The sequence below is a fragment of the Flavobacterium gyeonganense genome, from assembly GCF_029625295.1.
GTDB classification, from domain to species: Bacteria; Bacteroidota; Bacteroidia; order Flavobacteriales; family Flavobacteriaceae; genus Flavobacterium; species Flavobacterium gyeonganense.
The window spans coordinates 3517955-3575625 of sequence record NZ_CP121112.1 but is presented as its reverse complement, the minus strand read 5'-3'; the positions used below and the strand labels follow the sequence as shown (position 1 = coordinate 3575625).

At 33.2% G+C, this 57671-nt stretch carries 46 protein-coding genes and 1 pseudogene (2 of these 47 running past the window's edge); 18 read left to right on the top strand and 29 right to left on the bottom strand.

The annotated features are described in order from the left end of the window. The 6 genes from P5P89_RS15415 to P5P89_RS15390 all read right to left on the bottom strand — a co-directional run. On the bottom strand, positions 1-2246 hold the 5' portion of the coding sequence (locus P5P89_RS15415) for an efflux RND transporter permease subunit (RefSeq protein ID WP_278009138.1). Its footprint begins 853 nt before the window's first position; 2246 of the gene's 3099 nt are visible here — the first part of the coding sequence; its start codon is at positions 2244-2246; its stop codon lies off the left edge, out of view. A 3-nt stretch (positions 2247-2249) separates the two neighbouring features. Next, on the bottom strand, positions 2250-3335 hold the full coding sequence (locus P5P89_RS15410) for an efflux RND transporter periplasmic adaptor subunit (RefSeq protein ID WP_278009137.1): 1086 nt from the start codon (positions 3333-3335) through the stop codon (positions 2250-2252). An 11-nt stretch (positions 3336-3346) separates the two neighbouring features. Continuing rightward, complete coding sequence (locus P5P89_RS15405; protein WP_278009136.1) at positions 3347-4594, bottom strand: TolC family protein; 1248 nt, start codon at positions 4592-4594, stop codon at positions 3347-3349. A gap of 97 nt (positions 4595-4691) precedes the next feature. Beyond that, positions 4692-6050, bottom strand: coding sequence for a sensor histidine kinase (locus P5P89_RS15400; protein WP_278009135.1), 1359 nt, complete (start codon positions 6048-6050; stop codon positions 4692-4694). A gap of 43 nt (positions 6051-6093) precedes the next feature. Beyond that, entirely contained in the window at positions 6094-6726 is a 633-nt protein-coding gene (locus tag P5P89_RS15395) for a response regulator transcription factor (protein WP_278009134.1), read from the bottom strand. Positions 6727-6785: 59 nt separating this feature from the next. Then, entirely contained in the window at positions 6786-7874 is a 1089-nt protein-coding gene (locus P5P89_RS15390) for a M42 family metallopeptidase (RefSeq protein ID WP_278009133.1), read from the bottom strand. A gap of 82 nt (positions 7875-7956) precedes the next feature. On the opposite strand from P5P89_RS15390, the gene P5P89_RS15385 reads away from it, so the two are divergent. Continuing rightward, complete coding sequence (locus P5P89_RS15385; protein WP_278009132.1) at positions 7957-8643, top strand: DUF4294 domain-containing protein; 687 nt, start codon at positions 7957-7959, stop codon at positions 8641-8643. Positions 8644-8692: 49 nt separating this feature from the next. Here P5P89_RS15385 and P5P89_RS15380 read toward each other — a convergent pair whose 3' ends face one another. From P5P89_RS15380 to P5P89_RS15370, 3 genes are all read right to left on the bottom strand, one after another. Then, positions 8693-11044 carry a hypothetical protein gene (locus P5P89_RS15380; protein ID WP_278009131.1) on the bottom strand — a complete coding sequence of 784 codons (2352 nt, stop codon included), beginning with the start codon at positions 11042-11044 and terminating at the stop codon, positions 8693-8695. Beyond that, positions 11004-12029 (bottom strand): hypothetical protein, encoded by a 1026-nt coding sequence (locus P5P89_RS15375; RefSeq protein WP_278009130.1) that lies wholly within the window; start codon positions 12027-12029, stop codon positions 11004-11006. Before P5P89_RS15375 ends, P5P89_RS15380 begins: the two co-directional genes overlap by 41 nt. A gap of 179 nt (positions 12030-12208) precedes the next feature. After that, positions 12209-14842, bottom strand: coding sequence for a valine--tRNA ligase (locus P5P89_RS15370; RefSeq protein WP_278009129.1), 2634 nt, complete (start codon positions 14840-14842; stop codon positions 12209-12211). 241 nt (positions 14843-15083) lie between these two features. On the opposite strand from P5P89_RS15370, the gene P5P89_RS15365 reads away from it, so the two are divergent. Then, on the top strand, positions 15084-15464 hold the full coding sequence (locus P5P89_RS15365) for a DUF1573 domain-containing protein (protein ID WP_278009128.1): 381 nt from the start codon (positions 15084-15086) through the stop codon (positions 15462-15464). A 103-nt stretch (positions 15465-15567) separates the two neighbouring features. Here P5P89_RS15365 and P5P89_RS15360 read toward each other — a convergent pair whose 3' ends face one another. From P5P89_RS15360 to P5P89_RS15335, 6 genes are all read right to left on the bottom strand, one after another. Next, positions 15568-16047: a hypothetical protein gene (locus P5P89_RS15360; RefSeq protein ID WP_278009127.1), complete on the bottom strand. Its 480-nt coding sequence runs from the start codon at positions 16045-16047 to the stop codon at positions 15568-15570. A 92-nt stretch (positions 16048-16139) separates the two neighbouring features. Then, positions 16140-16847 (bottom strand): OmpA family protein, encoded by a 708-nt coding sequence (locus P5P89_RS15355; RefSeq protein WP_278009126.1) that lies wholly within the window; start codon positions 16845-16847, stop codon positions 16140-16142. Between the two features lie 41 nt (positions 16848-16888). Then, on the bottom strand, positions 16889-18268 hold the full coding sequence (locus P5P89_RS15350; RefSeq protein ID WP_278009125.1) for a hypothetical protein: 1380 nt from the start codon (positions 18266-18268) through the stop codon (positions 16889-16891). A gap of 54 nt (positions 18269-18322) precedes the next feature. Further along, positions 18323-19207: a PorP/SprF family type IX secretion system membrane protein gene (locus P5P89_RS15345; protein WP_278009124.1), complete on the bottom strand. Its 885-nt coding sequence runs from the start codon at positions 19205-19207 to the stop codon at positions 18323-18325. Positions 19208-19235: 28 nt separating this feature from the next. Next, on the bottom strand, positions 19236-21881 hold the full coding sequence (locus P5P89_RS15340; protein WP_278009123.1) for a gliding motility-associated C-terminal domain-containing protein: 2646 nt from the start codon (positions 21879-21881) through the stop codon (positions 19236-19238). 109 nt (positions 21882-21990) lie between these two features. Further along, on the bottom strand, positions 21991-23313 hold the full coding sequence (locus P5P89_RS15335; RefSeq protein ID WP_278009122.1) for a PDZ domain-containing protein: 1323 nt from the start codon (positions 23311-23313) through the stop codon (positions 21991-21993). Positions 23314-23435: 122 nt separating this feature from the next. On the opposite strand from P5P89_RS15335, the gene P5P89_RS15330 reads away from it, so the two are divergent. From P5P89_RS15330 to lgt, 5 genes and pseudogenes are all read left to right on the top strand, one after another. Continuing rightward, complete coding sequence (locus P5P89_RS15330) at positions 23436-24632, top strand: pyridoxal phosphate-dependent aminotransferase (protein ID WP_278009121.1); 1197 nt, start codon at positions 23436-23438, stop codon at positions 24630-24632. 201 nt (positions 24633-24833) lie between these two features. Further along, a complete protein-coding gene (gene folE, locus P5P89_RS15325; RefSeq protein WP_278009120.1) occupies positions 24834-25505 on the top strand; it encodes a GTP cyclohydrolase I FolE in 672 nt (223 codons plus the stop codon). A gap of 124 nt (positions 25506-25629) precedes the next feature. Further along, a pseudogene (gene cysS / locus P5P89_RS15320) lies at positions 25630-27107 on the top strand (cysteine--tRNA ligase). Between the two features lie 21 nt (positions 27108-27128). Next, positions 27129-27368, top strand: a complete 240-nt coding sequence (yidD, locus tag P5P89_RS15315; RefSeq protein WP_278009119.1) for a membrane protein insertion efficiency factor YidD — start codon at positions 27129-27131, stop codon at positions 27366-27368. A gap of 68 nt (positions 27369-27436) precedes the next feature. Further along, a complete protein-coding gene (gene lgt, locus P5P89_RS15310) occupies positions 27437-28369 on the top strand; it encodes a prolipoprotein diacylglyceryl transferase (RefSeq protein ID WP_278009118.1) in 933 nt (310 codons plus the stop codon). Between the two features lie 444 nt (positions 28370-28813). Here lgt and secDF read toward each other — a convergent pair whose 3' ends face one another. The 6 genes from secDF to P5P89_RS15280 form a co-directional block, all read right to left on the bottom strand. Beyond that, entirely contained in the window at positions 28814-31786 is a 2973-nt protein-coding gene (gene secDF / locus P5P89_RS15305; RefSeq protein ID WP_278009117.1) for a protein translocase subunit SecDF, read from the bottom strand. 227 nt (positions 31787-32013) lie between these two features. Next, a complete protein-coding gene (gene mdh / locus P5P89_RS15300; protein ID WP_223681048.1) occupies positions 32014-32949 on the bottom strand; it encodes a malate dehydrogenase in 936 nt (311 codons plus the stop codon). 143 nt (positions 32950-33092) lie between these two features. Then, positions 33093-35033 (bottom strand): DNA topoisomerase (ATP-hydrolyzing) subunit B, encoded by a 1941-nt coding sequence (gene gyrB / locus P5P89_RS15295; RefSeq protein WP_278009116.1) that lies wholly within the window; start codon positions 35031-35033, stop codon positions 33093-33095. A gap of 279 nt (positions 35034-35312) precedes the next feature. Beyond that, positions 35313-36932 carry an asparagine synthase B gene (gene asnB, locus P5P89_RS15290; RefSeq protein ID WP_278009115.1) on the bottom strand — a complete coding sequence of 540 codons (1620 nt, stop codon included), beginning with the start codon at positions 36930-36932 and terminating at the stop codon, positions 35313-35315. A gap of 211 nt (positions 36933-37143) precedes the next feature. Beyond that, complete coding sequence (gene asnB, locus P5P89_RS15285; RefSeq protein WP_269235158.1) at positions 37144-38820, bottom strand: asparagine synthase B; 1677 nt, start codon at positions 38818-38820, stop codon at positions 37144-37146. 330 nt (positions 38821-39150) lie between these two features. After that, on the bottom strand, positions 39151-39600 hold the full coding sequence (locus P5P89_RS15280; RefSeq protein ID WP_278009114.1) for a hypothetical protein: 450 nt from the start codon (positions 39598-39600) through the stop codon (positions 39151-39153). Positions 39601-39790: 190 nt separating this feature from the next. On the opposite strand from P5P89_RS15280, the gene P5P89_RS15275 reads away from it, so the two are divergent. Beyond that, positions 39791-40336, top strand: a complete 546-nt coding sequence (locus P5P89_RS15275) for a DUF2911 domain-containing protein (protein WP_278009113.1) — start codon at positions 39791-39793, stop codon at positions 40334-40336. A 62-nt stretch (positions 40337-40398) separates the two neighbouring features. On the opposite strand, the gene P5P89_RS15270 is transcribed toward P5P89_RS15275, so the two are convergent. The 3 genes from P5P89_RS15270 to P5P89_RS15260 form a co-directional block, all read right to left on the bottom strand. Further along, positions 40399-42162 (bottom strand): TonB-dependent receptor, encoded by a 1764-nt coding sequence (locus P5P89_RS15270; protein WP_278009112.1) that lies wholly within the window; start codon positions 42160-42162, stop codon positions 40399-40401. A gap of 123 nt (positions 42163-42285) precedes the next feature. Continuing rightward, positions 42286-43149 (bottom strand): PhzF family phenazine biosynthesis protein, encoded by an 864-nt coding sequence (locus P5P89_RS15265; RefSeq protein WP_278009111.1) that lies wholly within the window; start codon positions 43147-43149, stop codon positions 42286-42288. A gap of 72 nt (positions 43150-43221) precedes the next feature. Then, positions 43222-46236, bottom strand: coding sequence for a tetratricopeptide repeat protein (locus P5P89_RS15260; RefSeq protein ID WP_278009110.1), 3015 nt, complete (start codon positions 46234-46236; stop codon positions 43222-43224). Between the two features lie 287 nt (positions 46237-46523). On the opposite strand from P5P89_RS15260, the gene P5P89_RS15255 reads away from it, so the two are divergent. After that, positions 46524-47207, top strand: a complete 684-nt coding sequence (locus P5P89_RS15255) for a cell division ATP-binding protein FtsE (RefSeq protein WP_223681068.1) — start codon at positions 46524-46526, stop codon at positions 47205-47207. A gap of 6 nt (positions 47208-47213) precedes the next feature. Here the strand turns inward: P5P89_RS15255 and P5P89_RS15250 are convergent, their stop codons facing one another. Next, positions 47214-48035, bottom strand: a complete 822-nt coding sequence (locus P5P89_RS15250; protein WP_278009109.1) for a 2OG-Fe(II) oxygenase — start codon at positions 48033-48035, stop codon at positions 47214-47216. Positions 48036-48088: 53 nt separating this feature from the next. Between P5P89_RS15250 and P5P89_RS15245 the strand changes: the two genes are divergently transcribed. Together P5P89_RS15245 and P5P89_RS15240 are read left to right on the top strand one after the other, a co-directional pair. Then, complete coding sequence (locus P5P89_RS15245; protein WP_278009108.1) at positions 48089-48973, top strand: glycosyltransferase family 2 protein; 885 nt, start codon at positions 48089-48091, stop codon at positions 48971-48973. Next, positions 48955-49911, top strand: coding sequence for a glycosyltransferase family 2 protein (locus P5P89_RS15240; protein WP_278009107.1), 957 nt, complete (start codon positions 48955-48957; stop codon positions 49909-49911). Before P5P89_RS15245 ends, P5P89_RS15240 begins: the two co-directional genes overlap by 19 nt. On the opposite strand, the gene P5P89_RS15235 is transcribed toward P5P89_RS15240, so the two are convergent. After that, positions 49898-50296 carry a sugar 3,4-ketoisomerase gene (locus P5P89_RS15235; RefSeq protein WP_278009106.1) on the bottom strand — a complete coding sequence of 133 codons (399 nt, stop codon included), beginning with the start codon at positions 50294-50296 and terminating at the stop codon, positions 49898-49900. The genes P5P89_RS15240 and P5P89_RS15235 overlap by 14 nt on opposite strands. A gap of 1 nt (position 50297) precedes the next feature. Next, positions 50298-51410, bottom strand: coding sequence for a glycosyltransferase (locus P5P89_RS15230; protein ID WP_278009105.1), 1113 nt, complete (start codon positions 51408-51410; stop codon positions 50298-50300). A 47-nt stretch (positions 51411-51457) separates the two neighbouring features. On the opposite strand from P5P89_RS15230, the gene P5P89_RS15225 reads away from it, so the two are divergent. The 6 genes from P5P89_RS15225 (at position 51458) to P5P89_RS15200 (ending at position 56052) form a co-directional block, all read left to right on the top strand. Next, on the top strand, positions 51458-51832 hold the full coding sequence (locus tag P5P89_RS15225; RefSeq protein ID WP_278009104.1) for a glycosyltransferase family 2 protein: 375 nt from the start codon (positions 51458-51460) through the stop codon (positions 51830-51832). Next, positions 51816-52343, top strand: a complete 528-nt coding sequence (locus tag P5P89_RS15220; protein ID WP_278009103.1) for a glycosyltransferase family protein — start codon at positions 51816-51818, stop codon at positions 52341-52343. The genes P5P89_RS15225 and P5P89_RS15220 overlap by 17 nt, the downstream gene beginning before the upstream one ends. A 15-nt stretch (positions 52344-52358) precedes the next feature. Next, positions 52359-53003, top strand: a complete 645-nt coding sequence (locus P5P89_RS15215; RefSeq protein WP_278009102.1) for a class I SAM-dependent methyltransferase — start codon at positions 52359-52361, stop codon at positions 53001-53003. Positions 53004-53074: 71 nt separating this feature from the next. Next, on the top strand, positions 53075-54631 hold the full coding sequence (locus P5P89_RS15210) for a hypothetical protein (RefSeq protein ID WP_278009101.1): 1557 nt from the start codon (positions 53075-53077) through the stop codon (positions 54629-54631). Continuing rightward, entirely contained in the window at positions 54612-55484 is an 873-nt protein-coding gene (locus P5P89_RS15205; protein WP_278009100.1) for a decaprenyl-phosphate phosphoribosyltransferase, read from the top strand. Before P5P89_RS15210 ends, P5P89_RS15205 begins: the two co-directional genes overlap by 20 nt. A gap of 1 nt (position 55485) precedes the next feature. Then, positions 55486-56052, top strand: coding sequence for an HAD-IB family hydrolase (locus tag P5P89_RS15200; RefSeq protein ID WP_278009099.1), 567 nt, complete (start codon positions 55486-55488; stop codon positions 56050-56052). Here P5P89_RS15200 and P5P89_RS15195 read toward each other — a convergent pair. Beyond that, the gene (locus P5P89_RS15195) at positions 56041-56451 is read right to left on the bottom strand and encodes a hypothetical protein (protein ID WP_278009098.1); all 411 of its coding nucleotides are present in this window, start codon (positions 56449-56451) and stop codon (positions 56041-56043) included. The two genes, P5P89_RS15200 and P5P89_RS15195, sit on opposite strands and share 12 nt — an antisense overlap. A gap of 175 nt (positions 56452-56626) precedes the next feature. On the opposite strand from P5P89_RS15195, the gene P5P89_RS15190 reads away from it, so the two are divergent. After that, positions 56627-57031: an XRE family transcriptional regulator gene (locus P5P89_RS15190; protein ID WP_278009097.1), complete on the top strand. Its 405-nt coding sequence runs from the start codon at positions 56627-56629 to the stop codon at positions 57029-57031. Positions 57032-57379: 348 nt separating this feature from the next. Here P5P89_RS15190 and P5P89_RS15185 read toward each other — a convergent pair whose 3' ends face one another. Next, a protein-coding gene (locus P5P89_RS15185; RefSeq protein ID WP_278009096.1) for a hypothetical protein crosses the window boundary here: on the bottom strand, positions 57380-57671 show its 3' portion. Its footprint extends 65 nt past the window's final position; 292 of the gene's 357 nt are visible here — the last part of the coding sequence; its start codon lies beyond the right edge, outside the window; its stop codon occupies positions 57380-57382.

Genomic DNA, 57671 nt, shown 5'->3' with positions numbered 1-57671 from the left:
CCAAATGCCAGTTCTAATACAGCCTGCGCATCACTCAAAGTAACACCGTAAGCGGCCATTTTTTCTCTGTCCAAAATCACACTGATTTCTGGCTGGCCAACATTTCTCAGAATTCCGACGTCTTTTATACCGGGAATATTTTTGATTTTCGCTAAAACCTCATTTGATAATTCGTCGAGTTTATCGAGATCATCTCCATAAATTTTCACAGCATTTGAAGCTTTGAAACCCGCTACAGATTCGGCTACGTTGTCGATAACCGGTTGTGAATAATTATAGGTAATTCCCTGATGTACTTTTAGCTTTTGATCCATTTCGTTAATCAGCTCATCCATATTGATTTTGCGTGTCCATTCTGATTTAGGTTTTAAATCTACCTGAAGCTGAATAAACCCGAACCCGTTCGGGTCAGTCCCGTCATTGCTTCTTCCGGTTTGCGAAAGCACTTTTTTGACTTCCGGAAAAGTTTCCAGATCTTTTCTGATCATTGCCGCCGTCTGCACACTCTCCGGAAGCGACGTACTCATTGGCAATTCTGCTGTTACCCACAAGGCCCCTTCGTTTAACTGAGGTAAAAATTCGGTACCCAAAAATGAAGCTGAAAAGAAAGTTACCGCAATAATAGAAATTGAAATAACTAATGATTTCACTTTATGTTTAAAGGTCCAGGCAAAACCTTTCCCTACAATGCGGTCCCAAAAATTAACGAACGGGTTGTTCTTTTCTTTTACATTTTTATTTAAAAGAATGTGTGACAAAACCGGTACCAGTGTCAAAGTAAAAAGCAAAGCTCCCATTAAGGCAAAACCTAACGTAAAAGCCAAAGGCGAGAACATTTTTCCTTCTACTTTCTGAAAAGAAAATATCGGCAGTAGTGCAGTAATGATAATTAACTTAGAAAAGAATATGGCTTTACCCATTTCAGTTCCTGTTTTTTTGATCAGACTACCTTTTGCAATTTTGTTGTAAGCCGTCATTCCTAATTGATGCGCGCGGTGATCCAAAACCACAAACAATCCTTCGACCATCACCACCGCTCCATCAATTATAATCCCGAAATCGACAGCACCCAGACTCAGCAAATTGGCACTCATCCCCATCATTTTCAGACATAAAAATGCGAACAATAACGAAAGTGGAATCACAATAGAAACCGTAAAAGTAGTCCTCCAGTCGGCCATAAAAAGAAATACCACGCAGGTAACCAGAATAATTCCTTCGAATAAATTGTGCATTACCGTTTCTGTCGTGAAATTCATCAGATTATCACGATCGTAAAAAGTTTCTATTTTAATGTCTTTCGGAAGTACATTTTCATTTAAATCTTTGATTTTATCTTTGATTAAAGCCAAAGTTTCCTGTGCATTTTCGCCTTTACGCATCACGACAATTCCTTCAACGGCATCATCATTCTTGCCAATACCCGTTTGCCCCACTCTTGGCATTGAACTTTCGTAAACAGAAGCTACGTTTTTAACCAAAATCGGATTTCCTCCTGCCTGATCAACAATAATGTTTTCAATGTCTTTTCGGGATTTTAAAAGACCAACCCCACGAACTACAAATGCCTGTCCGTTTTTTTCGATGATATCACCGCCAACATTTAAATTGCCTGCATCAACAGCATTGTAAACCTGAAGCGGTGTAATATTGTACTTTGCTAATTTAACGGGATCAACACCAACTTCGTATGTTTTAGTCTGACCTCCAAAAACATTCAAATCGGCCACACCAGGAACAGAACGAAGCTGTTTGTCGATCACCCAGTTTTGATACGTTAATAATTCACGGCTATCCCTGCTGTCGCTTTTTACAATATACCGGAATATTTCTCCTGTTGGACCATAAGGGGGCTGAACATCCGGTTCTACATCATCCGGCAGTGTCACATTTTTCAGCAAATTATTCACCTGAAAACGCGCAAATGTATCATCTACCCCATCATCAAAAATGATTTTAATAACCGATAATCCAAACATGGTAATACTTCGCACACTCGTTTTTTTCTGAACCGAGTTCATGGAAATTTCGATAGGAGAAGTCACAAAACGTTCTACTTCTTCTGCACTTTTTCCGTTCCATTGTGTAATGATGATAATCTGAGTATTTGTTACATCCGGAAAAGCGTCAATGGGCATATTTTTGAAGGAAATAAATCCTGCAACCGCCAGTAATCCCACCCAAAAAAAGGTGAATGCTTTGTTCTTGAGCGAAAAAGCAATAATATTTCGTATGAATTTGTTCATGTCTTATTCGTTTAAAGCACGGTAAATAAATAACTGATTGTTGGTAATGACTTTTTCATTTTCTTTTAAACCGCTTGAGATATAGGCGATTTTTCCAACCACTCTGTAAACCTCAACTTGTCTCGTTTCGATATTGTGACGGTCTTTAAAAATCATGACGAAATTTTTACTTTTATCGAAAACAATAGCATCACTCGGAATTGCAATCATCGATTTATCTTCTTTAAAAGACAGTTTGATGTTGGCATTCATATCCGGTTTCAGCAAAAATCCAGGGTTTTGCAGTTTAACCCTTGCCTGCATTGCTTTTGTTTCCGGATCAATTACGTTGAAAATTTTATCTACTTTTCCTTTAAAAACTTTATCCGGATAACTCAAGGTCGTAACATCTGCATCGATTCCTAATTTTACTTTATTGATGTCCGTCTCGTTAATGTTTGCCATTGCCCATACTTCGCTTATTTCGGCAATGTCAAAAATATTTTCTGAGCGGTCGCTTCGCAAGAGCATGTCCTGATTGATGCTTTTTTGAATGACAAAACCGCTGATTGGTGCTGTTACTTCGTAAATAGAGCCTGCTTTGATATTGTAGATTTTATAAGTCTCCTGAACTTTGCTTAACTGTGACTGCGCTTTATTTACTTCCGATTTTGCCTGAAGCACATCGCTTTCAGAGTTTAATTTTCCGTCAAATAATTCCTGGGCAACTTTGAGGTTGTTTTTGGCTACAAGCAAATCACTTTTAGCATCAAGGGATTGTTTTTCGAAATCAGCAATATCGGTACTTTTTATGGTTGCCAAAACCTGACCTTTTTTTACATAATCTCCAAGTTCAACATTTACCTTCATTACGTTTCCGCCTACAAGTGGGTAAACATCAATCATTTTATTGTTGTCGGCAGTGATTTTTCCGTAAAAACTCAATTCGTTTGTTACAGGCTGTGTCTGTGCAACTGCAGTTGTTGTCGTTTTCAGCATGTTATCGCTCAAAGCAAAAGAGGTATTGATCTGCGGATTTTCTACTTCTTTTTTACAGCCTGCGATGGATAAACTCACAATTGCAATTCCGATGATTAGTTTATGTTTCATTTTATTTAGTTTTAAAATAAGTCTTTGTTGATTGTACTGTTTAATTCTTCTGCAGACAGCGCCAGTTTTTTCTTTAACTCGTTTACCTGAATATTAGCCTGATTGTAGCTTTCCATAAAATCCGTAAATTCTAATAAGCTGATATTTCGTTTCTGGAAATTGGTTAAGATTCCGTTATAAACGGCTTCAAAATCCGAGTTTACTGTTGGTTTTATCAAAACATAATTTTTACGGGATTCGTCCCATTTATTCCAGGCGGATGTGATTTCAGTCTGAAGCTGCAGTTCAAAATTTTGTTTTTCAATTTTTGACTGTTCCAGAATGGTTTTTGCGTACTTGATATTTCCTTTATTTTGATTCCAAAGCGGCAATGGAATTCCAACAGTCAAATTCGCTTCATTGTTAAAAGCACCGCTTCGCTGGTCGTATTTGGCACCCAAAGTAATATCAGGAACCGAAAGTGATTTTTGCCATTTTACATTTAGTTCGTTGGCATCTATTTCTTTTTGTTTTGCCAGATAATCAGGTCTGTTTGCAATAGCTTCATTTTCAAAAGATTTTAAGTCGAAATCAATCGTTTTTAAATATTTACTGAATTCGTCTTTTGAAACATTCGGAACAACTTCATCAGTAGAATTTAAAAGCAATTTCAGATTCGCCTGTTCTTCGATGTTGTTATTTACTACTTCCATACGCTCATTTTTAAAATTCAGATAAAGCGACTGCAGACGCACAACATCCCTTAAAGGAATATTTCCTTTTTGCGCCTGAACTGAGTACGAATTGATTAAATCTTCAATATGAGCTAATTGTTTGTCTGTGGTTTCCAGACTTTTTGAATTGTAATAAACCGTATAAAAGCTTTTACGCAATTGCAGTTTGAGCGTTCTGAGCAAATCATTGAATTGCAGTTCTGCAAGCTGTTCATTGGTTTTTGCTAATTTTATTTCGTTGCGTTTTTTCCCTCCCAGATAAATCAGCTGCTCGATACCAAATACTTTCTGTCCCTGTTTCCCGATATCGAAATATTTATCCCGATCCGGATTGTAGGCGTTGAGTTCTGCGGAAATTACTGGGTTGTCCCAGATACGCGCCTGAATCGTGAGCGCTTTTGAGGCATCAACATTGTAATGCGAAGCCAGCAAAAAGAGATTGTTTTTTAAAAACTGACTTTCACAATCTTCTAAAGTGACTGTTTTTTGAGCCAGAACCATCTGATTCATGGCAATCAGCAGGAATAATGCAAATAACTTTTTCATCGTATCATTTTTATTTGACACAAATATGCTATTGCAGGACTTTAAGACACCTTAAGAAAGACCTTAAAAAGTGCTTAAAAAAATTAAGAATACTTATTTAATTAAAAATTAATTCAAATAAATTAGTCTTTTCTACAGGTACGTTATACCTGATTTTTGCATTATGAAGTATTAAAATGCGGTTTACAATACGCAGCCCAAGTCCGAAACCAGAAGTACCTTTTGAATTTTCGCCACGCATGAAAGGCTGGAAAAGATTTTTCTGTTCGTTTTCGCTGAGTGTTTTTCCGGTGTTTAAAACTGAAATCACCAAATGATTTTCCTGAGTACTAATTTTGACTTTTGCCTGTTTGTTATCAGAATAAACGCAGGCATTTTTTAGCACATTACTCACCGCAATTTCCAAAAGGCTTTTATTTCCATTTATTTCTAAAGCCGTATCAAGATTGTCGCTTTCTTCTATTTCAAACAAAATGACAAAATCAGGAAAGGTTTTATTTAAATTTTCAATAGCCGAAAACAGAATTTCATCCATCCTTTGAATTTCATCGTTGGCAGCAGTATTTGTATCAATTTTAGACAACACCAGTAAAGAATGAATCAGTTCCGATAAATGATTGACATCAGATAAAATAGTATTTAAAAAAGTTTTTCCTTTAGCTGATGTTTCCGGATCCGCAATTGTGTTTTCAATTTGTGATGTTATTCTTGATAGAGGAGTCCTGAGTTCGTGCGAAGCGTGAGCAGTGAATTCTTTTTGTTTTTGATACGAAACCTCGATTCTGTCCATCATAAAATTGAATTCATTGGCAATCAGGTCAATTTCATTTTTATTGCTTTTGGATTCTACGCGGGTATCCAGATTGTTTTCGTTTATATTTTTAATCTTCTGATGAAAAATACTTAACGGATTCATGGCTTTTTTTACCATCCATGAAGTTAATACCCAACAAATGCAGGTAAAAAAGATATAAGAAATGATTAACGTATATCGTAAAAAAAGTAGTTTTCGTTTACCATAATCATCTGTGGCCGATATTAAGGCATAAAAATCCCGGTCTTTGGTATCATAAAAAACACCGTACACTTCGTAATCGCCTTGTTGTTTAAAAAACGTTTTGTGTTTTTTAAGGTATTTTAAATCGTCGACAGACCAGTCAATTTTGGCATCGTCAATACTGCTGTAGATAAGTTTGAAATTAGAATCGAAAACCAGCGTTTTTTCATCATATAATTTATTGATTGAATTCTGATCAATCATTTTTAAAAGCTGATCATCAACTTCTTTTACGTTTACAAGAAGTTTAATGTTTGAAAGTGCTTTTATTTCTAAACGATCCCGGAATTCTTCTTTTCTGAAATTAGAATATAAAACAAAAATCACAGTAGAAGCCAGCCCAAAGAGGATTGTAAAGAGCAGACTTACTAAAAGTGATATCCTGTTTTTTAATGTCATTCCTGATCGCTTAAATAATATCCGTAACCTATTTTGGTTCGGATTAGTTTGGTTTCGTGGTCTTTATCGATTTTTTTCTGAGAAAATTGATGTAAACTTCAATTGTATTCTGATTGGTTTCGATATGATAATCCCATAGTTTTTCTGCTATGAACTGTTTTGAAAGCACTTTTCCTTTGGCCTGAGCCAAAATCAAAATCAGTTTAAATTCTTTAGGCGTAAGTTTGATTTCTTCGCCTGCGCGGAATACTTTCATTTCAGATTCTGAAATTTCCAAATCCTGAATTACAATCTTTTCTTCTGCCTGCTGCGGAATTTCTTTTCGTCTTAAAAGAGACGAAATTCTGGCGTACAATTCTTCAAAATGGAAAGGTTTTACCAGATAATCATCGGCACCACTATCAAAAGAAGCCAGTTTGTCTTCGATTTCGCTGAAAGCAGTCAGCATGATTATGGGTGTTTTTTTATCTGTTTCGCGAATTTTTTTACAAACTTCGATTCCGTTTATACCTGGAACATTGATATCGAGAATAATCAGGTCATATTCATACGGAAAATATTTCCTTAAAAGTAATGCTCCATCATAATACGGCAGACACTCGAATTCTTTTGAAGCAAAGAATACAGCTATTTCTTTGGATAAAGTAAAATCGTCTTCGAGCAGTAAAATTTTCATGTTTTTTTTATTAGTTAATTCGGCTATAGTAAATAACCGAATTAACATTTTAAATCATCTTATTTAAAATAAGAAAAAGTTTCATTGTTTTCGATTTTCAATAATGATTCATAAATCAGCTGAATCACATTTTCAACATCTTCTTTGTGAACCATTTCTACAGTCGTATGCATGTAACGCAATGGCAGTGAAATCAATGCTGAAGCCACACCACCATTACTGTAAGCAAAAGCATCTGTATCTGTTCCTGTAGCTCTTGAAGTAGCATGACGCTGAAAAGGTATGTTTTTTTCTTCGGCAGTATCGACAATTAAGTCTCTTAAGTTGTTTTGAACTGCCGGAGCATATGCAATCACAGGACCTTTACCCATTTTAAGATCGCCTTCCACCTTTTTATCAATCATTGGTGTTGTAGTATCATGACAAACATCAGTCACAATAGCTACATTTGGTTTGATTCGCTGTGAAATCATTTCGGCACCGCGAAGACCAATTTCTTCCTGAACAGAGTTAACAATATACAACCCAAACGGAAGTGTTTTATTGTTCTCTTTCAGTAAACGTGCTACTTCGGCAATCATAAAACCGCCCATTCTGTTGTCAATGGCACGACAGACGAATTTATTTTCGTTCAAAATCATAAATTCATCCGGATAAGTAATTACACAACCCACATGAACCCCCATTTCCAGAACTTGCTCTTTGGTCTCACATCCTAAATCAATAAAAATATTACTCAGTTTAGGTATTTCCTCTTTATCACGCAAACGGGTGTGAATGGCAGGCCATCCAAAAACGCCTTTTACAATTCCTTTTTTGGTATGGATATTTACTCTTTTTGAAGGTGCAATCTGGTGATCAGAACCTCCGTTTCTAATAACATATATCAAACCATCATCTGTGATATAATTTACATACCACGAAATTTCATCCGCATGACCTTCAATCACCACCTTAAATGGAGCGTCAGTATTTATAACTCCAACAGCAGTTCCGTACGTATCAGTAATAAAAGTATCTACATAAGGCTCAAGATATTTCATCCAGATTTTTTGTCCTTCGCTCTCGTAACCTGTCGGCGAAGCGTTATTTAGGTAGCTTTCTAAAAAAGCAATTGAGGTATCATTCAGTATAGATTTTGTAGTCATAAAATATTTTTTTTGCTAAATTAAAAATTTGGTATTACAGTTGTGTATATAATGTATAATTTTACACTTAAATATATATTCGATGAGATTTACAACCTGTATTTTATGTTTTCTTTTAATTTCTTTTGCTGCTAAAGCACAGATTACGCCAAAAGAAAGTGAAATGGGCTACACGCTTACTGAAAATGATTCAATTCTGAATGATACAATTGAATTAGCGGAAATTGTTATTTCAAAAGGTGAACTGAATCCTGAAGCTAAAAAACAGTTTCTGATTCTTCAGAACAGGGTTTACAAAGTTTATCCTTATGCAAAACTGGCGGCAGACCGATTAACGGCTTTAAACAACGGAATGGCGCGTTTGAAAACCAGCCGGGAAAAGAAAAAATATTTCAAAATAGTTGAAGATTATCTCAATAATGAGTTCGAAGCAAGATTAAAAAAGCTTTCCCGAAAACAAGGGCAAATTTTAGTAAAACTTATCCATCGACAGACCGGAATAACAACATACGAATTAGTAAAAACTTTAAAAAGCGGTTTTAAGGCATTTGTATCAAATGCTACCGCGAATATGTTTGACATTAGTTTAAAACGGGAATACAAACCTTTTGAAGTAAACGAAGATTATCTGATAGAAACCATTCTCGTCCGAGCATTTGAATCAGGCAGGTTATCTTACCAAAAACCCGCAGATGCGATTGATTATAATAAACTTGAAACATTTTGGGAACAAAAGCGGCAGAGCTTAATAAAAAATAAACGTTTTTGAAAAAGACAAAACCCCGACAGGATTTAAAGCATCTGTCGGGGTTTGTTTTTTATCTTCTGGATTTGAAATACCCTTCAAAAGAACTACAGCTTGACATTAAGATTTCATAGTCATCCGCATAGTTTGATTTTAAATCCTGATAATACTTGTTTTTACTCAACAGAAAATCATCATAATTTTCGATTGTACTATCATAATTATTTGGATTCTGATATTCAAGCTTATTCTTTTCGCAACGCCCAATCATCCTTAAGCATAGTGCTTTAAACTGATCTGTCTTTGCATTTTTTAATGCCAGAAGATAATATTTTTGCGCCAGGTTGCTTTCATAAAATTCCCTTTCATCTTCAAAAGGAGCATCGTCTGTGTAATGATGCCAATAGTAGCGGCGCATCATCCATGAATTTCCATTTTGTGTCATATTGTAATAAGCATTCGCTACGAGGAAATAGTAATAATCTTTATTTTCTTCCTTTACATCATTTGCTTTTTTAAGATACGATATCAGATGTTCTATAATACTTCTTTTGTTTAATTTAAAATTTTTGTCCTGATTGATAAACTCAGGAGTATATTTAAGCACAAAAAACGGATTTGCATCAAACATATCTACAACCTCACAATTTAGTTTTTCCCAAAGGCAATCAGAATAGTTCGCTAACTTATCTTTATCAAGTTTACCAAAATATTCAGCAGCAAGTTCTAAATTATTTTGTCGAATATACTTTGTACCAATCAGATCATACAGTCTTGGAACTTGAGTTTTGATATAACTTTGTTTCCATTTAGAAAATGAATCCAGATTATTGTCTTGATCTTCTATTTTAACAACAATCTCCTGTACATCTTCAGGGGTATACATCACATCGACATAATCAAAGTAATCTGTATAAAAATCTCTATAGGAACTTCTTTTGTTTTTTAAAGTTTTCCAAACCACTGTACTTAAATCATAAGTCCCAACATATTCCGTATTATCATGATTAAGCTTCGAATACAAAAAAGCGGCATCAGTTCTATTCTTTTTATATTCTAATTCTCTTCCAATAGCAAACAGAAACTTTTTATTTTTTTGATTTTTAAGAAGGATTGGTTTCACTTCGTCCAGAATTACAGCCTTTGTGCTTTCCTGATTTGCAGTTAAAGCCAATGCTTTTATAATCTGTATCTGATCATAAATTGTATCTTTCTCAGAAATATTTTTCTCTAAAGAGGCAATTTCATTTAAGCAGCTTTGATTGTTTTGAGTTACAAATGACAAATACGCCTTTCCTATTTTCCATAAAACCGGATCACTAATCTTTTTAAACTTTACTTTATTTACAAACTGTAACACTCTGCTGGCGTACGCTCTGTCATTTTCTACCCGATTTAAAATATCCTTAATGGAATTATCTTTATCCTCTTCTTCCCAATAACTATACTTTGACACCGATGGATTAAATAAAGAATAATAGGGTGTAAAAACCCAGTCCTCAATTTTATTAATTTCTCTTAATAACAGAAAAGATAAGCCCTCAAATTTCGGATTGTACTTATATACCTGCTCTAAAGAATATAAGGCCTGATCACTTTTTTTAATTCCTGCCAAAAAATAAACATTTGCTCTTTCTTCGTTATTTTTAGCATATTTTAAAACAGCATCTAAGGAAATTTTAGAATCAAACTGCTGCGCAATCATAAAACGCTTATCCGGCGCATTTACAAAAACCTGAGCTGCGTAAAAATTAGATAAAACTTTATCCTTTTCTGCAAATGTTCTGAAATACAAACTCCAATAATATAGGATATCTTTTTTTTGAGATTTAAAAACGGTATCAAACAAGGATTTAATTTGGTCGAAATCATTATTATAATAAGCCAGCCTTATCGCCAGAAAAGTATATCTCGACTTAAGTATCTTATTCTTTGTTTTATTCGAATTAAAAATAGCTTTATCAATCAGTTCTTTTCTTTTGGGTATAGAAGCACCTTCCTTTCTTTCCCATGGATCTTCATACATGTCATTAAAAAATTCGCAGGTCTTAGCAAACTTTAAATAATTTATGGCTTCGCTATTTTTAGTTTTATAAAAATAGCGAAGAAACTCATTCGACGATTTTTCATTAATATCTTCTTCATTAAAGCTATATAAAACATTTCTTATTGCATCAACTGAAACTTTATTATTGCAATATTTCACCCAAAGTTTTTCATTCTCATCGATTGCACCTTTTGGATAAACACCATCTGGATTTGGATAAAATGTATTAAAAGAATAATTAAATTCGGAATAAGAGTAGTAATTAAAATTTGCAGGGCTTAAAAAAGAATATCTGATGTCTTCTCCAAACGGGTAAAAACCGCAGGCAAAAATGCTGTTAGTTACTAAAATTGCTATAAAAAGCAGAAAGTTCTTCATTGTTGTAATTACTTAATTGTTCTTCGTCTAAATGAAATAAGGTAATTGTAGTATTAGCGTCAAAATCTACATTTTTTTTAATCACTTCGATTGCTTCATTAATTTTCACAGGAGTTAAATTCTCATATTTAATCTTGTCGCCGATTCTTAAGTAAAAGTCATCAACCACAGTATCTTTTGTAACTTCATACCACAAAGGTTTTATCTCTTTTAAAGATTTTAAAATCTCTTTCTGTCCACCGTAAATTACTTTATAAAAGTGATCATTTTGGTACACCTGCATCCAGGAGTAAGTTGGCAGCGCAATATCTAAATGCAATGGGTACTTTCTTTTTTTATTGAGATAAAGCTTTAATTCTTCAATATCTAAAATAGAATTTTTGGAATGATTCTCTAAAGGATTGATTAAATTATAACACATCAATGTCGCTTTATCAACCGGTGGAATGCCCATTTTTTCGGGATATTTGTAAGGATATAATCGTAATGTACAGCTAATCTCTTTTTTCGAAATGTTTTTTAGTTTCTTTAAAAAATAGAAATAATTATCTTTTGTTGTCAGTGTCCAGTCGCAATCCATTTGAAATTCTTTTACAGGATCGGCTCTTTCGAATTTATCTTTGGTGTATTTAGTAATCAAAAAATTAATGTTACTTGCGAGTGTATCCAGTCTTGCTCTATTCGTATTTTTAAAAACTTCATTTTTAATATATACCGTTGGAACTATAATAAAATCTTCCTCTTGATAAAAACGCAGAGAGGATTTGGAAACAGGAAAATCCCCATAAGCTTCATTATGATCAATTTCGAAAAACTTAATATAAAGTTTCCTGACTTTTAAATTGTTTAAAACCTCCCTTTCCTTCGGACTCAAATCCCAACTATCACTTTTCCAATAATAAATAGATTTTTCAACATTCTCAATTTTATTCGAGCAAGATAAAAAGAGATAAAAAATAAAAGCAAAAAAGAGGATTCTTTTCATTAGAAAAATAAAATTTAAGCAATGTAAAATCGTATTAAATTTATATCATTTTAAAATACAAAATCATAAAAGTCGAATATATTTTTTTGAATAAAAAACTAGTCATTTTAGTCCAAAATAAACCCCGACAAATTTTAAAAAATCTGTCGGGGTTTGGATTTAAAAACTAAGTTTGGATTTTACTTTAATCCAGCCAGACTCTGCTCGATTGTTGCAATCTTAGCCAAAGCATCGGCTTGTTTTTGTTTTTCTATATTTAAAACTTTTTCCGGAGCTCCGTTTACGAATTTCTCGTTAGAAAGTTTTGCTTCAACAGATTTCAGGAATCCTTTTGTATAATTTAATTCTTCTGTCAGTTTTGCAATTTCAGCTTCAACGTCGATATTTCCTGTAATCGGAATGAAATATTCATTTGATTTTACACGGAAAGACAATGCGCCATCCACTTTTTCAGAAACATATTCGAAAGCGGAAATGTTCCCTAGTTTTGTAATAATTGAATCAAAATAAGTTGAAACATTTTCGCTATTGATTCCTTTTAATTCAATCGTATCTTTAAAAGGAATATTTTTATCTTTTCTAATCGTTCTGATTCCTGAGATTACTTCAATTGAATTTTCAAAATCAGAAATCAATTTTCCATCAAAAGATTTTAATGCCGGCCAAGTTGAAACAATTAAAGCTTCTTCCGGAGTTCTTTCAGCAATTAACTGCCAAATTTCTTCCGTTAAGAAAGGCATGAACGGATGCAACAACTTCAAATTGTTTTCTAACATTTCGATCGCTTTCGCAAAAGTTACGCTGTCAATTGGCTGTTGGTAAGCTGGTTTGATCATTTCTAAGAACCAAGAACAGAAATCATCCCAAACCAATTTATAAATTGCCATTAGAGAATCTGAAATTCTGTATTTCTCGAAATTATCTTCAATATCTACTAAAGTCTGCTGCAATTTAGCTTCATACCATTCAATAGCAACTTTTGATGATTCTGGCTGTGGAATAGTTTCTGAAACTTCCCAACCTTTAATCAATTTGAAAGCATTCCAGATTTTGTTTGAAAACGCTTTTCCCTGATTACATAATTCTTCATCAAACATAATATCATTTCCTGCAGAAGCACTTAAAAGCAATCCTACACGAACACCGTCTGCACCAAATGCGTCGATCAAATCTAAAGGATCAGGAGAGTTTCCTAATGATTTAGACATTTTACGACGTTGTTTATCACGAACTAAACCAGTCAAATATACATTTGTAAATGGTTTTTCGCCTGCATATTCGTAGCCTGCAATAATCATTCTCGCAACCCAGAAAAATAAAATATCCGGACCAGTTACTAAGTCATTTGTTGGATAATAGTATTTATAGTCTGGACTTTCCGGATCCATAATTCCGCCAAAAACAGACATTGGCCATAACCAAGATGAAAACCAAGTATCTAAAGCATCAACATCTTGTTTTAAGTTGTCGGTTGTTAGTTGTTGGTTGTTGGTTTTAGCTTGTGCTAATTTTAATGCGTCTTCGATATTTTCTGCAACTACAAAATCTTCTTTTCCGTCTCCGTAATAGTAAGCCGGAATTTGTTGTCCCCACCATAATTGGCGTGAAATATTCCAATCGCGGATGTTGTTTAACCAATGCGCATATGTGTTTTCAAAACGTTTTGGATGCAATTTAATATCTCCTGTTTCTAAAACTGACTTAATTGCCGGTTTCACTAATTCTTCCATTTTCAGGAACCATTGATCCGATAGTCTTGGTTCGATTACTGCTTTTGTTCTTTCAGAAGTTCCTACTTTATTTAAGTGGATTTCGGTTTTAGCCAAAGCTCCAATTTCTTCTAATTCTTTTGCAATTTCAGTACGAACTACAAAACGGTCTTTTCCCTGATAATGTAATCCGAAACTGTTTAGAGTAGCATCTTCATTAAAAATATCAACGATTTCCAGATTGTGTTTTTCACCCAACGTTTTATCGTTCATATCGTGTGCAGGCGTAACTTTTAAACATCCTGTTCCGAATTCTACATCTACATATTCATCTTCGATAATTGGAATTACTCTTCCACAAATTGGAACAATCGCTTTTTTACCTTTTAAATGGGTAAAACGCTCATCGTTCGGGTTGATACAGATAGCAGTATCTCCGAAGATAGTTTCAGGACGTGTTGTAGCAATGGTCAGGAAATCTTCTGAACCTTCGATTTTATATTTTAAGAAAAATAATTTCCCTTGTTGTTCTTCGTAAATTACTTCTTCATCAGATAAAGTAGTTTTTGCTTCCGGATCCCAGTTTACCATTCGGTATCCTCTGTAAATTAATCCTTTGTTATACAAATCAACAAATGACTTAATTACAGAAGCAGACATATCTGGATCCATCGTGAATTTAGTACGTTCCCAATCGCAAGACGCACCTAATTTTTTAAGCTGCTCTAAGATTGTTCCGCCGTATTTATCAGTCCATTCCCAAGCGTGTTTTAGGAATTCTTCGCGGGTTAAATCATTTTTATTGATTCCTTCTGCTTTTAATTTCGCCACAACTTTTGCTTCTGTTGCAATAGAAGCGTGATCTGTTCCAGGAACCCAGCAAGCGTTGAATCCTTTAAGACGTGCACGACGAATTAAAACATCCTGAATGGTATTGTTCAACATATGTCCCATGTGAAGGACTCCAGTGACGTTTGGCGGTGGGATTACAATGGTGTACGGTGTTCTATGATCTGGTTCTGAATGAAAATAGTTGTTTTTCATCCAATACTCATACCATTTATTCTCAATCGTCTTAGCGTCAAATTGTGCTGGAATTGTCATTTATAGGTTGTTTATTCGTTTAACTGTTTAATTGTTTTGTTACAACTTATTAATTGTTTTTTTACTGTTTTTCGGTGAAACGAATTAATGGTGAAACAATTAAATAAAAAATTGGTTTAATTTTTGTATTTGTAACTGACAGCAAAAGTAAATAATTAAGTACACTATAAAAAACGAATTAATAATTTGTGTATTAATTAAAAGAAAGTATATTTACTCCTATCTTAAAAACAATTTCAAAATGAAAAATGTTATTAAATTTATTGTAATCGTATTGTTTAGTGTAGCGGGTTATTCTCAAAACGGTCCTAAAATTGAGTTTTCAGCTCCGGACAACACTATTGATTACGGAAAAATTTCTAAGAGCGATAATGCAGTCCGTTCGTTTGAATTTACCAATACCGGAAATGCACCCTTATTAATTATTGATGCCCAATCTACATTGAGTTCAATTATTGTTACAAAACCCTCTGGCGCAATACAGCCGGGAAAAAAAGGAAAAATTGACGTAAAATATAACATGGCTGCAGGACCAATCCGTAAAACGATTACTGTTGAAACCAATGCTGTAAATTATCCTGACGGAAGAGTTGCCTTAAAAATTAAAGGTGAAGTTTTATAAAAATAATTTTAAAGAAAATAATAAAGCCGTTTCATTAGTTTGAAACGGCTTTTATTTTTTACAAGTAACCAAAATTATCTAAATTTTCTACTTCCTGACCGTTTTACTTACCAACGCAGTCAATGCTGTCAAACTTATATTTTACACGTTCAAAGTCAATTGGTTTGTCTTTAACCAGATACGTCACACCCATTGTAGTCTGCATTGTTCCGTTTCCTAAGATAAGCTGTTTGTCTTTTTTTAAAAATGCCATCGGATTTTTGAACGTTTTTTTATTTGTTCCCTCTGTAAAAGTATAATCTGCAAATAAAGTATCTCCATGAAATTCCCCTTTGATTTCGCCAATTCTTTCTGCGGCGCCCGAAACTTTCATTGACATGTTTCCGCTTATTTTACCATTTTTTAAAGTATTCAATTTTAAATCAATAGTATCGTCTTCATAAACTGCTTTATAACATTGTGTACTTACCACTTTTTCAGCTTCAGCATTTATTGCTTCCGCTTCTTTTTGTTTTTCCTCATTTTTACAACTTTGCAGTCCGGATAGAGACATAATCAGACAGGATAAAACTAGCTTTTTCATAAATTGATATTTTTAATTTCATGGTTATCCTATAAAATTAATAAAAAAGAAGCCATGGAAAGGCTTCTTAGTTAAATTTATTATTCAAAAATCTACAAATTTTTAATGACAAATTCAGATCTTCTGTTCAGCTCGTGTTCCTCTTCTGAGCAGGCAGCATCTGTTTTGCATTTTATAATTGGAACAGATTCTCCATACCCTTTGGCAGTTATCCTTTTAGCATCAATTCCTGATTGTATGATAAACTCTCTGGTAGAAACTGCTCTTTTTTGTGATAAATCTTCGTTGAATTTAGCATTTCCTCTTGAATCGGTATGTGAACCGATTTCGATTACCATTCCGGGATATTTCTTCATTAGCTCTACTACCCTTCCCAAAACTACTTTTGATTCTTTTCGTATATACCACATATTGTAATCAAAATAAATAGGATCTGTTTTAATAATAAGTCTGTCTTTATCCCTTACAACATCTTTTTCCTGAGCTAAAATCTGATCAACCTTTTCTTTTTTCTTTACTTCTGCTGCAGCAATTTTATCAGCTTTGGCTCTTTTTTCTGACTCTTTTAAAGCGATTATTGCAAGAGCTTCTTTTTTCTTATTTTCTTCTTCTATAATAAGTTCCTGTTTCCTTTTATTTTCTGCTATCTGTTTTTCTTCCTGCTTTATAATCTCCAACGATTTTAATGTTATTGAAGCATCGTTATTCGCATTTCTGGTCTTACCTGAGGTTAACGATTTTGAGTTACTGGTATAATTTTCTCTAGAAGCTAAGACCGTATAAGAAGCTTCACATGGCACAGTAAAGCTAAATTTTCCGTCAATAGTTGTTTTTACTAAGTTCAGCTGTTTTTTTCCGCATCCTGAAGTTCTACAATTGCATTTTCTAAAGCTAGTTTTGTATCAGCATCTGTTATGATTCCGGTAATAAACTGTTTACAATCTTCAACTACCAAATCCTTAATTTCTTTTAACTGATAAATATCATCACTTCCTTTTCCTCCTTTTCTGTTTGAAGCAAAATAGCCTTCTTTAGTATCGGAATCAAAGTAAAATGAAAAATCATCTAAATTGGAATTAACAGGTAAACCAACATTTACTGGTTTTTCGTATTCTTTTCCTTTAATTTCAGAAACGAAAATATCAAGGGATCCATATCCTAAATGTCCATCAGATGAGAAATAGAGTTTGTTATCTTTTGAAAGAAATGGAAACTGTTCTCTTTTGTCTGTATTGATAATTGGACCTAAATTTTTAGGCGTATCAAAAGCGCCCTGATTTATATTTACTGAATAAATATCAAAAGAGCCTAATGTTCCCGGCATATCGGAAGCAAAATACAATACTTTTTCGTCAGTACTTAAAGCGGGATGTTCTACAGAATAATTGTCACTATTAAAAGGAAGGGAAACAATATTGGTCCATTTTCCGTTAACCAATTCGGCTTTAAAAATCTGGAGATTTGAAATTTTTTCGTCATTTTTTCTTTTGCTGCCGTTTTTAGAATTATTACGGGTAAAATAAATTGTTTTGCCGTCTTTTGTAAAAACAGCATTCGACTCATGCATTCCGGTTTTTAATTCATTCGAAAAATAATGTGTTATCTGTTCCTGTGAATTTATATTTTTGACAGGAACAGCAACCAAATTCAGGTAGGTAGCATTATCCCATTTGTACTTTTTATCAAATAATCCCGGTTTTAGTTTCACTCCGGCAAAAACCAGGCTGTCGTTGTATTTTACAGCTCCAAACTCTGAATTTGGGGTATTGATGGCTAAATTTTTAATTTCGAAACGGTTTCCAATTGCAGCAACATTTTCTAATGTTTTGATCTCTTTTTCAAAATTCGATAAATCTTCAATATTGGCAGATTTTGAATAATATGTTTTTAAAGCTTCGGTTGCTTCTTCCAAATTCTCTGTAGCTTTGAGGGTTTGGGCATATTTGAAATAGTAATTTCGGTCTAAATCTTTATCATAATTTTTAATTAAGAGCCTGTAGTAACGCTGTGCTTTTATCAAATCGTTCGTATAATAATAGGAATCCGCGAGGTTTTTAATGACTTCCTGCGAAGGTTTTTCATCAGCTAATTTCTCATATAAAACAATAGCCTCAGTATAATATGTTCTGTCAAAAAAACGCTTAGCCCTGCTCAAATCCTGATCCTGGGCTTTTATAAACTGTATAGAAAATACGAATATAATAACGAGTAGTTTGTTCATATTTCTCATTTTAAAAGAATCTTGGTGATTTATCATATCCTCTTCCTAATAAATCTAAGTCAAAAGCAGCATAATCTCGTGAGTCCCTGAATTAAACTGTCCCAAATTTGAAACAGTATAATCATAAGCATATCCAATTCTAAGAGACGGAGTAACATTTATATTCATCAAAGCACTTACGGCATCATTAATTCTGTATGCAGCACCAAGTTCAAACTTTTCATTATACAAAACATTGGCTGTTATATCGACTGAAATGGGTGCACCGGAAACAAATCTGGACATAAATGCAGGTTTTAATTTGAAGGCATCACTAATCTGAAAAACATATCCGGCAGTTAAAAAAATATGAATTTCTTCGGAACCGAAAGCATTTATTCCTGATTTTTCTTCGATATGTTTTGAACTCAATAAATTCGGAACAGACAATCCCACATAATATTTATCCGTAAAATAATAGGCTCCTGCTCCAATATTAGGCTTTGTAACGTTTATATTTTCGGCGAAAGCCAAATCTGTAGCGGGATCAGTAAAACGAAATCCGTTAAAATTCGTTTGTAAAGAAGTAAAGCCTGCTTTTAATCCTAAAGAAAGTTTATTTTTACCTTGTAATTGAAGTACATAAGCAAAATCAGCATAGAAATTATTTTCTTTTTTTGCGCCATCCCCAATATCATCTGAAATTAAAGAAGCACCGACTTCAATCTTTTCGCTTAAAGCGGTATGACCAAAAAAAGTAAATGTTTTTGGCGCACCTACTGCTCCAACCCATTGTGTCCTGTATAACCCTCCTAAGTTCATCATAGCAGCAGTACCGGTTGCATAAGCCGGATTTACGACACTCATATTATACATATAATGAGTGTATTCGGGATCTTGCTGGGCGGATGAGAATGTAACGTAAAAAAGGAAACTTATAAAAAGTATTATTTTTTTCATTGAGATGATATTAAAAGTAAATGAAGGATTATCTATTTAAATAAAGACGACCTTGCTGAGGCGGTTTATTATCTTTATTAAAATGGATAACATAAAAATAGACCCCATTTGGCGCTACTCCGTCACCAAAACCTCCTCCTTCTAAATTTCTACCATCCCAATCCGGTTTGTTTCTATTTCCTTTAAACATAACATTGCCGTACCGATTATAAATTTCGAGAGAATAATTTGGATATAAAAAATCAATTTTAAGGATTTTAAAAGTATCGTTTACATTATCTCCGTTTGGTGAGAATCCGTCCGGAACAAAAAATGTTTCATATTCGGTTTCATCACAATGACTCAAGGACACCTTCACTTCTAAATGATCTTCTGAAATACAATTTGTAGAAGTTGATATATCGAAACCATAATAAGTTGTATTGTCTGTAAGAGGCGTTGACGCAGCAAGCAAATTACCATTACTTAAAGCATCGTACCAGACTACTGTTGATGCCACATTGGTGTTATTAGATAAATCTAAAATAGCAGGATTTTCTAAACCACAAAAATTTTGTCCATCAACATCTAAAACTGGTGCTGGTGAATCGCTTACTGTAACCTTAATCATAGTAGCAGGTGAGGTACACCCCGCTGCTGAAGTTTCGGTTAGCCAATAATCCTCTGTTTTTAAAACATACGTATTAGCCAAAGGTGTGGTAAGAGCTGATGAATTATACCATTTGTACTGACTTCCATTTGGGACTAAATTTGCAATTGTAGCTCTTTCAATTTTACAAAATGACCGGTCCGCTGCAGTTGGTGCTACCGGAATAGGATTTAGTACAAACGCATCAGAAACTGTTGTCAAATTAACATCACAGGAATTGTCATTATTTACCAGATTGACAATCGATATAGCAGTCGGTCCTGTATTGGGCAATAACACAGCCGGGATTATAAAGTCTGCTTTTCCATTTGTAGCCGCTAAACTAATAGTTTGTAAGGCTGCAGTATTACTGCCTGATAAAAGATATGAAATAGTAACATTGGTAAGCGTACCTAAGCCGGAAACTGAAGCCTTAAAAGGTTTATTAATACAATCATCCAACACTTCAACCTTAAGATTCGATGCATCAGGCAATTTATTTATAATTAAATTCCCAATTAAGTTAGCTGTATTGGTACAGTAAGGAGTTGCCGCATTTGTAACGTTTGTAATTATAATAATTGAATTTCCGCTGTTTGCATTTAAGTTTGACGGAATTGTAAAATTTGCATTTCCTCCCAGTACCTCTATGGTTGCCGTTTGTCCTGTTGCTGTATTGGATCCTGAAACATTATACTTAATGATGTAAGTTCCGTCTTCTAATCCTGAAGCATTTGAAATTGATGCCTGAGAACTTTTATTCTGACAAGCTGTAGTAAGTGTAAAAACAGCTCCATTTAAAACCGGCGTTTTATAAACATGCAAAACATCTGATAAATCATTAATGATATTTACACAACCGCCTTCACTGCTAGACTCATCAATTTTTGTAATTCTGACTGTAAAACTACCTGGCTGTTGAAAATAATTCCTGCTTAAAGGAAAAGTTAAAACTCCATTGCTAAATGTTGTTAATACTCTTTTTGTTTCTCCGTTCGGACCTGAAACATTGTAGGTTACATAAAATTGCCCATTCGGGATGTTCTGAATTCCCTGTGTCAATATTGCCGTATAAGTAGCGGTTTGAATTTCAGACTCGCAAATATCATTTCTCACTTCTAATTTTGCTCCGGTAAAATCGTATTTCTTTTCAATTTTGATTCTTACAACTGCTGTTTCTTTATTACAAACCGGACTTGTAGGTAAAACTGTATAAGTAAATTCATATTCCCCTATTCCATAAGTATTAAATATTTGCTGAACATTTATATTATGATCTTTTATAAAAGTAATCTGTCCTGTACCGTTATTATCCGTCCATGTTCCTCCTGGGTCTTGTCCAGATAACCTGTCATTTAGGTCAAGATTGGAATACACCGAAAAATCACTGTCTTCACATAATATTAATGGTGCAGGGGTTCCCGGTTCCGGAGACCTGAAAACAGTTACAAATCCTGTTGAAGAGACAGCAGGGCAGCTTCCAATAGCAGCAATAGAATATGTAAATTTATAAGTTCCAGGCACGAAGGTTTTTGCATTAATAACACTAGAGGAAGCAGTCTGATTTGTATCATTGTACCAACTTCCTCCAGATTGTGGGCTTAAATGACTATCCCCATTGAATATCTGAAAAAGATTAAATGCAGTATCATCACTACAGGCTGAAGCTTTTTCTGCAAAACCTGCATATCCGCCAATAATAACTTCGATAGTTGCAGAATTATCTGTACAGCCATTTATGCCTGCTACAGTATAAGTATAATGATATATTCCTTTGAAAGGAATTATCTGAGCATTTAAAATACCCGTAGTTTCATTTAAACCTCCCGAATTATCATCATCTGACCAGGTACCCCCGGGTACAGCAGTAACTCCCAATAACGGGAAAAGATCTATTGCCTGACTGGTAATATTCGGAATATCACAAACTTCAAAAGGAACTGATGAATCCACGCCCGCACATTGTGAAAAAACTTTAGTTGGATTTAAGAAAAAAACAAGGAAATAAGTGTTAAAACCTATTAATAAAAAGTATTTTTTAATCATACAGTAACTAAATTTTTGTTAAAAATACTTAAATTATTTAACAAAACTATTTAATCTTACAAAACAAAACACTAATAATTTCATTATCAAACATAAACAAAAGAAAAAACTACAACTCATCTTCTAATCGAAAACGGAATTTTAGCAATACACTGTTACGCTCAACTTCTAAATTAATCCAGATATCTTCTTCTGATTTCAAAAGGTTATTAATTTGTTGCAATGTATATTTATAAGGCTTAGTATTATTAATACTAATGATAACATCTCCTTTTTGGATTCCACTTTTTTCTGCTGCTGATTTTTTACGTACATTAACAATTTCAAAAATTGGTTTTAATTGAAATTTATACCTGAAATCATTATTGTTTTTATCGTTAAAATTTTCATCTGTTGCGTTACCTACTCGTACTGTCTCTAAATGTACGGTTTCCTGCACCCATTGCAAACCATTATGCTGAACTGTGATTCCACTTTTGTTGTAACTGAAAGGTTCGTTAAATTTATTGTTTTTTTTCAGATACATTTTTTTATCAGCATAATCCAAAACAATAGTAAATCTTTTTAAAACTTCTCCACCAACTGAACCAATTCTATTGGCAACCAATTTTACATTTTTTATAGAGCTTGAATCAGGAAAAGAAACAATTGGATTTTTAAATGTAAAATCAGCAAGCGAAAAATTAGAAATTTTGGCTCTATGACCTTCTATGTCACCACTAAAGCCTTTTCCCAGAAAATCAGGAAAATTCTTTTTTGGTAATTTAATTTTATCATTTTCAAAAACCCAGAATGAATCGCTATTACCAATATCTATAAGCAATTTTGCGGGAATATTTTTATCTGCAACCATCGCCGAAGCTATAACATAAGGTTTAGACCTTTCAATAGTAATAGGTATTGTTTTAAAGTTTTTATCAAAGTTATTTCTAACATTCTCATTATTCTGATGTACAAAAATTTTTTTCTTTTGATAATTAATTTCTACTACATTATTTTTAAAAAATTTGTATCCTATTATTCCGTTAACCGGAATTCCAACATGTGAAGACAGATTGAAGCCCTGATCTAAAATAATATAAACCAAATGATTAATAGATTTTAAACCGTGCGTTACCAGAATATTATTTGTTGATTTTAAGCCTTCTATTTCCTCTTCACTTCCTAATCCGCGAAGTTTAATTTTCTCCACATTTTTAAAACTAACCTCTTTTTTGTCCTCCATGCTGAATAAAATTGTTTCATCAACCCCAGAATCTAATAAAAAGTTTAATTCAATGCCATTCACCTTAATGGGAATAAAAACTAAATTATTAATTAGTTTAAAAGGAATCACCACTTTCTTTTTATTCCTTTCAATTAAAAAATCATCCTGAGCATCTGATATAAAAGATGTCAAAAGCAAAAAAAACAATAAGATATATTTTTTCATTGACAATTTTTATTATAAAATTACTAAAAAAACTGATTATTGTTACATTTTTAGAACTGCCTCTATTGTTTACGTTAAATCCGAAAAAAAAATGCAAATTTGCACTTCAATAATTTATACTCATGCCAACAATTTCACACAAGGGTAGAAATATGCCCGAATCTCCGATACGCAAGCTGGCTCCTTTTGCAGATTTAGCAAAGAAAAAAGGACACAAAGTGTATCACTTAAATATTGGTCAACCGGATATCAAGACACCCGAAGTGGCCATCGCGGCGGTAAAAAATATTGATTTGACTCTTATAGAATACAGTCCGTCTGCAGGATATGAAAGCTATAGAAAAAAATTAGCTCAATTTTACCAGCGCCAAAATGTAAACGTTAATACAGAAGACATCATTATAACTACTGGTGGCTCTGAAGCTTTACTTTTTGCACTGGCCACAATTACAGATCCCGGAGATGAAATCATTATACCGGAACCTTTTTATGCTAATTACCATGCCTTTGCATCCTCAACAAGTGCAACTGTAGTACCACTTGTTTCTACAATTGAAACTGCATTTGCCTTACCAAGTATTGATGAGGTTGAAAAATTAATTACACCTAAAACAAAAGCCATTCTGATTTGCAATCCCGGAAATCCGACTGGATATTTATATACAGAAGCCGAAATTAAACAATTGGCAAGCTTAATAAAAAAGCATGATTTGTATCTAATTGCTGATGAAGTCTATCGTGAATTTTTGTATGATGGAGATGATGAGCATTTTTCTGTAATGAATTTAGAAGATGTGCAGCAAAACGTGATCATGGTCGATTCTGTTTCAAAACGCTACAGCATGTGTGGTGCCAGAATCGGTTGTTTAGTAACAAAAAACAAGCAGGTCTTAGCAACGGTAATGAAATTTGCGCAGGCACGTCTGAGTCCGCCAACAATTGAACAAATAGCTTGTGAAGCTGCAATAGACACCCCTCAAAGTTATTTTGATGAAGTAATTTCAGAATATAAAAGTCGTCGCGATACTTTGATTACGGAACTAAACAAAATTGAAGGTGTAATCGTAACCAAGCCTAAAGGCGCTTTTTATTGTATTGCACAGTTGCCAATAGACAATTCTGAAGATTTTGCACAATGGCTTCTGGAAAGTTATGATTTGAACGGAGAAACTGTAATGGTAGCACCGGCAGCAGGTTTTTATTCCACTCCCGGAATGGGTTTGAATCAGGTTCGAATTGCTTATGTATTAAATAAAAAAGATTTGATAACCGCTGTAAATATATTAAAAGAAGCACTTACCGCTTACAACAAAAAATAACAAGAGTTAAATAAGGACTTCGAAAGACAATAACTAATTAAGCTATTGTCTTTTGTGTTTTTAAAGAAACCAGGTTGAGCTTTAATTTAATATTTATACAAAAAAGGAGTAATTAATAGTAAAAACGATTGAAAAGGTTTCCTATTTATTAATTATCTTTACCGCCTTAAAAAGATATACCCACTATAATAGTAGTTTTTAATGATAAATAACGAAGATTTTTTAGACGAAATAGGTGACAGTCATTTCAGCAGTAATGCAAAAAACCCTTTAAGAGAAGATGCCTTTGTCTTAAGCGATGAAGAAAAAATAGAAAAAATAAAAAAAGATGTTGAAAACATTCTGCAAACTCTTGGAATGGATTTGACAGATGACAGCATAAAGGGAACTCCAAACAGAGTTGCAAAAATGTTTGTAAAAGAGATCTTTGGTGGCCTAAACCCTTCAAAACAGCCAAAAGCTTCTACTTTCGACAATAATTATAAGTATGGTGAAATGTTGGTTGAAAAAAACATTACCGTTTATTCTACCTGCGAACACCACTTATTACCTATCATTGGGCGGGCTCATGTAGCTTATATTTCAAGCGGAAGAGTTATTGGTCTATCAAAAATGAACCGTATTGTAGAATATTATGCCAAAAGACCTCAGGTTCAGGAACGTTTGACTATGCAGATTGTTCAGGAACTTCAAAAAGCTTTAGGCACAGAAGATGTTGCCTGCGTTATAGATGCCAAACACCTTTGTGTTAATTCAAGAGGAATTAAAGATATCGAAAGCAGTACTGTTACGTCTGAATTTGGTGGAAAATTTAAAGACCCACAGACTAAAAGAGAATTTTTGGATTATATTAAATTAGATACTCAGTTCTAATTATTACTATATTTCTATATTTATTGTCTAGCCCTAAGCGGAGCGAAATCCTTTTATGGTCTCTTTATTACGAGATAAAAGATATAGCGGAGACAGGATTAGCTTCTAAAAATCAAATTAAAATATGCCTTTATACACTAGTCAGCATTTAAAAATATACAACTCGCTTTCGGGTGAAAAAGAAAGTTTCAAACCTATACATGAAGGAAACGTTGGAATGTATGTTTGCGGACCTACGGTTTACAGCAATGTACACTTAGGAAATGTGAGAACTTTTATGTCTTTTGATGTGATTTTCAGGTATTTTTTACATCTGGGCTACAAAGTCCGTTATGTGCGTAATATCACTGATGTAGGTCATATTGTAGATGATGTTGATGAAGGAGAAGATAAAATTGCAAAAAAAGCACGCTTAGAGCAATTAGAGCCTATGGAGGTTGTTCAGCGTTATACTGTCGATTTTCATGATATTCTGAAAGCCTTCAATTTTTTACCGCCAAGTATTGAACCTACTGCAACTGGACATATTATAGAGCAAATCGAAATCATCAAAAAAATAATTGATACCGGAATTGGTTATGAAGCCAACGGATCGGTTTATTTTGATGTTGTAAAATATAATGAAGCTAACAATTACGGGATTTTAAGTGGCAGAAACATAGAAGATATGCTTGCCAATACCCGTGATTTAGATGGCCAGTCAGACAAAAAAATCCACAGGATTTCGCGCTTTGGAAAAAAGCAGAACCGGAACACATCATGAGATGGCCTTCTCCATGGAGCGATGGGTTCCCCGGCTGGCACCTTGAATGTACTGCAATGAGTACAAAATACTTAGGAAATCATTTTGACATTCATGGAGGCGGAATGGATTTAAAATTCCCACACCACGAATGCGAAATTGCTCAAAACGAAGCCTGCACTGGTCAATCTCCGGTTAATTACTGGATGCATGCCAATATGCTGACTTTAAACGGCAAGAAAATGGCAAAGTCAACTGGCAATAATATTTTACCAGGCGAGATTTTGAGTGGCGATAATACCGTTTTAAGCAAGGCATTTTCTGCTTCTGTAACACGTTTTTTCATGTTGCAGGCACATTATAGAAGCATTTTAGATTTTTCTGATGATGCTATAACTGCTGCAGAAAAAGGATATAAAAGGTTAATGGAAGCATTAGATGCTTTGCCAACTATTTCTGCAGGAAATTCTAGTTCTATTAATTTTGGAGCATGGAAACAATTGTGCTACGATGCCATGAATGACGATTTTAATACGCCAATTTTAATTGCCCAATTGTTTGAAGGTGTTCGTTATATCAATTTACTGAAAGAAGGAAAAGAGACTATTTCTACAGAAGATTTAAAATCATTTTCAACAGTAATTAATGCTTTCGTATTTGATGTTTTAGGTTTAAGCGACGAGAAGGCTGCTGACAGCAATAACGATAAATTAGAAGGTGTAGTAAACATGCTGATCGGAATGAGGAATCAGGCCAGAGCTGATAAAAATTTTGCTCTTTCTGACCAAATCAGGGATGAGTTAATCGCTTTAGGCATTCAGTTAAAGGACGGAAAAGAAGGCACCACCTTTTCGATATAAATAAGTTATTTCTAATAAATCATGAAAGCCATCACTCCATTTGTTTTATTAGTACGATTTTATCAAAATGCCATTTCGCCATTTACACCGGCTTCATGCCGATTCGAACCTACGTGTTCAGGCTATATGATTGAAGCCCTGCAAAAGCATGGATTGTTTTATGGAGGTTATCTGGGAATCAAACGTATTTTGAGCTGTCATCCCTGGGGAAGAACTGGCTATGATCCGGTTCCTGAAAAAAAATGTTCGCATAAACATTAACTTTTATTAATGACTAACTCTGTTTTAAATATTTATTTTTACAACTATTCAAAAAAACATAATATTACATGACACACCCTTTAAACATCGTTTGGAATCCTTCAGAAGGAATCGATTTAGGATTTTTTATGATTCGCTATTACAGCTTAATGTTCGTTATCGCTTTTGGATTAGGATGGTTCCTGATGAAAAAAATGTTTGAACGAGAAAATGAATCAATTGACAAACTAGATTCTTTATTTGTATGGACAGTTCTTGCAACTTTAATTGGGGCGCGTTTGGGACATGTTTTATTTTATGACTGGGAATATTTTAGAAATCATTTACTGGAGATCTTTTTACCATTTAAACTTGAACCGGAATTTCAATTTACCGGATTCCAGGGACTAGCAAGTCATGGTGCTGCCATTGCAATTATAATTGCAATGTATTACTACAGTAAAATGATTCTAAAACGTCCGTTATTGTGGATTTTAGACCGAGTAGTCATTCCGGTCGCAAGCGGTGCTATTTTTGTACGTATCGGAAATTTCATGAATTCTGAGATTATAGGAAACGAAACTACTTCTACATTTGGAATTCGCTTTTTACACGATCAGTTTAGCAAGAACGAGGCTGTTAATGCTACTCAAATTGCAAATCCTGCAGATGCTTACACCGCAATTGCAACTGATCCAAAATTTGCAAATTTATTAGCTCAGGTTCCTGCAAAACACCCAACACAATTATATGAAGCGTTCTGCTATATTTTTGTATTCGCAATTTTATACTTCTTATACTGGAAAACAAATGCAAGACTTAAATCAGGGTATTTATTTGGCTTATTTTTGGTTCTTTTATTTGTAGTAAGATTTATAGTCGAATTTGTAAAAGAAAGCCAGGGAGGTTTTGAAAGCGCATTAGGCTATTTCTCAACCGGGCAATGGTTAAGCATCCCTTTTATCATAATCGGCCTGTTCTTTATCATCAGAGCACAAAGAAATCCTTTAGCAGCTTCTTAAAAAGAAACCAATCAAAAAATATAAAATACCCAATACAAATATATTGATATTGGGTATTTTTTTATACCACAAAACCAACACTTCAATTTTTATTATTAACATGGTTTAGAAGCAGAAACATTAATTTACATAAAAAACGTTGTCCCTGTTGTGCGCTACATCTTTTCATTACTGGCAGCCAGTAGTAAAAAGGATACCGCTGCCATCAGGGGCTATGATATGACATTTTATTTCCATAAAAGACAACAAAGTGGTCAATCAGGCAAATTACGAGACTTCAGACTGAACAAGCCAACGTCACTTCGCCTGAATATTGAACTAAGTTTATTTCAAACAAAGTAAAACTAATATAATAATGTCATCCAATCATTATAAAACAAAAAAAAGATCCGGCTTTCCACCGGATCTTTAAATTATGCAAAATATACAAAGCTTAAATTTTAATTACGCCTTATTATGCTTGTCTTCAATTGTATGTTTCTCATCAGAAGAAATCGTATCAACCAATACAGGTGTAGCGATAAACAATGACGAATAAGTACCTACAATAATACCAATTAACATGGCAAATATAAATCCTCTGATTGACTCACCACCAAAGATGAACATGGTTAATAATACAATGATCATCATTAATGAAGTATTCAATGTTCTTGACAATGTAGTATTAATAGAAGCGTTTACGATATCTTCGAAACTTCCTTTACGGTTTCCGATAATAAACTCTCTAACCCTGTCGAATACAATTACGGTATCGTTCATAGAATAGCCAATTACAGTTAGAATCGCAGCGATAAAGTGCTGATCCATTTCCATGTGAAAAGGCATGAATTTATAACATAAAGAATAAATTCCTAATACAAAGATTACGTCGTGTGCAACTGCTGCAATCGCACCTAATGAATACTGCCATTTACGGAAAGAAACCATTAAGTATAAGAAAATAACTGCCATTGCCCCAAGAACCGCCCAGTAGGAATTTGTTTTTATATCTTCTGAGATTGAAGCCCCTACTTTAGAAGCCTGTAAAACTCCTATTTTTTTACCATCATAAGTGTTTGTGAATTTTTCATACGATACATTAGGGAAATATTTCGCTAAAGCGTTGTATAATTTTTGATTCACTTCTTCATCAACAGCCACTCCATCTTCTTTGATTTTGTATTTCGTAGTGATTTTTAACTGATCATCATCACCTAAAATTTTAGCTTCAACCGGAGTTCCAAAAGCAGCAGATAATTCATCTGAAATTACAGTTGCATCAACTGGTTTTTCAAATTTAACCTGAAAAGTTCTACCTCCAACAAAATCAACACCTTCATCTAATCCGTTAACGAAAAATATAGAGACCAAACTTACTACTGTTACAATAGAAGAGAAGATATATGTGAATTTCTTCACTTTAATAAAATCATAGTGGAAATTCGTAAACCAATTCTTAGTAATGTTTGTAGAGAAAGTTAAATCTCCTTTCCCGGCAATATTTCTATCAATGAAGATTCTTGCAATAAAAATAGATGTAAACAATGAAGTTACAATACCAATCAATAATGTTAACGCGAAACCTTTAATTGGTCCTGTTCCAAAGATAAACAAAATTGCTCCGGTTAATACGTGAGTGACGTTTGCATCAATGATAGAACGCATCGCACCGTGCCATCCGTAAGAAGCTGTAACTGCTTCAGACAATGACTTTCCTTCACGCAATTCCTCTTTTGCTCTTTCAAATATGATAATATTAGCATCTACAGCAGTACCCAATGTCAATACAATACCTGCAATACCCGGTAATGTTAATACAAAACCAAAACTTGCCATAATTCCGAACAGGAAAAGTAAGTTTAACAATAACGCAAGGTTAGCATACCAACCCGCTTTACCATAATAGAATACCATCCATAAACAAACTAATAAAAATCCTAATACAGATGAAATAGTTCCCGCATCAATTGCTGCCTGACCTAAAGATGGTCCTACAACAGTTGACTGAATAATATCTGCAGAAGCCGGTAATTTACCTGCATTCAATACGTTTGCTAAATCTTTAGTTTCCGCCACATCAAACGAACCTGTAATTTCAGATCTTCCTCCGGCAATTGGTCCGCTTGTTACTCCTGGTGCAGAATAAACTACATTATCCAAAACGATAGCGATATAACTTTTTTGAGAAAAAGCTCTTCCTGTTAATTCTTCCCAAATTTTAGCTCCCTGACTGTTCATTTGCATAGAAACAGCTGGTTTTCCTAATTGGTCAAAAGTATCTTTTGCATCAGTAACAACACCTCCGCTCATCGCAGGAGCGTTATCTCTGTTTCCTTTTAAAGCGTATAATTCTACAGCTTCAATATCTTTTCCTTTAGCATCTTTTGTAGTAGTTGGTTTACTCCATACAAATTTAGCATTGTGCTGGTCTGCAGCTAATAAAATTCTGATTTCAGGTCTTTTAAAGTACTCATTAATTACAGCAGTATCTTTTGGAGCAAAGTAACCTAAAACAGGTCCGCCACCCTGACCAAGCATCTTATCAAATAATGGATTGTTTCCTTTTTTAGTATCAAGTGAATCTTTTGCGTCTGTTAACAATGCATTCAATGAATCTTTTGCAACAGCTTTAGTTTCTGTTTTTTTGATTTCAGTCTTTTTTAAAGCCTCGTTAGTAGCAACTAAGAAGTTTCCAATTTCTTCAATTTTAAAAGTTTCCCAAAACTCTAATTGAGCTTTACCTCCTAATAATTTCTTAATCCTGTCAACATCTTTAGCACCTGGAAGTTCTACTAAAATTCTTCCTGTTTCTCCTAATTTCTGAACGTTTGGCTGAGTAACACCAAATTTATCGATACGCTCCCTTAGTACTTTAAAAGCACTTTCAACAGACTCATCAACTTTTCTTTTAATTACTTTTTGAGCTTGTGCATCAGACATTTGAAAATCGATACCACCTTCTCCCTGTAAGCTTCTGTTTGCAAAAATATCAGGCGAAGCCAGCTTAACACTTCCTTTAGAATTTGCATCAAAAGCTTCAAAAAACTTATTTAAATAGGTTTTATTTCCTTCTAAATTTGCACTTGCATCGGCTAATGATTTGTTAAAAACAGGGTTCTTAGAATTATTAGCTAAACCTTTCAAAACATCTTTAATAGAAATTTGAAGAATCACGTTGATTCCTCCTTCTAAGTCAAGACCTTTGTTTAACTGTTTGTTTTTTACCTCATTGTAAGTAAAATCTGTAAAACCAAGATCAAAAACTTTTACTTTGCCAATAGAATCTAAATATTTTAATTCTTTATCAGGATTATCTCCTGCAAAAGCTTTAGCTTCCTCTTTGACATTATTTGCCACAAAAGTGAAAGAAAGTTGGTAAATACTTACCAATGCAAATAGAATTGCGAAAAATTTAATAAGTCCTTTATTCTGCATTATTACTAAAAATTAATTATGTTTTATTGTTTGTTTTTGCTTTAAATTCCCATAAAATAAGCCCTGACATGAGTTTTTAAAACTAAAAAATCGTGATCACGAATTACAACATTTTTTTTAAACCGAGCAAATATATAATTCTCGAAAAGATTAAACAATTTATTTATTAATTAATCTCAAAAAAAAGACTGCAAAAGTGCAGCCTTTTCCTTTTTTTTCGATATTTTTTATACTAAAATGGATTTCAGTGCATCATTCATTCCCCTAACTGCATCTGCGCTTTTAGCAAATAAAGCTTTTTCTTCTTCGTTTAAATGAATTTCTAAAATTTGTTCAACCCCGTTTTTACCAATTATACAGGGTACCCCAATACATATATCTTTTTGCCCGTATTCTCCATCTACATAAACAGAGCAGGCTATCATTTTTTTCTGATCATTTAAAATACTGTCTACCAAAAAAGCAACTGAAGCTCCCGGGGCATACCATGCCGATGTACCCAAAAGACCTGTAAGAGTCGCTCCTCCAACCATTGTATCGGCAGCTACTTTTTGCAACACATCTTCTGAAAGAAATTCAGTTACCGGAATTCCGTTATAAGATGCCAGACGGGTTAACGGAATCATAGTTGTATCGCCATGACCGCCAATTACCATTGCTGAAATATCATTTGCAGGTTTATCCAAAGCTAAAGAAAGATAAGTTCTGAATCGGGAACTATCTAATGCTCCTCCCATACCTATAATTCTGTTTTTTGGCAAACCTGTAGACTTTAACGCCAGATAAGTCATCGTATCCATTGGATTAGAAACCATAACAATAATCGTATTAGGCGAATATTTCAGTACATTCTCAGCAACCGTTTTTACAATTCCTGCATTAATACCTATCAACTCTTCACGAGTCATTCCGGGTTTTCTTGGGATACCTGAAGTAATTACAACAACATCACTTCCTGCGGTTTTGGAATAATCATTTGTAACACCTGAAACATGAGTATTAAAACCAGTATTTGTAGCACATTGCATAATATCCAATGCTTTCCCTTCGGCAAAACCCTCTTTAATATCCAACAATACTACTTCGCTGGCTATTCCTCTATAAGAAATAACATCCGCACAAGTGGCTCCAACATTTCCTGCTCCTACAATGGTAACTTTCATATTTTATACTTTATTGGTTATTAATTAATTTTAAGGTTTAATTTACAAAATTGCCAGACACTTAAGTGGTATATATTATCTTTTTTTAGCATTTTTAAACAAAAAGTCTACACAAATTCTAAAAAAAACATATCACCAAACTTTTATGCATCAATATTTGCGTAAACGGCATTTTTCTCGATAAATTCTCTACGAGGCGGTACTTCATCACCCATTAACATTGAAAAAACCTGATCTGCTTCAGCCAGACTATCAATATTTACCTGACGTAAAGTTCTGAAATTTGGATCCATTGTAGTTTCCCACAATTGCTCTGCATTCATCTCTCCAAGACCTTTATAACGCTGAATAGCTGCACTACCTCCCATTCTTTCATTCGCCTGATCACGCTGAACGTCATTCCACGCGTATTCTTTTTTATTTCCTTTTTTAACTAAATATAAAGGTGGAGCTGCGATGTAAACATGACCTTCTTCAATTAATTCTTTCATGAAGCGGAAGAAGAACGTTAATATTAAGGTAGAAATGTGACTACCATCTACATCGGCATCACACATGATGATTACTTTATGATAACGTAGCTTCGAAAGATTCAATGCTTTACTGTCTTCTTCTGTCCCAACAGTAACACCAAGTGCTGTAAAAATATTACGAATCTCTTCGTTTTCAAACACTTTATGATGCATTGCTTTTTCAACATTCAGAATCTTACCTCGTAATGGCAAAATGGCCTGAAAATTACGGTCACGACCTTGTTTTGCAGTTCCGCCTGCCGAGTCTCCCTCGACAAGATAAACCTCACATCTTGCCGGATCCTGTTCAGAGCAATCTGAAAGTTTTCCTGGCAATCCTCCACCGCCCATTACGGTTTTACGCTGAACCATTTCACGTGCTTTTTTCGCAGCATGACGTGCCTGGGCAGCTAAAATTACTTTCTGGATAATTACTCTTGCATCATTTGGATTTTCTTCAAGATAATTCTCAAGCATTTCTCCAACAGCCTGGGAAACCGGAGAAACTACTTCTCTGTTTCCAAGTTTAGTTTTTGTCTGTCCTTCGAATTGAGGTTCTGCAACTTTTACCGAAATAATAGCTGTTAAACCTTCACGGAAATCATCTCCAGCAATTTCGAATTTCAATTTATCCAGCATTCCGGATGAATCTGCGTATTTTTTAAGTGTTCTTGTCAAACCACTTCTAAAACCTTGTAAATGCGTACCACCTTCATGTGTATTGATATTGTTTACATAAGAGAAAATATTCTCTGTATAACTTGTATTGTAAATCAACGCTACCTCAACCGGAATCTCACCTTTATCGTGATCCATGCTGATTACATGAGAAATAATTGGCTCGCGATTACCGTCTAAATAGCGGATATATTCTTTAAGTCCTTCTGTAGAATGAAAAACTTCGCTTTTAAATTCGCCTTTTTCGTCAACTTCTCTTTTGTCTGTAAAAGTAATTGTGATTCCTTTATTCAAAAAAGAAAGCTCACGCATACGGGCAGACAAAGTATCGTAAGAAAATTCAGTTGTTTGAGTAAAAATAGTATTGTCAGGGTAAAAAGTCTGACGCGTACCTCTTTTATCTGTTTCCCCGATTTGCTTTACAGGATATAATGATTTCCCCCTTTCGTATTCCTGCTCGTAGATTTTTCCTTCTCTGAAAACAGTAGATTTCATGTGAACAGAAAGCGCATTTACAACAGAAACCCCAACACCGTGAAGCCCTCCGGAAACTTTATATGAATCTTTATCAAATTTACCCCCTGCACCAATTTTAGTCATCACCACCTCAAGTGCAGAAACTCCTTCTTTTTTATGTAAATCAACCGGAATACCACGACCATTATCTTCAACTGTCACCGAACCATCTTCGTTTATTGAAACTCCAATTGTATCACAATGTCCTCCCATTGCCTCATCAATAGAGTTATCCACAACTTCATAAACCAAATGATGCAGCCCTCGAACACCTACATCGCCAATATACATCGATGGACGCATTCTTACGTGCTCCATTCCTTCTAATGCCTGAATACTATCTGCTGAATAATTGTTCTTCTTGATTTCTTCGCTCATATAATTTATTCTAAAAAATGTAATTATTGTCTTAACACGCAAATATATGAAAACGCAATTTATATACCTCTTAAAATACTATTTAAAGCGCCTAAGTTATTAACAGAATTATTAAAAATTACAGAAAATAAATTCCAAAAGACCTCCTAAAATTCCAAACTTCATAAATTCGAAATTCCTAAAATAGGAATAACATAAAAAAACCGAAATAACATAAACGTCATTTCGGTTTTTTCGAATTATTACTTCCAAATTTAATCTGGAATCAAAAATTAATTATTAATCAACAGTCACACCTTGTTTTGCAATTTCAGTATCTGCATTTAAGTGTGCTGAATTCGCTCTTCCGCTTGGGTCAAGATTATCCTGCCATTTTGGTATCCACTTCCTTACGGTTTGTGCCGCACTGACTTGCGGGTAATGTTTATGAAAAATGGATCTGTACAAATATGCCTCTTTTGTTGTTGGTGAATTATATGGAAATTCACCCCCCGCGCCAGCTAATTGTTCATCTGAAACCTGAGAACTACAATATTCAATTAACTGATCTACCCAGTTATACCCAACACCATCTGAAAACTGTTCTTTTTGTCTCCATAAAATTTCTGATGGCAAATAGGGATCCTCAGGTGTGTCAAATGCTTTTCTTAAAATATATTTTTCAACAGCTTCGTATGTTTTTGGCTGTTTTTCTTCCGTTTTAATTCGGATTGCTATATCCAGGAAATCTTTATCCAAAAATGGCACTCTGAGCTCTAAACTATGCGCCATTGTCGATTTATCAGCACGTAATATATCAGCCGTAAACAGCTTTTGAACCCTTTCAATTGTTTCTTTTTGAAATTCTTCTGAAGACGGTGCATTTCTAAAATACAAATGTCCTCCAAAAACCTCGTCAGCTCCTTCTCCCGAAAGTATCACTTTAATTCCTTTTTCCTTTATCGCTTTTGCCAGCAGATACATAGGCACACCTGAACGGACTGAAATAATATCATATGTTTCGATGTGATAAATCAATTTGTCCAGAATTTCAACTCCCTCTTCAATAGTAAAATGAATTTCATGGTGTTGTGTTCCTAAAAATTCTGCCGCTTTTCTCGCCGCAATATTATCAGGAGAATCTGCATCTAATCCAATAGAAAAAGAATGCAGTTTTTCATTACTTCCTGCTAATAATCGGGACGCAATTGCAGATGTTAATGATGAATCCAAACCTCCTGAAAGCAATACTCCAATTGGCACATCACTCATTAAACGTTTACGTGTTGCCTCAATTAAAGACTCTCTGATCAAATTTAAATCAAGTGTCTGATTTGCATTTTCGTATTCCTCATATTCTGGTTCATAATATTTAACAAACCCTGTTTTAGCCGTGTAATAATGACCCGGAGGAAATGTCGAAAATGACTTGCACTGATCTGCAATGGATTTCATTTCTGAAGAAAAATAAATCCTTCCTCTTTCATCTAATCCATAATACAACGGCTTGACACCAATTGGATCTCTTCCTGCAATATAATCATCACCATTAATGACTACAAAAGCAAAATCGCCGTCAAGTAAATTACAGAAATCATAACCAAATTCTTCATATAAATGTACTATTACTTCAGAATCTGATTTTGTCCTGAATGTGTGGTGCTTTAAAATCCCTTCCCTTAATTCCTGATGGTTATAAATTTCTCCATTATGAACCATCCACGCATTTTTAGAACCCTGAATTGGCTGTCTACCTGAATCTAAATCAATAATCGACAAGCATTCACTTGCTAAAATGCTTCCATTATCCATAATATGCAAATCACTTTCATCAACCCCTCGATGCGACATTCTTTTCGAAAGTTCTTTTACGAGCTGCGGGTCTTTTCCTTTACCGATAACGGCTAATATTCCACACATACTATTCTGTTTTTATTATATTTTTTTTACTGTCTTTTTATTTACACCATATTTCTTCTTTAGGCGAAAGCCAAATATAAAAAAATCAAATAAACATTTAACCTGCAAATAATTAAACTCGCAAAAAACGTTTTGAACAAGTTTTATAAACCAAGAAAAACGTCCTCAAAGAGAACGTTTTCTGTAATATAAGTTCTAAAATTAAACTTTATTATGATTTTTGATAAGCATCATCGTGTACACTCGCAACCGCTCTACCTGATGGGTCATTCATGTTTTTGAAAGCCTCATCCCACTCCAAAGCAATTTTTGTACTACAAGCCACACTTGCTTCCTGAGGCACACATAATGCTGCTGCGTCACTTGGAAAGTGTTCTGTAAAAATAGAACGATAGTAATACTCTTCTTTTGAAGTTGGAGTTTGTAACGGGAATTTGAATCTCGCGTTTGCTAATTGCTCATCAGAAACTTCTCTCGCTACCACTTCTTTCAAAGTATCAATCCAGCTGTATCCTACTCCATCAGAAAATTGCTCTTTTTGCCTCCATGCTACACTTTCAGGGAGCATGTCTTCAAAAGCTTTACGAACAACCCATTTTTCCATCGGATGTTCTTTGTTAATCATTTTATCCTGTGGATTGATGCGCATTGCAACATCCATAAATTCTTTATCTAAAAACGGTACACGACCTTCAATTCCCCAGGCTGCTAAACTTTTGTTAGCACGCAAACAATCGTACATATGAAGTTTTCCTAATTTACGAACGTTTTCTTCGTGAAATTCTCTTGCGTTTGGTGCTTTGTGGAAATACAAATATCCTCCAAACAATTCATCTGCTCCTTCACCGGACAGCACCATTTTGATTCCCATAGATTTAATAACTCTTGCCATTAGCCACATTGGAGTTGAAGCTCTTACTGTAGTTACATCATAAGTCTCAAGGTTGTAAATTACATCACGAACAGCATCTAGACCTTCCTGAATTGTAAATTTGATTTCGTGGTGAATGGTTCCAATATGATCCGCTACTTTTCTTGCTGCTGCTAAATCAGGAGAGCCCTCCAGACCAACTGAGAAAGAGTGCAATTGTGGGTACCAGGCATCTGTAGTATCATCTGATTCAATACGTTTTTGAGCGAATTTTTTAGCTACAGCCGAAGTAATAGAAGAATCTAAACCTCCTGAAAGCAAAACCCCGTAAGGAACATCACTCATTAATTGTCTGTGTACAGCCGCTTCCAAAGCTTCCTTAATTGCAGGAATGCTTGTTTCGTTATCTTTTACAGCATCATATTCTGTCCAGTCTCTTTTGTACCATTGTACAAATTCACCGTCTTTACTAGTCATATAATGTCCCGGAGGGAATAACTCGATTTTTGTACAATATCCTTCTAAAGCTTTCAATTCTGAAGCAACGTAGAAAGTACCGTTTTGATCCCAACCAATGTACAATGGAATAATTCCCATGTGATCACGAGCGATGAAATACTCATCTTTATCAACATCATAAATTGCAAATCCGAAGATTCCGTTCATTTCATCAACAAAATGAGGTCCTTTTTCTTTATAAAGAGCTAATATAACTTCGCAGTCACTTTCAGTCTGAAAGTTATATTTTCCTGCAAATTGTTTACGAAGCTCTCTGTGGTTGTATATTTCACCATTTGCAGCTAAAACCAGTTTTTTGTCTTCTGTAAACAATGGTTGTTTTCCAGAAGCCGGATCTACAATTGCCAAACGCTCATGAGAAAGAATTGCTTTATCATTACTGTAAATTCCGCTCCAGTCCGGTCCGCGGTGACGAATGATTTTAGACATTTCTAATACTTGAGGTCTTAAGGTTTCGGCTTTTTGCTTTAAGTCAAAGGCACATACAATTCCACACATAATTTTATATTTTTTTCTTTTTAATTTTATTTTGACAGGGCAAAGATGAAGTATTAGTTACAATTGAAAAACACAAATAACAATATCAATTACAAATATCAACCAAAATAATCAATTTACATATTAAATGTAAAATTTTAATATAAAAAAAAGGCTTAAGCTTGAAAATTTTAATCTTGAGGACAAAACCGGTTTAAAAAGTATCTATTTCTCAACAATTAACTTTAAATTTTATGCCAATCTTTATCGAATTACTTGCTAAGATTGCTTCGCCAGTTCGCTAACGCTCGTGTCCTCGTGCCTCGGAATGACTGATTGAGCAGAATCTCTCTACTCTACACTCTCAATCGTATAATGAGTCTTATTAATCTCAAACTCAAACCCAACTTTATTTCCCATCAAATGATTTCCCAAAGGCGATTGCGGTGAAAGCGCAATAACATTTATTCCCTCAATTGCAATTTTAGGTAACGCTACACTTACATACAAATAGATACCGTTTGCTTTCACCAGACTGCCGGAAATAATATTTTTTGTTGTTTTTGAGGCGTCAATTTTATCTAAAACTGCTTTTTGAGCAATTGCTTCTTTAAGTTTATTGGTCAGCTTTTCCTGCTCGATATGCATCATGGACAAAGCTGTTTCATGTTTGTCGCCAGCCGAACCTTTTGCATCGTTTTTAGAGTCTTCGGTCAGATTTGAAATCATATCCCTGAAAACATCGATTCGGTCCTGGACCATTTGCATATAATGAGAATGTATTTTTTGTTTGAAAGTCATTTTTAAAGATACTGAGGTTTTAAGTTACAAAGATGCAAAGGTTTTAGTTTACAGATCTGAAAGAATCCTAATTTTATTTATTACACAGCAATTTAAGCCGATTTTCTTCACTATAAAAAATTAACACGATGTTTTTTATTTTTTGACAAACAATCTCTAATTTTAGCACTCATTAATTTTAACTATCATTATGAAAAGATCTACAATTATTACCACAATTGCAATTGCATTTACAATGCTTTTATCTTTAAATGCCAATGCTCAAAAATTTCCTGACTTAGACAAAAGTCCAATGGATGCAGCAGCTTATCCTAACGATTATAAAGAAGCTGCAAAAATTGTAAAAATTACTTACAGCAGACCACAACTAAAAGGGCGTGCATTAAGCGAACTTGTTCCTGAAGGAAAAGTATGGAGAACTGGAGCAAATGAGGCACCAGAAATCACTTTCTACAAGGACATGAAATTAGGAGATAAAAAGATAAAAGCAGGTAGTTATACTTTATTTACCCTTCCTGAAAAAGACAATATCACTATTATCATCAGTAAAGATTTAAATGTTTGGGGATCTTATTCTTATAAAGAAGCAAACGATGTAGCCAGATTAAAAGTTCCTGTAACACAAGCTGCAGATTCTTTAGAAGCTTTCTCAATGGTTTTCACGAAAGGAGATAAAGGAGTTATTTTAAACTTAGGCTGGGACAAATTAAGAGTTGCTGTTCCTTTTACCGAATAAAAAAAATTGAATTCCAAAAAAAAGCTTCCGGATTGGAAGCTTTTTTTATATTATTTTTTTGATTAGAAATCAAATTTGTAGTTCGCTCCACCTAAAACCTGGAATCCCTGAACAGGATAATTTAGCCATTTTTGATAAGCCTGATTTCCGATGTTATTCAGCTTTAAGAAGAAAGTCAGACGTTCGCTGAATTTGTATCCTAAATGTGCATTGGCGTCAAAATAACTTTTTAAAGTGACCGGAACTCCCGGAATTGGAACAGCAAAATCAGTTTGCCTTGTTTGCATATCCTTACGCTCTCCTACATAAAAAACGTTCAAGCCCGCATACCATTGTTTTGTTATATTTACGTCAAGATTGGAGCCTAATCTAATTGTTGGCAGGTTCCATGCTTCTACAGGCTGATCCGTTTTATAACTATTAAATGTACCGTTAATTCCAAAAGTAACGTTTTCAGATAAATCAGCTTTTAATTCTGCATAGAAACGAAATGTTCTGATGTCTTCATAAACTACTCCAAAAGAATTTCCGTATGCATAATTCTCGTTTGAAAAATCTTCTGTGTAATCATTGCTTTTAAATAAAGCTTTGTTTTTTTCATTCAGGTAAGAACCTGTCAGATTATAGTTGACATTGTTAGCCAATTTCCCTTTCAAACCAGCAAAAACATTGTATTGAGTGCTTGATGGCCTCATGTTTAATGTTGGCGATAAAAACGGATTTTCATTTACAAAATCAGCATATGAATTCTGAGTTAAGGTTCCATTTACTCCTGTGTAAAAGATCATTAAATCTCCAACTAATTTATATGAAGCATTTATTTTTGGGTAGATATAAAACTTATTTCCGCTATTTTCAGAATCCAGTGCATAGTATAATCCGGCACCTAATTCTAAAGTCCAGTCATTTTCATTTACTACAAAACTTGGCTCAATCCCGAAATTGGTCAGACTATATTTTATAGGATCTGTATTTGTTTTAAAATAATTATTCTCAAAACTTCCGCTCACGTGGTCAATAATCACATTCGTATTAATTGAATGATCCATTATATCAACTTTAAAAGTCGGTTTGAGATAAAAACGATTTTCTGAAGAAGAAAAATTATCCGAAAAGTGTGTGAATTTTGCTGCCACTTTGCTAAAAACACTTTCATTGAATTCAAAATTCCCACCTAATGTAATGGTGTTGTAAGTATGTCCAGGATTAATTTCATCTATTAAATCAAGACGATCCTGAGGAATCAAAGATGCTCCAAAATCCTTCGGTAGTCCGTACCAGTTATAAATTTGATTTTGGTATCCTAATTCCACATTCCATGACATATCCCTGTTGTATTGACCATATCCAACGTTTAATGCTGTATCATAAAATTCATCATTCAGAAGCACATCTTTAATTCCGCCTTGTGATGAATGGTGGCGAAGCATCCCTGATACAAAATCATTATTTCCTAAATCCTGATTCAAAAACAATTCAGCATTAAGTGAGCTGTAATTTCCAACACCCACAGTCGCATAATTGTTAAACAAACGTTCCTGTTTTGATTTTTCTACATTGGCAGCTTTTCCTTTTGAAGGCGTAAAAGTCGAAGCCACAGGAACTGACAAAATACTATATTTTATAGTTTCTTTTGGCTGATTTCCCGAATCATCAAGCGATGGGGTTTCTTTTACTTTATCAGCATCTGATATCGTGGGCGAATAGGGTTTAACTACGTTTACTGTTTCTGTCCCAATATTTTCATTTTTCTTTTGTGCAAGTGAAAACTGAAAAACAAACAGCAAAATCAAAATGATGGTTTTATTCTGGAAATTAATTTTCATATTTTATACTTTTTTGTAAAATGTATTCTGTCAAATGTAAAATGCTTTTCACCTTACTCTTTACATTTTACAATTCTATTATATTCTGTTATCTAATTTTCTAATTCTTAAATTCTCTAATTATCAGACTTCCCATTCGCCTTTTGCAATAAACCGGGTTTTTCCACCTATTTTAATATCAAATTCATTTCCGGTTAATTTACCTTTAAAATAAATTTGCGAAGGACGGTTTATATAATCCCCCTGATAATTGATTAATTCTAATTCCGGTTTATGATTTTTTAAAAGATAAGCCTGCAAGCATGTACTCGCGCTGCCAGTAGCCGCATCTTCCATTAGTTGATTATGTTCTATATACATCAATCTGCTAAACAATTTTTCACCTTCCAGATAATAAAAATATAAAGCCTGATGTGTTGTTTTACAATGCTTTTTTAGCCATTCATCTGTTTTATCTTTATCCAGAACCAAGCTTTCTAATGCTCTTTTACTGCTTAATCCAACCAGTACAAAGGCGCTACCGGTCGTCACTTCCTGAATTGGGAACTGATTTTCAAAATCGCTGTTTTTCAGATTACTGAACAATGTAAAATCTTCCTTCGAAAAAATATCCCAAAATTTAGGCTGTGCAGATTTGAGCCAAATCAAATCTTCTTTCTGATGAATTGCAATTGGCCCAATTGGTACATTCAGCTTAATTTCAACTGGTGAATTATCTAATATTTTATTCATTAAAACCCACGAAGTTCCAATTACCGGATGACCAGCAAACATCATTTCCTGAGATGGTGCAAATATTTTAATATCGGCTTTATTATTTTCTTTATCCAATTTGGTAACAAAAGTGCTTTCGGCAAAATTAATTTCACGTGCTATCTTTTGCATTTCTTCTGAACTGAGATTTTCGGCATCTAAAAAAACAGCCAATTGATTTCCGGCATATTTTTTATCTGTGAAAACATCAACTATATAAAAAGGTAAACTCATAATTTTTATTGTGAAATGTTATTTGTTTGATGTAAAATGCGTTTGTGCTTACATTTCACACCTTACATTACATTACTTATTGATAGACGAATTCGTTTTAGACTCTTCCAATTTGATTGCGTTTAGCTCTGTTTTAGCTTCTTCAACCACATCCGGATAATCTGTAAAATTATTGATTACGTTATCCAGAATATACGTTGCCTGATAGCTGTCTTTTAATCCGTAAAAGTTTTTCGCCATTAAAACTAAACTCTTCGCTCCATAATATTTGTATGCCGAATAGTTTTTTGCTAATTTCTGAACTGATACATTCGAAGCATCAAATTTGCCTTCTTTTGTTTTAAAATAGGCATCATAATACAAAGCCTCTGCTGCTAATTCTCCTTTTGATGTTGTTGATAATTTCGCATAAGCCGCTTTTGCTCTATCCTCATCTCCGCTTTGCATTGCTGCCCTTGCCACGATAATTTGTGCATCTGCTTTTACGTTAGCATCTGCTTTTGCATTTTGTAAAACTTTATCAGCATACACAACCGAATTATTATAATCTTTTTTATCATAATAACATTTCATCAAATTAGCCTGAGCAAAATTCTGATTCTGAGAAGTATCTGATTCTTCGCTTAAGCGAACTAAAACCGGAATTGCTTTATCACAATCTTTTGCTTTCAGGAAAATCTGAGCCAGTTTATTTAATGACTGCTCCGTAAATTCATTTCTTGGCTGTCCTGCTACATATTGATAATTAGCAACCGACTTAGTTTCTGAACCTTCTGAATAAAGCAACTGTGCCAGATAAAAATTAGCCTCTAATGAATGTAATCCGGATGGGAATTTACTCACATAACCCGTAAATCCTGTAATTGCCTGTTTGTTGTTACTTTGACTGTATTGCTTGAAAGCAGCATCATAAGTGTCATTGTCTAACTCGGCATCTGTAACTGAAACAAAATCCAGCGTTCGAACCCATGTTGCATATTCATCTACTTTTCCGGAATCAACATAAATTAATCTCGCTGTAGAAACTGCTTCCAAAGCCTCAGGAGTTTTTGGGAATTCAGCAGCTACTTTTTTGAATTTTGTCAAAGCCTGTTCGTCGCGATCTGAATTGTAATAAATCAAACCTTGTCTTAAAATTGATTTTGAAGTAAATGACCCGTTTTTATATTCTGAAATCAGCTGATCGTAAGTTTTAATAGCCTGATCGTTCTTTTTATCAGCCACATACGTATTTGCCAATTCGAACAAAACATCATCACGATATTCGGATTTCTTATACATCTGAAGAAAATTATTTAACTCGTCAATTTTCTTGTCATTTCTGGACATGAATCCATAAGAAATTGCTCTTTGAAACTGTGCATAATCCGCATCAACACCTTTTGCATTGATTGCTTTTCCGTAAGCTTCCATTGCCTGGGCATATTTAGAAGTTACAAATCGGCAATCTCCCAAACGTAAATACGAATCGTTCAGACGAACTTTATCACCGGGAGCATTATCAATCTGAGCCTGAAATGAATTTCCTGCCTGATCGTATTCTTTCAGTTTAAAATACGTGTATCCAATATTATAATTGATGTTTTTGTATTCGTCAGTTGTTTTTGCAGCAGCTAAACCTGCGAATTGTTTATAACTCAATAATGCATTTCTAAAATCATCCGTTACATACTCAGACTCTGCTTTCCAGAAAGTAGCACGGGCAGTAAATTCAGGGTTCTTTTGCTCTTTAACAGCACCATTGAACATTTTTAACGCTTCAGCATAATTCGACTCGTTGTACAATTCTAAACCTCTGTAAAAAAGCACTTTTTGGTACGCTAATTTATTTTCCGGAGTTCTGTTTTTCTCCAGTAACACCAAAGCTTCTTTGTAATTTTTAGTCGAAATATATGAGTCAACCAATAATTTCTCAACTTCGGCTCTGTTTGAATTGTTTGGATATTTTTTTAAGAAATCAAGCAAAATCCCGGGAACCGTTTGGTACTGATTCCCAATTTCATAACTGAGTTTGGCATAATTTAAAGCAGCATCTTCCTGAATTAGAGTATTAAAATCCATTTCAGAAGCATTTTTGAATGCGTTTAAAGCTTCTTGTTTTTTACCTGTATTCAGATAAGCCAAACCTAAATGATAATAGGCGTTTTGCGCTACAAAATCTTTTCCTTCAATGATTTTATTGAATTGGGAAATCGCTTTTTCGTAGTCTTTTTGCTCGTAATAAGCGTAACCCAACTGATAGAAATCGGTATTATTCCATTTTCCTTTTCGTCCTGCGTATTGCTCCAGATATGGAATCGCTTTACCGTATTGTTTTAAATTGAAATAGCTTTCGCCAATAATTTTATTCAATTCAGACTTTTCAAGTGCATTTGACTTCGCCATTGCGGCTTGTCCCAACTCGATTGCTTTTTGAAAATTCCCTAATTTAAAATTCATATCAGCCTGAAAATAGGATAGCTTTTCTTTGTATTTTTCTTCGCCGGAAACCTCATCAAAATATTTAGTTGCTTCTTTGTAATCATCGCCTTCATAAGCCATAAAACCTAAATAATATTTTGCTTGCGAACCAAATTCCGGAGAATTCACGACTTTATTAAAATATGTTGTGGCTTCTTTTTTCTTTTTGGCATTGAAATAACTGTACCCTTTTTGGAAATTAAATTTATCCAGATCAGATTTGCTCATGTAACTTTCGTCAACCCTGTCAAACCATTGCAGGGCTTTTGGATAATCTCCCTGCTCGAAGAAATAATGCGCAACCTCAATATAAGCCTGGTTTTGTTTAGTACTTGTTGGATAATCTTCAACAAATTTTTCCATTAACCCATCTGCATTGGCCTGATTCGTTCTTATCGCGCAATTGGCGATATAATACGCGCAATCTGATTTAACCTCTTCTGTTACAGCCTGATTTTTCACAGATTCAAAAATATGCTGGGCAGAAGCGTATTGTTTGTCATTATATAAAGCCAGTGCTTTATCAAAATCCTTTAATTCGTAGGTATATATAGCTGATTTTTGTGCCGAAACCATAGCCGGAAAGAGGACGAATGGTATTAAAAAGAACCAGGAAATTTTACGCATTTTAATTATATTTAGTATTCAAATGTATCATTTTATACCGTTTATAACGAAACGTTTTAAGCTTTTATTATGAACAAAAGTTTTAAGTTTTTAATTTTTTCAGCATTACAAGCCTCAAAATAATGATTATAAATTTCGCAAACCGATTCGTTTAGAATAAGATAGTTTAGTGATAAAGTAAATCTTGCTACACTTTTGGTTATTAATATTTTTTCTGTTCAAATGATTAAAATTTATTTTGAATCCAACCGTTAACTTATTACTTTTACATTCAAATCAATTTTATCATGTCAGAAACCGTACTATCCCTTAAAGATGTCACTATATTTCAGGAAGGAAGAAGAATTTTATCTCATATCAATTTAGAAGTTGAGCATGGCGAATTTATCTACATAATTGGAAAAACCGGTTCCGGAAAGAGTAGTTTTATGAAAACTTTATATGGTGATTTACCTCTTTCTGAAGGTGAGGGACATATCGTTGAATTTGATTTAGCTAATTTAAAAGAAAGCCAGATTCCGTATCTGAGACGTAAAATCGGAATTGTATTTCAGGATTTCAAATTGCTTCCGGACAGAACTGTAAAAGACAATATGCTATTTGTACTTAAAGCGACAGGCTGGGTAGAAAAAGAAGCCATGCAGCATAAAATTGATGAAGTTCTTGATAAAGTGGGTATGAAAGATTTCCTGAATAAAATGCCACACCAGCTTTCAGGCGGAGAACAACAAAGAGTTGCGATTGCAAGAGCTTTGTTAAACGACCCTGAATTTATCCTTGCTGATGAACCAACCGGAAACCTTGATCCTCAAACGAGTTCTGAAGTTTTAGAAGTATTGAAAAAAATCAACGCCAACGGAAAAACCATTATCATGGCAACGCACGATTATGCATTATTGATGAAATTCCCATCTAAAACTCTGAAATGCGAAGACGAAAGAATTTTTGAAGTTGTGCAGCGAAGTGTATAATCTGTTTTATTTCTTGTAAACGTGTGGGTTTTCTTTTATTCCTTTTTTGAATATTTTTCTAATATTCATTCTTAAAAAAGTATCCACTTTCAAAAGTATATCGGTAAACTTGTGTTCAGGTCTTGCTCTAAAAGAAGTTACGTGAAATTTATCCGTTGCTAAAACCGGGGTTTTTGAAAAATAATAATTCGAAATGCAGCATCTAAATCCATCATATACAACCGGTGAAACTGAGTGTAATGATTTATTATGGGTAACCATTACCACCAATCTGTTAAATTTACTATGAATTGTAATCTGTTGTTTTTGCAAACCATCCGGCCATAACTCGAGATTACCTCCGTATTCTTCTTTCCAGTTTGGAGTCACATAATAAAGTAAGTTCAATACACGCCAGCGTTCACGATCTTTATCGTGCGAATTATCCAGATGTGGATTCAGAAATTGCTTATTCCCCATCATAGAAAGACCTCCAGCGTAAAGAAATTCATCCGGAATCGGATCTTTTATTTGACAAATTTCACCAACCAGTTCAACAATTCTGTTGTCCTGAAAAGCATAAATAATTTCTTCTAAAACCGGATTATATAAGTTCATCTGAACTGCAACAAATTTATCTTCCTTGATGCTTTTTTTCAGGATCATCTGATCTTGTTTCGGAAAAACACTATACAGCCCAGCTGCTATTTCTTCAGGAAGCAAATTATCCAGAAAAAAATAGCCTATCGCTTCTTTTGATTCTCTTAACTGCTTTGAAAGATGAAGTTTTTCATCATTAACTCTTTTATAAATAATTTCAGCAAGCTCATTTCTATTTATAAATTCCATATTTTTGAATGTTTTATTGCTTTACAAATATATATACTAAATAGTTTTTATTAATGCTTTCTATCCTCATTCCTACCTACAATTACAATGTTTATAATCTGGTTTTAGAATTACACAAACAATGTATGGAATTAGGGATTATTTTTGAAATTATTGTAATTGATGACGGATCGAACTCCCAAACGAATGAAACAAATAATCAAATCAATTTATTAAAAAATTCTACTTTTATTCCTTTAAATAAAAATATAGGACTGAGCTCAAACAGAAACCTGCTAGCTTCTAATACAAATTACGAGAATCTGCTTTTTATTGACGGAGATTCTGTAATTATTAATCCAAATTATATTAAAAATTATATTAACGCCATTCAGGATTTTGATATTATTTACGGAGGTCGGGTACATCCTGAAACCGTTAATTCTTCCAAACAAAAATTACGCTGGAAATACGGGAGAATGGTAGAAGACAAACCAGCCATGCAAAGAAATTCGGCCTTATACAAAACATTAATGTTCAATAATACATTAATAAAAAAAAGTCGTTTTAATGAAATAAAATTTGATTCAAATCTTACTAAATACGGACACGAAGACACTCTTTTTGCTTACCATGTAAGTCTGTTACAATTTAAAGTAAAACATATAGACAATGCTATTGAACATGGAGATATTGATGAAAGCAAGGTTTTTATTTCTAAGATAAAAAATGGTTTGGACAATTTGATATCAATTGATGAATCTAATAAAATTGACCCGGATTTTGTTAAAATATTAAAACTGTATCATTTTTTAAAAAAATACAATCTAAATTTCGCTTTAAACGTATTTTATAAACTATTAAATAAAATGATACACAGACAACTCATTTCTAAAAATCCTTCTCTTTTTTTGTTTAACCTATATAGAATAGGCTATGTTTGTTCATTAAAAAAATAAAAAATGCCTTTTTTTCAATTGTTATTCCAGTATACAACAAAGCAAATTATATTGAAAACACCATAAACAGTGTTTTCAACCAAACTTTTACTGATTATGAAGTCATTATAATTAATGACGAGTCTACTGATGACAGTGAAGTTGTTATACAAAAGTTTAATGATAAAAGAATTCAATTATACAGTCAAAAAAACCAAGGAGTCTCTGTTGCCAGGAATCTTGGAATTGAAAAATCTACAGGAAAACTCATTGTATTCCTGGATGCTGACGATTACTGGTTTCCAAATCATCTTGAAGAATTAGCATATATACATGATAATTTCCCTGATTGCGGAATGTACTGTTCTCGTTATAAAATACAAACAGCAAAAAATCACTTTCAAATTCCATATTATAACGGAATAGAACAATCTTTTAGGGGAATTGTGGCAGATTATTTTTTTTCTAACCGTCCTTTCAGAATTACCTGGACCTCAAGTTTAGCTGTTCCCAAAAAAATTTTAGATGAAATTAGAGGATTCACTCCCGGGGTAACAAATGGTCAGGATTTAGAATTATGGACAAAAATTGGGATAAACTACAATGTTGCCATTACCAATAAAATTACTGCTATATACAACTTTCATATTCCTGACAGTCTTGCTAAAAACAATGTCGGTTTAATGAAATTGATGGATTTTGAGCAATTCAAAATAGCAGAGCAAAAAAATCCTTCTCTTAAAAAGTTTCTTGATTTATATAGAATAGAATACGGTCTTCGTTATTATATATTTGGCTATAAAGACAAAATGAAATTTTATTTACAAGATATTGAAAAGGAAAATCTTGGTTTAAAAATTCTGCTTTTATTAAGTTTACCTTCTTTTATTTTACGTTTGTTTCTTAAATTAAAAAAACGGTTAAAAAAAAACGGCTTTAATTTTTCTATTTACGAGTAGAATAATTCTTAAATTGATCAAAATCCCTGATGTAATCGTCTTCAATATAAACCTCAGATGCAACCACCAGACAAACAGATCCTGACGAAAAATTCTGAAGTTCCCTCCAAATTCCTGAATTGATTAACAAGCCTTCATAAGGTTTATTTAAGGTAACGATTTTTTCTTCCTTTCCATCATTTAAAACCACATCAAAACTTCCGCTAAGGGCTACTAAAAATTGTTGAAGATTTTTATGAGCATGACCACCACGTTCTGCTCCGCTTGGCACATCGTATAAATAATAAACCCTTTTAATATCAAAAGGAACCGTATCATTTTCTATTACGGAAAGATTTCCGCGACGTTCTTCGATTTTAGGGATTGCTATAATTTGGATATTCATATTACGAATATATATTAATTCCCATTAAATCCAGCCACTGTTTCCCTATTTTTTCAATTGAAAACTGCTGTACGCTTTTTAAGGAATTACTTTTACAATGCTGACACAAAATTGTGTCTTCAATTAACAAATTCATTGCCTCAGTAAGTTTTTCAAAATTTTGATTTTCCACCAGCAAACCATTTTCTTTGTGGATAATAATTTCATTTGGTCCTGAAACACAATCAAATGAAACTACTGGCGTCTGACATGCCAACGACTCTATTAAGGTCATTCCAAAACCTTCATATTTGCTGCACAAAACTAAAAATAATGCATTCTTAAAATATTTATAGGGATTACTTTGAAACCCTTCAAAATAAACCTTGTCCTGCATACCAGTTCTAATAGTTGTAATTTTATAAAAATCCTTAAGTTCTCCGTCACCTAACAACACTAGAGAAATTCCTTTTTTAGGCAAAATAGAATTAGAATAAGCCGTAATTAGTTTATCAAATTGTTTTACATTTTGCGAATCAAATCTTCCTGCTGCAATTATGTAAGGGAATTCTAAATCCGTATATTCTAAAGATTTAGTTTTGATATTCTCAATATCAATCGGATTATTAATCGTAATAGCATTTTTTATATTAAACTTTGCTGTTACTAAGTTTTTTATTTCTTGCGAAACACAAACTATACTATATTTTTTATTGCAAATTGATTTAGTCAATAAACGAGAACTTGGCAAATAGGTTTTCAATCGTGAACTATGAACCGTATAAATTGTTTTTTTGTTATAAACCCATTTGGACCAAACATATTCCTGAAGAGGCTTTATACGGTATCTAAAATCAATAATATAGTCGAATTGATTATTATTTATATATTTCTTAAAAAATAAAAACAATTTTAGTTTTCCTAATATTCCTTTATTCTCTATTTTCATTTTTCCAATATTCACTAATTTTCCCGAATAAGGATATGAAATAGCATCAACAAAAAGAATATTATGGATTTCTATATTTTTATTTCCAAAATAAACAGACAATGAAGACATAACCTTTTCCAATCCGCCATCGTTTAAACGATAACCAACTAATGCAATCTTGTATTTCTTATTTTGTTTTGTCATTCACTAATGCTATTTTAGTCGCTAAATATAATGTTTTATACCAAGTCATGCAAAATCTTCCATTGGTCAGTATTATTTGCCTGTGTTACAATCACGAACAATTTGTAGTTGAATCATTAAATTCGGTTTTAAATCAAAACTATGAAAATATTGAACTAATAATTGCTGATGACTGTAGTACTGATAATTCAAAACAAGTTATTCAGGAGTGGCTAAAAAATCATGCTGGAGTGACTTTTGTTTCAAACGAAACCAATTTAGGAAATACCAAAACTTTTAATAAAGTACTACAGCTTGCAAAAGGAGATTATATAATTGATTTAGCCACTGATGACATCTTATTGACTGATTGTGTTGAAAAACAAATAAATACTTTTCTAAATTCTGAAAAAAAAATTAGGCATTGTGTATGGAAATGCTGAAGTTATTTCAGAAAACAATACTCATATTCGCTATTATTATGAACTTGATGAAGATAAAAAAACATTAATAAAGCCAGCCACCGGAGATATTTATTTAGCCATGCTAAGTCAAAGCAGTATGATTTGTTCTGTTTCTTCAATGGTAAAACGAGAAGTTTTGGACGAACTCAATGGGTACGATGAAAACTTGGCTTATGAAGATTTAGATCTTTGGATCAGAGCATCCAGAACCTATAATTTTGAATTTATTGATGCTGTTTTGATTCAAAAAAGAGAACTCGAAAATTCATTAGGAAATCAATTTTTTAAAAAATTTAATTCCCGTACAAAAAAGATAAATTACTCATCTTATCTGGTAATCAGAAAAGCCATTTCATTAAATAAAACTAAAGAAGAAAATAAAGCGCTTTTAAAAAGACTTCATTATGAGATGATAAAGGCGTACAAAACCAATGATATTTTATTGTTTTTTAAATACATTCCTTTAGAACTAAAATTAAGATTCAGCTAAATTAAAAGCTTAAAAATGACTGAACAATCAGAAATTCTCAATTATTTAAAAACAAAATCATTAAACCTAAGTTTTATTGATAAATTAAAGGTTACTTACAGACCTTTAATTTGTCCTTTCGGTCTTCTTCTGAAATATGTTGAAAAAGATAAATCTGTTTTTGATATTGGTTGTGGATCTGGTCAGTTTTGTGCCCTTATTGCAAAATTTACCGCTGCAACTAGAATTCATGGAATAGAAATTTCAGAAAAACTTGTATCTAATGCAAGAGCAATAAATCAGGAATTTGAGGATAATAAAAAAATTACTTTTGAAGTTTTTAATGGCAGTATCATTCCTGACGGAATCAATCAATATAAAATTATATATATGATTGATGTGTTACATCATATTCCTAAAAATAAACAAGAATATTTTTTAAAGGAGATATATTCAAAAATGGCTTCCGGAAGCAGACTTATACTCAAAGATATAGATGCCGGTCATCCGTTTGTGCATTTTAATAAAATACATGACCTTGTATTTAGCAAAGAAATCGGAAATGAACTAACTTTGCAATTTGCAAAAAATATGGTTGAGTCTATAGGGTTTAAAATCATAGAAAAATTCAACATAACAACATTTATATATCCTCATTATTTTTTAATTCTGGAAAAGTGAAAACTATACATTATAAAGTTCTTTTTTTTATTATCCTTGCTTTTTATTGTCTTTTTTTCAGTCAGTTTGGAATGGAAAATTGGGATACAGGATACATTCCGAGTTTTTCCTGGCGTGTAATTAACGGTCAGGATATCTATCAGGATTTCATTTATAAAGGACCGCCTGTAACCATCTATTTTCATGCCTTTTGGATGAAAGTACTTCCTGTTGAAGGTCAGTTTTATTGGATAAGGATTGTCAATTATCTGTTATTTGCTATTCAGGTATATTTTATCTTATCTGCATTTGATTTCTTTTATAAATTTAAAAATTACGGTATCAGTAAGTGGATGTTAATGATTCCTTGCTATATCATTTCTATTCATAATTTCCCGCCATATCCCTGGCCAACAACAGACGGATTATTTTTTGCCTCCATTGCTTTTTGGATATTTGCGAAAAACAAATCAGATTCTTTTAGCCTTTTAATATTTATTGCTTTTTTCAGTCTGTTGTCTGCCTTTACAAAACAATCTTTTTATTTGATTCCATTGGGATTTTTAGTCTGTATTTTTATCAGATCAGGAATAAAAAAATCATTTCTATTCGGACTCCTGCTATTCTTTTTTGTGGGGATATACCTCTTATGGATTAGTAGTTTTACAGCCATTTCAAATTATCTGGAACAGACCTCAAATCAAACCAGTTTAGTTGATTTATATCAATCCGGAATTGCTAATTATATTCATTGCTTTAAAAACAAATGGATATTATTATTTGTTGCAGTTTTTCCAATATTGCCCGGTTATTTTACAAAAAAAACAGATACATTTTTTTTACAAGAATATTTTAGATGGTTAATTATTACTTTTTCAATAACTACTGTCTTATATCATCTGTTTCAAAATGAAAGAGATGCTTCTATGATCTTTTTTGTTTCCTGTTCTTTAATCGTAATTTATTATTATTTCTTTGTACAAAAAAACATCCAATTTATAAGCCCCATTCTCTTAGGATTGTTATTTGCCTGGTCATCGGCTATCAGTGTTGGTTATCCTTTTCCTATGCTGTTTTCTACAGGAATGATTGTTTCTTTTATCGTATTATTTTATAAGGAAATTCCAAAGTTTAGATACTCTAAACTTATATATTACTCCGTTATAACCGGAGTTAGTCTTGTTTCATTTGCCTCTAACAGAAATCCGTACAGAGATAGTGCTTTAGAAAATTTAAATTATTCTTTGGCAACAATTTCCCCGAAGCTGAAATATATTAAAACTGACCGGGAAACTTTTGAAAAGCATAATGAACTGAAACAACTCATAAAAAAATACGGAAAAAATTTTATTGTTGCTCCGGGATCTCCTATGTCTAATTATATATTTGATAACCAGAGTAAATTGCCTGCAGATTGGATAATTACAAATGAAGTGATGGGAAGAGAGTCTCTGTTTATAAGATTAGCAGCAAAACAAAAAAGCTATATCTTTATCGAAAAAGAATATGTTATTGACAAACCTTATATTCATTATATGATTTTGTACAGCGGCATTACATCTTTTTTTTATGAAAATTTCAACAAAATTGACGAAACCAAACATTACCTAGTTTACAATTCATTACGCCATGATAAAAAACTACCTTAAACTCATAAGGGCTGAGCAATACATTAAAAACTTGTTTGTTTTTGCACCGCTTTTTTTTGGCAGGGAATTATTTGATAAACTTATGTTTCTCACTGTGTTTTCAGCATTTATCTGCTTTTCATTTGCAGCTAGCAGTATTTATATCATTAATGATTATTTTGATATAACAGAAGATAAAAACCATCCTGAAAAATGCAAACGTCCACTAGCTTCTGGTGTCATAAAAGTTAAAAATGCTTTTATAATGATGGTTATACTTATTTCTATTTCCCTTGGATTAGCCAGTCAAATTTCGAGGGATTTATTTTTAATTTTAACAATCTACTTTATAATAAATTTATTTTATTCTAAATGGCTTAAACACATTGCCATTCTTGACATCAATATTATCGCAGTTGGGTTTATTTTACGAATTCTTGCCGGAGCAGTGGTATGCGGGATTTCTCCCTCTGTATGGATCCTATTAATCACTTACTTGCTGGCTATGTTTTTAGGTATTGCTAAAAGACGAAGTGATGTCATCCTGGCTGAGAATGGAAATGAAGTAAGAAAAAATATTGAAGGATATAATTTAGCCTTTATCGATACCGTTTTAGGAATTTTAACTTCTGTTATTATTGTATGTTATATTTTCTATTGCATTTCTCCCGAAGTACAAGTTCAATACCACTCCAACCTGCTTTATTTATCCATAATTTTTGTTCTGAACGGTATGGTTCGTTATTTAAAATTAGCAATTGTAGACAAATCTTCTTACTCTCCTACCAAAATAGTTCTGAACGACAAATTCATTCAGATCACTATTTTGTGCTGGGTCTTATTAATGGGATATTTAATTTATTACAAAAAGTAAATTGAAAACACTCGCTCTTTTTGATTTCGACGGTACGCTTTATAAAAAAGACAGCCTTATTGGATTTACAAAATATTATAAGGGGAATGCTGTTTTTTATAAAGGAATACTAACACTACTTCCTTTCCTGTTAGGCATGAAATTAGGCATACTATTTAATGAAAAAACGAAAAAAAGATATATGACGCATTTTTTTAAAAATGAAGAGTATTCCGTTTTCAAGAAAAAAGCAGAATTATTTGCTCTTACCAAAATTGAAAAAGACCTGAATCCGCAAATTTTATTGTATTTAAAAAATCATTTAAATTCAAAACATGATGTTTATATTGTAACAGCATCTTTTCCTGAATGGATAGAACCATGGAGCAAAAAATATAATATCAAAGTAATCGGAACCAGGCTAGAAGTGCTTAATAATATAATTACAGGAGAATTCAATTCTAAAAATTGTTACGGCAAAGAAAAAGTAAACCGAATAAATGAAGTTCTTGATCTGGAAAAATTTGATACGATTTATGTTTATGGTTGTGGCAAAGGTGATCGGGAAATGCTTGAATTAAAGAAATGATCCATATCCATTATTATAACTCACATCTTTTTCTAAATGCAACAATAGCTGTTTATCTTCACCTAAATAAGAAAATAATATTCGAAACAGATTGACATTGGATTTTAATTTATCGTCATATTCTATATGTTTTTTATCATTCCATTTAATAGCTATTAAATTTCCAAAAATAGAATTCAGCATCTTTTGATCTTTTATCTGAAGCATTTCTTTCAGGCTTTCAATTCCTACCCATCCACCATGATCTGCTGCAATAATTATAATTCCGGAAGGATCTTTTTCATTTATTAATTTGATGGTCTCTTTCAAAAATAAGTTAGCCTCCTCAATTTTAGCCAGATATCTCTTTTTTTCAATATCCTTACCTGCATTTTTAAATTCTACATGATGAGGCAACATCCTCTCTATAAAAAAGAATTTTGGGTTGTCTGTGTCGTCCTAAAATAACTATACAGATTATAATTTTAAAATTATGATATATAATATCTGATAAAAAACACGTTTTACCTGACATTTTTTTATATTTGAAACTAAATGGCTTTATCTTTGAGCCTTAAGAAAACTAACACTCATTATGGAACAGAAAATACATCAGGGAAGAAATGTAAAACGTTTTAGAGAAATGCTCGGCATCAAACAGGAAGCACTGGCTTATGATCTGGGAGATGACTGGAACCAGAAGAAAATTTCTATCCTGGAACAGAAAGATGTCATTGAAGATGTTCTTCTTAAACAAATCTCGAATTCTTTAAAAATACCTGTCGAAGCTTTTCAAAATTTTGATGAGGAACAGGCAATAAATATTATTTCTAATACATTTCATGATACTCAAGGCTTAATAAATTACAATCCAACTTTCAATAATAATCCAATCGACAAATTGATTCAGCTTCACGAAGAAAAAATCGCACTATATGAGCGCATGCTGAAAGAGAAAGATGAAATGATGGCAAGACTTGAAAAACTAATCAGTAAATAACCCCGTTGTTTTTCGAAGTATTCTTTACTAAACATTGTCACGTCTGTGAACTGCTGAATTTTTACTTACAACAGTTAACCATTTATAAAGTACACTAAAACAAGTTTGATAAATAAAAAACCTCGCAAATTGCGAGGTTTTACTTTTTATATACTTTAAGTACCCGTTCATATATGCCGCTATAACGCTTTTTGGCAGTTGGATGCCCACCGATAAACCTTGAAACAAATACAATTATCAAGACATTCACGGAAAAAGTCGGGATACTTTTATCCTATTTTACGGTTTTCAAGAACTTTTAAAAATCCGCAAAGTCATGAGACTCTGCGGAGCGGGGGCTTGGATGAATCATCCTATACTCAGCAATTCTTTTTTAATAAAAAACCATCTACCGTTCTTTTTTTTAAAATAATATTTACTATGTGACATACTTATACCTAATATTTTTTTGACTTCTATACTTGCCAAGTCATTATCAATCCTGAAATTTGAAAATTTTACAAATAAAATACTACTATCTAAGTTATTAACTTTGAAAATTTCAATAATATATTTTGATCTGAAATTAAGTATTTCATTTTTACTAATTTTAAAATTTACAAATTTATTTTCTTCTTTACTTATTAAACTTTCAGTAGTA

What these genes read in the sequence shown, in the direction of transcription:
- P5P89_RS15410 (WP_278009137.1), bottom strand. Translation starts at nt 3,335, where the DNA reads ATGAAACATAAACTAATCATCGGAATTGCAATTGTGAGTTTATCCATC.
- P5P89_RS15405 (WP_278009136.1), bottom strand. Translation starts at nt 4,594, where the DNA reads ATGAAAAAGTTATTTGCATTATTCCTGCTGATTGCCATGAATCAGATG.
- P5P89_RS15400 (WP_278009135.1), bottom strand. Translation starts at nt 6,050, where the DNA reads ATGACATTAAAAAACAGGATATCACTTTTAGTAAGTCTGCTCTTTACA.
- P5P89_RS15395 (WP_278009134.1), bottom strand. Translation starts at nt 6,726, where the DNA reads ATGAAAATTTTACTGCTCGAAGACGATTTTACTTTATCCAAAGAAATA.
- P5P89_RS15390 (WP_278009133.1), bottom strand. Translation starts at nt 7,874, where the DNA reads ATGACTACAAAATCTATACTGAATGATACCTCAATTGCTTTTTTAGAA.
- P5P89_RS15385 (WP_278009132.1), top strand. Translation starts at nt 7,957, where the DNA reads ATGAGATTTACAACCTGTATTTTATGTTTTCTTTTAATTTCTTTTGCT.
- P5P89_RS15380 (WP_278009131.1), bottom strand. Translation starts at nt 11,044, where the DNA reads ATGAAGAACTTTCTGCTTTTTATAGCAATTTTAGTAACTAACAGCATT.
- P5P89_RS15375 (WP_278009130.1), bottom strand. Translation starts at nt 12,029, where the DNA reads ATGAAAAGAATCCTCTTTTTTGCTTTTATTTTTTATCTCTTTTTATCT.
- P5P89_RS15370 (WP_278009129.1), bottom strand. Translation starts at nt 14,842, where the DNA reads ATGACAATTCCAGCACAATTTGACGCTAAGACGATTGAGAATAAATGG.
- P5P89_RS15365 (WP_278009128.1), top strand. Translation starts at nt 15,084, where the DNA reads ATGAAAAATGTTATTAAATTTATTGTAATCGTATTGTTTAGTGTAGCG.
- P5P89_RS15360 (WP_278009127.1), bottom strand. Translation starts at nt 16,047, where the DNA reads ATGAAAAAGCTAGTTTTATCCTGTCTGATTATGTCTCTATCCGGACTG.
- P5P89_RS15350 (WP_278009125.1), bottom strand. Translation starts at nt 18,268, where the DNA reads ATGAACAAACTACTCGTTATTATATTCGTATTTTCTATACAGTTTATA.
- P5P89_RS15345 (WP_278009124.1), bottom strand. Translation starts at nt 19,207, where the DNA reads ATGAAAAAAATAATACTTTTTATAAGTTTCCTTTTTTACGTTACATTC.
- P5P89_RS15340 (WP_278009123.1), bottom strand. Translation starts at nt 21,881, where the DNA reads ATGATTAAAAAATACTTTTTATTAATAGGTTTTAACACTTATTTCCTT.
- P5P89_RS15335 (WP_278009122.1), bottom strand. Translation starts at nt 23,313, where the DNA reads ATGAAAAAATATATCTTATTGTTTTTTTTGCTTTTGACATCTTTTATA.
- P5P89_RS15330 (WP_278009121.1), top strand. Translation starts at nt 23,436, where the DNA reads ATGCCAACAATTTCACACAAGGGTAGAAATATGCCCGAATCTCCGATA.
- folE (WP_278009120.1), top strand. Translation starts at nt 24,834, where the DNA reads ATGATAAATAACGAAGATTTTTTAGACGAAATAGGTGACAGTCATTTC.
- yidD (WP_278009119.1), top strand. Translation starts at nt 27,129, where the DNA reads ATGAAAGCCATCACTCCATTTGTTTTATTAGTACGATTTTATCAAAAT.
- lgt (WP_278009118.1), top strand. Translation starts at nt 27,437, where the DNA reads ATGACACACCCTTTAAACATCGTTTGGAATCCTTCAGAAGGAATCGAT.
- secDF (WP_278009117.1), bottom strand. Translation starts at nt 31,786, where the DNA reads ATGCAGAATAAAGGACTTATTAAATTTTTCGCAATTCTATTTGCATTG.
- mdh (WP_223681048.1), bottom strand. Translation starts at nt 32,949, where the DNA reads ATGAAAGTTACCATTGTAGGAGCAGGAAATGTTGGAGCCACTTGTGCG.
- gyrB (WP_278009116.1), bottom strand. Translation starts at nt 35,033, where the DNA reads ATGAGCGAAGAAATCAAGAAGAACAATTATTCAGCAGATAGTATTCAG.
- asnB (WP_278009115.1), bottom strand. Translation starts at nt 36,932, where the DNA reads ATGTGTGGAATATTAGCCGTTATCGGTAAAGGAAAAGACCCGCAGCTC.
- asnB (WP_269235158.1), bottom strand. Translation starts at nt 38,820, where the DNA reads ATGTGTGGAATTGTATGTGCCTTTGACTTAAAGCAAAAAGCCGAAACC.
- P5P89_RS15280 (WP_278009114.1), bottom strand. Translation starts at nt 39,600, where the DNA reads ATGACTTTCAAACAAAAAATACATTCTCATTATATGCAAATGGTCCAG.
- P5P89_RS15275 (WP_278009113.1), top strand. Translation starts at nt 39,791, where the DNA reads ATGAAAAGATCTACAATTATTACCACAATTGCAATTGCATTTACAATG.
- P5P89_RS15270 (WP_278009112.1), bottom strand. Translation starts at nt 42,162, where the DNA reads ATGAAAATTAATTTCCAGAATAAAACCATCATTTTGATTTTGCTGTTT.
- P5P89_RS15265 (WP_278009111.1), bottom strand. Translation starts at nt 43,149, where the DNA reads ATGAGTTTACCTTTTTATATAGTTGATGTTTTCACAGATAAAAAATAT.
- P5P89_RS15260 (WP_278009110.1), bottom strand. Translation starts at nt 46,236, where the DNA reads ATGCGTAAAATTTCCTGGTTCTTTTTAATACCATTCGTCCTCTTTCCG.
- P5P89_RS15255 (WP_223681068.1), top strand. Translation starts at nt 46,524, where the DNA reads ATGTCAGAAACCGTACTATCCCTTAAAGATGTCACTATATTTCAGGAA.
- P5P89_RS15250 (WP_278009109.1), bottom strand. Translation starts at nt 48,035, where the DNA reads ATGGAATTTATAAATAGAAATGAGCTTGCTGAAATTATTTATAAAAGA.
- P5P89_RS15245 (WP_278009108.1), top strand. Translation starts at nt 48,089, where the DNA reads ATGCTTTCTATCCTCATTCCTACCTACAATTACAATGTTTATAATCTG.
- P5P89_RS15235 (WP_278009106.1), bottom strand. Translation starts at nt 50,296, where the DNA reads ATGAATATCCAAATTATAGCAATCCCTAAAATCGAAGAACGTCGCGGA.
- P5P89_RS15230 (WP_278009105.1), bottom strand. Translation starts at nt 51,410, where the DNA reads ATGACAAAACAAAATAAGAAATACAAGATTGCATTAGTTGGTTATCGT.
- P5P89_RS15225 (WP_278009104.1), top strand. Translation starts at nt 51,458, where the DNA reads ATGCAAAATCTTCCATTGGTCAGTATTATTTGCCTGTGTTACAATCAC.
- P5P89_RS15215 (WP_278009102.1), top strand. Translation starts at nt 52,359, where the DNA reads ATGACTGAACAATCAGAAATTCTCAATTATTTAAAAACAAAATCATTA.
- P5P89_RS15210 (WP_278009101.1), top strand. Translation starts at nt 53,075, where the DNA reads ATGGAAAATTGGGATACAGGATACATTCCGAGTTTTTCCTGGCGTGTA.
- P5P89_RS15205 (WP_278009100.1), top strand. Translation starts at nt 54,612, where the DNA reads ATGATAAAAAACTACCTTAAACTCATAAGGGCTGAGCAATACATTAAA.
- P5P89_RS15195 (WP_278009098.1), bottom strand. Translation starts at nt 56,451, where the DNA reads ATGTTGCCTCATCATGTAGAATTTAAAAATGCAGGTAAGGATATTGAA.
- P5P89_RS15190 (WP_278009097.1), top strand. Translation starts at nt 56,627, where the DNA reads ATGGAACAGAAAATACATCAGGGAAGAAATGTAAAACGTTTTAGAGAA.